The sequence below is a fragment of the Tissierella pigra genome (assembly GCF_009695605.1).
In the GTDB taxonomy this organism is placed as follows: Bacteria; Bacillota; Clostridia; order Tissierellales; family Tissierellaceae; genus Tissierella; species Tissierella pigra.
This window is the reverse complement of the sequence record NZ_VUNQ01000013.1, coordinates 1-57,671: the sequence shown is the minus strand read 5'-3', so window position 1 is coordinate 57,671 and position 57,671 is coordinate 1. Positions and strand designations below refer to the sequence as shown.

Genomic DNA, 57,671 nt, shown 5'->3' with positions numbered 1-57,671 from the left:
TCTAATAAGGCTTCTGGTATGGCAGCACAATTTTGAGCTATAAAAGCCTTCTTTCTTCTTATACCACCATAATGAATACTTTGAGCAAATAATTCCTTTCCAGTACCAGTATCACCATAGATTAAAACACTAGACCCTGAATCTTTAGCCTTCTTGGCTATTTTCTTAGCCACTTCCAGTGATTTATGATTTCCTATAATATCATGAAAATTATATCTTTTTATCTGACTTTTAAAATCTTTTTTATCTACCTGGGTTAAATTTAATTTATTTTGTAATTCTATTAATTGGTCAGATAAGTTTTTAATATGAGTTATATTATTAGCTATTTCTAAAGCACCTATTATTTCATCATTATCATAAAGAGGTATAGTGGAGTTTATGGTAGTTATCCTTTGACCTTTAAAATTGAAATAGGATTGTGTGCTATTAAGTATCCCCTCACCTGTATGAAGGACTTTTATTAAGGTAGAGGTCTCTTCATTTAAACTAGGAAATATCTCTAAAATATCTTTTTCAAGAACTTGATTTTTATCTAGTCCTTCTAATCTTGCCATAAATTCATTATAGACAACAGTTTTCCTTTTATTATCTATTACATGTACACCTATATCTGCATGATGCAAAATATTTTGCATTATTATTTTATTTAAATCTGTTTTTCTCATTATATCATCCTTAATTTAAGGTAATAGCTGCTATCATTCTATTTTTTGTGCCATTTTCCTTTCTATAGGAATATAAAGTGTCTAAATTGCATCCAGTACAAAGGTTACTTTCAAATATGTTTTCTTCTTTTATTCCAAGGGATAATAAATTTAATTTATTTACTTTCCATAGATCTAAGTAAATATTATTGTCTTTTTTTATGATTATGTCTAAATAGTTTGGATATTTATTTTTAAAAAGATTTTCCACATCAGAACCTATTTCATAACATAATATAGATATAGATGGTCCTATGGCTACTTTTATATCTTTTATACTGCTATTAAATTCATTGTTCATATTTTCTATCATTACTTTATTTATATTATTTAAGGTACCTTTCCATCCAGCATGAGCTATTCCTATTATCTCTTTCACATTATCATAAAAGTAAATAGGTACACAGTCTGCATGATATGTACATAAGGCTATGCCTTTTTCTCCAGTAATAAGTCCATCTACTTTTTCCATTTCTATATCTCTGTTATCTTGATTTTTTATAATTAATATATCAGTTCCATGGACTTGTTTTGCTCTATATATCTTTTCTTCTGGAATATCTAATACATATGATAAATTATGAAATATCTTATCTTGTTCCCAACCTATTCTAGTTGAAAAAATATGTTTCATTTTTTTGTCTTCATTGAATCCGTTTATTTCATAATATAAAATATTATCTTTATACTTTTTTATAGCACCCATATCTATCTCCTATTCTCATTTCCTTCATCTAAAATCTTTTTCAATTCTTCCATAAACGAGTTTAAATCTTTAAACTGTCTGTATACAGAGGCAAACCTTACATAGGACACCTCATCTACATCTTTTAATAGATTCATGACCATTTCTCCAATTTCTTCAGACTTTACTTCTCGTTCCAGAGAATTATAAAGATACTTTTCTATTTCATCCACTATATTTTCAATGGTTACTATGGATACTGGTCTTTTTTCACAGGATTTTATAATTCCATTTAATAGTTTGTTTCTATTGTAAGATTGCCTATTACCATCTTTTTTTACTACTATAAGAGGTATCTCTTCTATTTTTTCATAGGTTGTAAATCTTTTACCACATTTTATACATTCTCTTCTTCTACGAATTGCTTGTCCTTCATCAGTAGGTCTGGAATCTATTACCTTTGACTCAAAATATGCACAAAATGGACATTTCATATTTTCACCTCTTCTTAGATTGTACATTATTATTATATTATAATTGCTATTAAATGTCTATTCTAGTAGTTGACCTTTATAATTTACTAAAATAATATCGGTACCTATTCTCACTATATCACTCCAAGGAATAATGGTTTCAGTATTCTTCCCAAACAGACCTAAAACCTTACCCATTCCACCTATAACTATTCCATCAATACATCCTTCTTCTAGATTTAGTTCAAAATCATCAGCATATCCTATTCTTTCTCCATTATTTATATTGATTATTTCCTTCTCCCTTATCTCTGATAATTTAAACATATTATCACCTCTTATATATATTTACCCCTTATTATATATAAACAAAATAAGGGGTAAATATGACTAAATTTATAGAATTTTATATTGATTTACTTATTATACATATTTTCTCATTTGCCTTAGGGCATTTTTTTCAAGTCTTGATACTTGGGCTTGTGAAATACCTATTTCATCTGCAACCTCCATTTGTGTCTTTCCTTCATAAAATCTTAAACTTAAGATCTGCTTTTCCCTAGAATTTAACTTTGTCATAGCCTCTCTTAAAGCTATTTCTCTTAACCAAACTTCATCCTCAGCTTTATCATCCTTTACTTGATCCATAACAAATATAGCATCTCCGCTATCGTGAAATATTGGTTCAAATAAGGAAACTGGTTCCTGAATTGCTTCTAAAGCAAATACTACGTCTTCCTTAGGCAATCCTAATTCCTCTGCTATTTCATATACAGTAGGTTCCTTAGAATTTTTGTTAATTAACTGTTCTCTAGCATTTAAAGCTTTGTAGGCAATATCTCTTAAAGACCTAGAAACTCTAATTGAATTATTATCCCTCAAGTATCTTCTTATTTCTCCTATAATCATAGGTACAGCATAGGTAGAGAAACGTACATTTTGGCTCAAATCAAAATTATCTATTGCCTTTATTAAGCCAATACATCCCACTTGAAATAAATCATCAACATGCTCCCCTCTTCTATTAAACCTTTGAATTATACTAAGTACTAGCCTTAGATTTCCTTGAATGAATTCCTCTCTTGCCTGTAAATCTCCTGCTTTTATTTTTATAAATAATTTTTGCATTTCTTCATTAGTAAGTACTGGCAGCTTTGCAGTATTTACCCCGCATATTTCAACTTTAGATATATGCATTTAATTTCATCCTTTCATGCTGTATTGCCCCTTTCGTATAAAATTATTGCCTCTAAAATTATTTTTATTCAAAAAATAATTTTAGAGGCAAACCATTTTACATCAATTTTACCATTTCTTTCTTTAATCTTTTTATTATTCTTTTTTCCAATCTAGATATATAAGATTGAGAAATCCCCAGCATATCAGCTACTTCCTTTTGAGTCTTTTCTTTTCCATTGGGATTTTGTAGTCCAAATCGTAATTCTATTATGGTTTTTTCTCTATTGGACAATTTATTTATTGATTGCCTCAATAGAGTTTTATCTACTTCCATCTCTATATCTTTAAATATAATATCTCCTTCAGTACCCATAATGTCAGATAATAAAAGCTCATTACCATCCCAATCGGTATTTAAAGGTTCATCTAAAGATATTTCCGATTTCATCTTACTAGTTCGTCTTAAATACATTAAAATTTCATTTTCTATACATTTAGAGGCATAAGTAGCTAGTTTAATGTTCTTATCTGGATCAAAAGTATTTACAGCCTTTATTAGCCCAATTGTCCCTATGGATATAAGGTCTTCTATGGATATTTTAGTATTTTCAAATTTTCTTGCTATATATACTACAAGTCTTAAATTTCTTTCGATTAAAATACTTTTTACACTTTCATCTGTTTTAAGAATAGATAGATAGTATTCTTCTTCTTCTGGATTCAATGGTGGTGGCAGCACCTCTCCACTACCTATATAATAAACACCTTTAACTAATTTTAATTTATGTAATACATTATATATAAACCTATGCAGTTTTATTTTAATTTTCTTTAACACTTAAATCCCCTCCATTTAATATATTTACATTTAATAATCCTTGATACTGATCATCATGAGACAATTTATCATTAAATATCCCTATTAATAAATCATTATATATCTTTTCATAACTGTCCTCTGTAACAGTAATATAATCCGGTCTAAAACCTAATAAAATACCATTTTTAGCACCTACTGCCTTAAATGGAATAAGCCGAAGGATAATTTCATCACCTACGTCCTCTATGGCTCCCTGTAAGGCTGTAAAATCCTCTTCCCTATTATTATCATATATATTTTTTAGTCTTTCTGGTAATAATCCCTTTATTACCTTATATTCTACAACAAATACTGGAGATTTAGATATTGGTTCTATTAAAGAGTTCCCTGTATCTGTAAGTGCTGTAAAACATACTTTTTGGTCATTCAAATATATAGTTGTATCTAATAATTCCTTTTCTTTAGATACTTTCTCTTGATAATAGTGAAATATACCTTTAATCATAATCCCACCTAAAATCACTCCTAAAAATATATATTTCATGGGTATAGAATGATTCACCCCATTGTATTTAAATAATATATCCTCATAACTATTTGTGAAATAATAAGTTCCTATACTTGCTCCTGCAAATACAAAAGATATTACATAAAATGCAGATAACTGTTTCAAATATAAACTTAAAGATTTAGAATTATATGCTAATTTAACTATAACTATAGATATTATTATTTTCATAAAAAAGTTTGTAAGAAAACTCAGCATTGGAAAAAATAAGACGAATGGATATAAAGCTGATATAGTTGAAGTAATAAAAATCCTACTTTTTTTCGTCTTTGTTCTAGTAATTATTTTGGTGCTTTGTAAAATAGCATAGTTTATGAGGAAATTTTCAATAAACAAATATTCTGCTACTACATACAAAGAAATACCCCCTCTGTCTATTTTATTCTCTATTAATTATTATAGGACATATAATCCAAATTTTTTGTCATTTTATAGGTAATAAAAAAAACGTATCTCGGCAATAAGATACGAGATACGACAATTAATAGTTTTCACTTCAAGTCACGACTTGAATAAATGTTGTAAAATGCACATTTTAGTAATTTGTCGAAAAATAATAAAAATCAAATTTAATCAATTAAAATTTTATTTTTCTGCTGAATTAAAATCTCATACTACACTTAGTACTTCTGATTATCTTTCAATTCATGGGATTTATTCATTTTATATGATGAAATAAATTTTTAAAAGAATAACCCACTTTCAATAATTATAAAGATACCAAGTCCAATAAAAACAATAGGAATAATAATACGTTTATATTTTTGCAGTATTTCTTTGACTTGAGGGAAACTTGAAATTTTTTCGCCTAAAAAACACCACAATGCAATCATTACCGAAAAGATGATTATAGTGATTATTAGTTGTCCGAAAGTGTAACTGCGGAATAAAGGAATATATATACCAATATTGTCAGCTCCATTTGCAATAGTAATAAGCATAACACTTAATATTTCTGGCTTAATTATCTTCCCTAGAAAACTTTTTATTTTTTCAATTTTGTTAAAGTGAGTTTCCTTTTCTCTTTTTCCATATATCCCATTGTTGTCTATATCTTCTTCAATGAAACTGTAGTTTTTGGTGTGAAGTTCTTGTATTTCTTTTTTGGAATCAAACCATGCTTTTATTCCTAATATTATTGGTATGATACCTAAAATACCAACATATTTTTCTGGCAATATAAGTAGACCAAATGCACCTAAAAGACTAAGCATAACTAATATGCTAATGCCAAGATATTGTCCAGTCACAATATAACTTTTTTTCATCTTATCATTGACTTGTGAATATAGAATCATTAATACAAATATATCATCAATATTAGTGCTTATGAAAGAAATAATTGATGTCACCATTGAACCAATCACTGATATTCCTCCCTAAAATATTTTAAACCTATGTACACAAAATTGTATATATAGGTTTGCTAATCCAGTTCTACCTCCTCCATGATTGGGAACATAATCATCATGACCTTGTAACAGATACACTCATCATACCATTTTTCATGATTGACCTCCAAATTCTAATTTATGAAGTACAATTTAGTGAAGTTGTAACTTAATTTATACATTTAATTGTACCATAATTTTCAACGATTTATAATTGTTTATATATCTCATTGTATCATTGCCTTTTTCATGTTTTTAAGCATAATAAAAACACTTACAATTCAGTAAGTGTTTTGTTTATTGTTCATCATTAATCCAATGACAAATCAAAAGTAATGTCTTCCCCTAATTTATTTCCATCTGAATCAATCGGTCCTGGAATTACATATTTAAAACTAGTTATTTCTTCTGCTTCTGAATCTAATACGAAGTATACATTGCCTTCGCTAATTATTTCTCCTATATATGCTCCGTCTGGCATTACCGAAAAAACTTCATGTGCATCCTTTTGTTCTTTTGTATTTGTAACTATCATTCCTTGATCTGGAATTATGTTAGTTTCTGTGCTTTTGTTTTCAGCCTCTACTTCTAACGTTATAATAGTAACAACATCTTTATTGTCGAAGAACGTCCTTTTGTATTTCTCACCAACTTCTAATTCTGAAACTTGCATTTTGTTAATTTTTACAGTAAATGGTCCTGATTCTTGAATTGCTTCAACTTCATCATTTTTCTTAAATACTGTAAGTTTCCCCATTTCACTTTCTCCTTCTGCTAGAAAAGATTCAGTCCCATCTTCATACATATCTTGATTATTGCTTGATTTACTCAGAGTACTACTGCAACCAGATATGAATAATGAAATAATTATTAGTACTACTAATATCTTTTTCAATAATATCCCTCCCCTGTTAGTATTATATGATAGCTTAAGCATACTATACAAATGGTAGGAGTTCAAGCCTTTTTGATGTTGATGTGTTATTGTCATCCAAATTTCAATAGTAAAAATAAAAAAAAGACTCTAGATTTTACTCTAGAGCCTTGTCATATCTATATAATATTGTTATAAATCTTTCTAATGCAATAGGTTCCTTAGGATTAGTTCCATCAGTAAGATTATTTTTAATTCCCACTCCATCTAGATATTATACTCTCCTGTTTTTACTTATTTTTTAAGAATCTCGTCTATCTCTTCTTCTAAGGAAAATTGGAATATCTAACTCATCTACATCATTGGTTGCTGCTACTTCTTCTTTTACTTCTCCAGATGTATCTGCATTATTTATCTCTTCTTTTAATGTGCTTTTTTCTGGTATAACTTGGTCGAATCCTGTTGCAATTACAGTTATTTTTATTTCCTCTTTTAATGTTTCATCTATACCTGCACCAAATATTATATTAGCATCTTTATCTACAGCTGCTCTAATTAAATCTGCAGCCTCATTAACTTCAAATATACCTAAATCTTCTCCACCAGTTATATTTAATAGTACAGACTTTGCTCCTTCTATTGATGTCTCCAATAGTGGGGATTTAATAGCTTGTTTAGCTGCTTCTGTTGCCCTATTGTCACCAGCAGCCATACCAATTCCCATATGTGCTATACCCTTGGCATACATTATTGTTTTAACATCTGCAAAATCTAGATTTATAAGATTTGGTACAGCTATTAAATCTGATATACCTTGTATGCCTTGTTTAAGTACTTCGTCTGCCATCATAAAGGCTTCTACCATAGTAGTTTTTTTATCTGAAATTTGAAGTAATCTATCATTTGGAATAGTAACTAAAGTATCCACTTTAGACTTTAACGCTTCAATTCCTTGTTCAGCATGTTTTAATCTTCTAGGTCCTTCAAATGTAAATGGTTTAGTAACTACACCAACTGTAAGTATGCCTAATTCTTTAGCGATTTCTGCCACCACAGGTGCAGCACCAGTTCCAGTTCCTCCACCCATTCCAGCTGTAATGAAGATCATATCAGCTCCTTTTATAGCCTCCATTATCTCATTCCTATTTTCTTCTGCAGCCTTTGCTCCAATATCTGGATTTGCGCCAGCACCTAAACCTCTTGTTAGTTTCTCTCCTAATTGTAGTTTTACTTCTGCTTTTGAAGAAAACAATGCTTGTCTATCTGTATTTAAGGCAATAAAATCAATACCCCTAACACCATGTTCTACCATTCTATTTACAGCATTATTTCCACCACCACCTACGCCTATAACCTTTATTTTAGCAAATTGATCAACATCAACATCAAAATCAAACATCTTTTTTCCTCCTTCTCTTATAGTAGATAATCCTATGTTTTATATAATTGTTTAAAGATTAATTAGATTCTTTTCTTTTGACTAGAAGTTTTCTTCTAATTTGTGCAAAATTTTCAAAAAGTCGTCCTCCAAAAGTAAATATAGCTGCATAATATAGAGGCACCCCTAACCTATCACCTAAGTAAGCTAAAAATGCTGCCAAAGCTGCATTTCCAAAAAAACCTGAAATAAATATATTTATATTAAAGTTTTTTTCTAGATTAGCTCTTATACCACCGAATACAGAATCTAAGCAAGCTAATATTGCTACAGATATGTAGAGTGAATAGGCTGTATTATAGGTATAAGGCAAAATAAAACCTATTACTGCCCCTATTAAAATTCCAATTAGTGCAAAAAACAATTTAATCACCCTTTCCTACTGGTTTCGCATATTTAAAATTTGTAATTCCTCTAAATCCAGGAACTTCAATGGAGTCCTCAGATTCAACTTCAAAGCCTATATTATATAAGTTTTTTAATATGTCCCCATAAGTATTAGGTGCACTAACTGACGCATATAATAGTTTAGGATCACCTATGGCTTTAATGACAAAAGGAGTTGCAGAACTTCTTCCATTTATTCTAATGGTAGGTCCTCCGCATTTTATTTCTGATGTGGACAGAACTCTTTCTCCATTTATGCTTATGGCTTCAGCACCTGCTATTTTTAAATCATTTAAAATGTGTAATATATCTATATCATGAATTACATCATCATTAATATCAAATCCTGGCATTCTTTCTTCAGGATTATCATACATAGTGATAATAATTCCTGGACCCTTTAAATCTGTTCTTCCTGAGTGAAATTTATTATGTTTAATATCTTCTATTAAAATATCTATAATATTATTATCACCTTGAGCAATATTTTCTAGTAATTTTAATTCCTCTTCTTTTTGTTTTATTACTTTATTCATCTCTGAGATTTCATTATTAACAGATAAAACTTCAGCCTTTGTCATTTGTAACGATTTTACTGTAACTGGTACATACATTTCTAATTTCATCTTTATCTGTGTAGCTATGAAAATACCTACTATAATACTAAAAAACATAAGGACGATTTTAGGATTGTCTTTTTTCATATTAATCACCCCTATTAATTAGCCGTTTGTTCCAGTGGACTAGAGTAGATAAATTCCTTTATCTTTCTATACTTAGATATATTTATACTAGGTTCTTGACGTACATGAACAAGATAGTCATAGTCCCTAAGCTGCGTTACTATTCCACCTTTAAGATTCAAAGCTGATTCCAATGTCTCTGGTTTTCCAATTGCCTTAATGACTATTGGTGTACTAGTGGATACACCATTTATTTCAATATGATTTCCTGCCTTTTCTATTTCAGTAAAAGCAGTATATCTTTGATCATTAATAGATATTGCTTCGGCATCAGCTGCATTTAAAATAGATATTACTTGAAGAACCAATCCTAATTCATCTGAAATGCTATAACCATCTCCAAATTCTAAATCTACGGGAGGATCATTAATTTCCATAATTATTCCCGGTCCTTCTACATCTAAATATCCAGCTAACATCCTATATTTCATTGTATCATTGTATAAAGTTTCAGCATATACATTTTTATCTATTTCACCTTTTTCATATTGTTTTATCTTAGTTTCCAGTTCTTCAATTATCTTTCCCTGAGCTTCCCTTTCATTTTGGGCTTTTTTAAGTTCTATAGCCAATTGCTGGGCTCTCTGTGCTGGCATAACACCTTCTCCAACAGTTTTATTTATGGTTTTAAACTGGATGGATAAAATAATTCCCAAAAAAATTGATACTATAACTAACGCAATATATTCTTTAACTCTTTTCATTTTACCCCCCCCTTAATCATCAACAACAATAAATGGATTATCTCCTTTATTCATTACAATCATAGTACAAGGCCTTTGGTTTTCTTCTACATCTTTTAAAATTGTATTTAATAGTCCTAGTTTATATTTTACATTATCTAGTGTACCAAAGGCAACAGTAATACCATTAAATAATACTATATTCACATTGCCATCATCTTCCATATTGATTTCTTTAATTTTTGGCAGAAGCTTAATGGCATGTCCTTCTTTGATTAATTCAATACCCTCATTATCCTTTTCCAAAGAAAAAACATTATCTCCAGGCTTTTTATCTTTTATATTCAATCCTACTAGCTGTGGTAAATTATGATCTTCACTATCTACTATATCCAATACATATCCTTCTATATCTATTAAAAGAAAAGCAGAAATTTCTTTTATTTGAATAATTTCTTTCCGTTCTATAATATTTATAATAATTCCTTTTGGAAGTTTTCTCTTTATCTTTACATCCTTTACATAAGAAAGTCTATTTAAGTGTTCCTTACCATCCTTTATACTTACTTTAAATATGTTTTCACCTAGCTTTATAGATGATTCACTGATTATATTTTCTTTTGTTAGTTTGCTGTTTCCTATTACGTCTATATTCTTTATAACAAAAAAATCAGAATTAAGAGCTAGTACACTTATGGAAAAAGTTAATATAATTAATAGTAAAAAACGAAAAAAGAATCTTCTTCTTCTCATCTTTCTCTCTACCCGTGAAAGTTTTTTCATCTTCTCACCTCTAGCTTGTCCTCCCATATAACTAGCAGCAAAAGCTGCTAATTAACTTTTGTAATATCTGCACCTAATTTTTGTAAAATTAAATGTAGATTCTCATACCCTCTTTCAATATGATAAATATCATAAACTTCAGTAGTACCTCTAGCAATTAGCCCTGCTAAAACCAAAGCAGCTCCACCCCTTAAATCTTTTGCTGTAGTCTTAGCACCTGTTAACTCTTTTACTCCCTTAATTACTGCTACTTTACCAAAAGTTTTAATATTTGCCCCCATTCTTGCTAATTCCTCAGCGTGTTTAAATCTATTTTCAAACACTGTTTCAGAAATTATACTGGTTCCACTTGCTACAGTTAAAAGTGTCATCATTTGAGCCTGCATATCAGTTGGAAAACCTGGATAAGGAAGGGTCTGTAACATTTCGATAGAATTGATTTTCCTAGGTCCCATTACCTTCATTGAATTGCCATTTGTATATATAATTACTCCTGCTTCTCTTAACTTTGCTATAATACTTAATACATGATCTATAACAATATTATTGATTATTATATCCCCACCAGTTATTGCTGCAGCAGTCATAATAGTTCCAGCTACAATTCTATCAGATATTATACTATGATTTACATCTCTAAACTCATCTACACCTTCTATTACTATAACAGATGTCCCTGCTCCAGAAACTTTTGCCCCAGCCTTGTTTAAGTAATTTTGCAAATCAATTATTTCTGGCTCTCTAGCTGCATTTCTAATAATTGTTGTTCCCTCAGCTTTTACTCCTGCCAAAATTATATTTTCTGTTGCCCCTACGGAAGGATAATCCAACTGTATCTCTGCACCTTTTAGCCTTGTGACTTTACAATGAAGATGCCCATGGGACTCTTCAATTTCTGCCCCCATATCTCTTATTGCCTTTAGATGCAGGTCTATAGGTCTTGGACCTATTTCACAACCACCAGGATAAGATAAAATAACTTCACCTGTTCTAGAAAGCATTGCACCCATTAATATAATCGAAGATCTCATTTCTCTGACTAATTCTTCTGGCACTACTATTTGATTTAGTGGTTTGGAATCAACAATCATGGTACTTCCATCATATTCTACAGTACACCCTAAAGTTAGTAATATCTCCTTCATTATTTGAACATCTCTAAGATTAGGAATGTTTGTTATCGTACTTTTATTTCCACCTATAACTGTAGCTGCTAATATTGGCAATACTGCATTTTTAGCTCCTGAAATTGAAAGTTCTCCAGTTAATCTGCTACCACCATTTATAATATACTTTTCCACCTAACCACCTCCGCATAGTTGATAATAAGTGTATATCACCATATTATGCAGCGGTCTATAGGTGGTTACAATTTTATTTTTTAGCTACTTCCATTATTATGTCGACTATTCTTTCAGCAGCATTAATCTTTCCAAGAGCTTTACTAGCCTTTGTCATTTTAGCTAATACACCTTTATCTTTAATCAATCTATTTATGGTATTGCTAAACTCACTATTGTTTAAGTCCTTTTCAAGTAACAACACTGACGCTCCCCTGTCACTAAAAGCTCTTGCATTGTATTCTTGATGATTTTCTGCCGTATATGACTTTGGTATAAGAATACTTGGAACTCCCACAGCAGATATTTCAGCTAATGTAATTGCTCCTGAGCTTGTAATTACAAGAGATGATATATTAAGAGCTTCTGGTATCTCATAAAAATATGAATAAACTCTAATATTCTTAGGTAATTTGATATTATCATTTTTAAATTTATTTACAAATTCATCGTAAAACCTTTTACCCGTTACATGAATCACTTGAATGTCTTTTCTATCTATAGATTCCTTAATAAAATAGTACATTGCATCGTTTAGTTTTTTCTGTCCACCACTACCACCAAATGATAAGATTAATGGAATATCTTTATCTATATCTAAAGTTTTATATGCTTCTTCTTTGTTGATATTTATAATTTCCTTACGAATTGGATTGCCTACATTTATTACTCTATCTGGATACTTAAAGTATTTCTTTGCCTCATCAAAGGTTACTAATACCTTGTCTACGTATCTAGAAAGTATTTTATTTGTAATTCCTGGAAAAGCATTTTGCTCATGTATTAAGGCAGGTATTTTTTTCTTCTTTGCCATATATACCACTGGTCCACATACATATCCTCCTGTACCAATTACCACATCTGGCTTAAAATCATTTATAATCTTTTTGGCATCGTTTATACCATGTAGAAGCTCTTTTAGAGCTATAAATGATTCCTTATTTATTCTTCTTGGCATCCCCTTGACCCTTATGGTCTTAAATGGAAACCCCTCCTTAGGCACTAACTCACTTTCAAGCCCCTTTTCAGTACCAACATAAAGAATATTGGCGGTTTTATCTTTATCTCTTATTTCATTTGCTATGGAAAGTGCTGGATAGATATGTCCTCCTGTACCTCCTCCTGTGATTAAATACTTCATTATTTTCAACTCCTATCTAAATTTGCATGTCTTGAAATGTTTAGAAGTATACCTATGGCAGACATATAAACCATTAAAGAAGTACCTCCATATGAAATCAAAGGTAATGTTATACCTGTAGTTGGTATAGATGATGTAACTACCGCTATATGAATTATAGTTTGTATAGTTATAAGGGCTGTAATACCAGTTGCTAAATAACAACCAAAGGTATCATTTATACTAAGAGCTATACGAATTCCTCTCCAAACCAATAATAAGAACAATAATATTACAGTAAGAGTTCCTAGAAATCCCAATTCCTCCCCTATAATGGAGAAAATAAAGTCATTATAGGACTCTGGTATATAGAAAAACTTCTGTCTGCTTTTCCCAAGTCCTAATCCAAATAACCCACCAGATCCTAAAGCATATAGAGATTGTACTGCTTGCCAACCAATATCTAACTTATATGCAAATGGGTCTCTAAATGCAGTTATTCTATTACGTCTATAGGCATTATGTTCACCACTTAAAGCTAAAACTCCTAAACCTACTGCACCTATTGCCATGAAAATTAGATGATATAGATTCATTCCTGCTATGAAAAACATACTCATCATTGTACCAGCTAATGTAAGTGTAGTACCTAAGTCTTTTTGTACATATATTGCACCACATGATATTCCTATGACTATTAAAGCTGGTATAGTTCCTTGACGGATAGTTGATATGTCCTTCTTTTTATTTGCTAGAAAATTAGCAAAGAAAATAATAGAACCTATTTTTATGGCGTCAGAGGGCATAAAAGTAGTGAATCCTAAATTAATCCATCTTCTAGCTCCTTTTAAAGTAATCCCTAAAGGTGTAAAAATTAAAGCCCCTAAAATTAAAGCTACTATATAAATTAAAGTAGAATATTTTCTCCAAACCTTATAATCGATATTCATACAAACTAACATTCCAAACAAACCTATAGTCGCAGCTATTATCTGTTTCTTTAGAAAATAATATCCATTGCCAAAATCCTGCATTGCTTCTGGCCATGATGAACTGAATACCATGATTATACCTATAAAAACTAAAATTAAGGTAGTCATTAATAAGCTGAAATCAACAGCTTTCTTTTTTTCTACAGACTTCTTCTTTGCCATTTTAATCCTCCTTTAGACCATAAACGGCATCTTTAAAATCTTGACCTCTTTCTTCAAAATTATTATACATTCCCCAAGAAGCACAAGCGGGAGATAGTAATATATTGTCATTGTCTTCTCCTAATTCATAGGCTAAATTTACTGCTTCTTTCATATTTTCTACTAGATGAATATTCTCAATTCCATTTTTAATTGCAGTTTCTTTAATTACTTCTCTAGTTTCTCCCATGAGTATTAATTCTTTTACTTTTCCATTAAAGGAAAGAATTAACTCATTGAAATCTGAACCCTTATTGTGTCCACCAGCGATTAAAATTATTGGTGAATCCAAAGCTTCTATAGCTTTTATAGTTGAATCAGGATTTGTTCCTTTGGAATCATTATAAAATTTCCTTTGACCTATAGTTGTTACATATTCTATTCTATGTTCTACTCCTGGGAATTTTTTTAATGTCTTGGCTATTATGTCTGTATTTATTCCAAAAGAAAAAGCTACAGCTACAGCTCCCAAAACGTTTTCTAGATTATGCTTTCCTAATATTTGTAGTTCTTTATATGACAATACTTTTATAGTGGTTATTCCTTCTTTTATAACTATATTTTCCCCATCTATGAATACCCCATTATCTAATTTTTCATTAACACTAAACCAAATAATATTGGATTTTAGTTCTTTTCTCATTTCCCTAATGGTTTTATCATCATAGTTTAATATAGTATAATCACCAGTATCTTGATTTTTAAATACTTTTTTCTTAGCATTAATATAATTTGTTAAATTTCCATGCCAATTTAAATGATCTGGTGTAATATTGGTTATAAGGCTTATTTTTGGTTTAAAAGATACTGTATTTTCTAGCTGAAAACTACTAGACTCTATTACAAATATATCTTCTTTCTTGGCATTTGCCATATCCCATAATATACCAACACCTATATTTCCTGCTACATATGTATTGTAGCTAGCATCTTTAAAAATTTCTCCTATTAAGGTTGTAGTTGTTGTTTTTCCATTTGTACCTGTTATGGCTATTATATTATCTGTAGGAGAAATTCTATATGCCAATTCTATATCGGTTATTACTTCAATATTTCTTCTATTTGCATCTTCAATAAGCAAAGTATTAGGTTCAATACCAGGACTTTTTATTATTAAATCAATATCCTCCAAAGGTACATCATTTGTATTTAAATATTTTTCAAATTCTATATCTTGAGTTTTTTGGAAAAAGTCCTTTAATTCTTCTTCCTTTTTAGAATCAGATACTACTATTTTAGCACCTAATTGATTAAGGGCTTTTACTGTAGATAATCCAGAAATTCCAAGGCCTAAAACTAAGACTTTTTTACTTTGTAAATACATAAAACCAACTCGCTTTCCTTAAATTAAACTAAAAATTCCAATTAAGCAAAGAATAACTGTGACACTCCAAAACACCGCAACAACTTTTGTTTCTTTCCAGCCTTTTTGTTCAAAATGATGATGTAATGGTGCCATTAAAAATACTCTTTTTCCTGTTAATTTATATGAAAGTACCTGTATAATTACAGATAATGTTTCAATAAAGTAAATTCCACCTACTATTGGTATTATCAAAGGAATATTTAGTAGTATTGCTATGGCTGCTACTGCTCCTCCTAAAGCAAGAGACCCAGTATCTCCCATAAAAACCTTTGCCGGATGTGCATTATGTATCAAGAATCCTAAACAAGCTCCTGCTAAAGCTGTTGAGAATATAGAGATACTATTCATTCCCCAGTTTAATGCTATAAGTCCAAAGAATGATAAAACTATTAATGTAACTCCTGATGCTAATCCATCTAAACCATCAGTTAAATTTACAGCATTTACAGTACTTACTACTACAAAAGCAATAAATGGAATATAAAAAATTCCTAAGTCTAAGTATTGATTTTTTAGAAAAGGTACTATAAGCTTTGTTCCTAAAACTGATGTAGATGACTGATAAACAGCTAACATTGTGGCTAATATTATTTGTCCTATTAACTTTTGATATGCTCTCAGTCCTAAAGATCTTCTCTTTACTACTTTAATATAATCATCAATAAACCCTATTAGTCCAAATCCAAAGGTAGCTATTAAAAGTACATATGTGTCCTTATTTAACATTCCTGAAGTCAGTACAGTAAGTATTAAAGCCATGAATATAATAATTCCACCCATAGTGGGGGTTCCTGATTTTTTAAGATGGGTTTGAGGTCCATCATCTCTAACACTTTGACCTATTTTAAGTTTTCTAAGCATAGGAATTATTATTGGTCCCAGTATAAGTGTAATTAAAAATGAAATAGAAATAGTTCTAAAAATATCTATATATTCAATCATTAGGTTTTCTCCTCTCAAGTATCTAATCTTTTTAAATATTCTTTGAGTTTAAATACTCAAGTACTATTTGTCTTTCATCACAAGGATAGGTTTCTCCTTTAATGATAGTATAAGTCTCATGACCTTTTCCTGCTAGAAGAATTATATCCTTAGGTTTAGCATTGTCAATTGCATATTTTATTGCTTCTATTCTATCTACAATTTTTACATATTTACCATTTACTTTCTTTGTACCTATTAAAACATCTTCTATAATTGCTTCAGGGTCTTCATATCTTGGGTTATCCGATGTCACTATGGATAAATCTGCATGACTTGCTACAGTTTCACCCATTACTGGTCTCTTTGTCTTATCTCTATTTCCTCCAGCTCCAAATACAACTATTTTTCTTCCTTCTGCAAATTCATCAATTACAGTAAGTACTTTTTCAAGTCCATCAGCAGTATGGGCAAAATCAATAATAACTGTATAATCTGTATTTGTAGGTACTACTTCAAATCGTCCTTTTATTCCTTGAACTTTTTCTAAACCTTTTTTAATTATATCCAACGGAACATCATAAGCATAGGCCACAGTTGCAGCAGCTAAAGCGTTATATACACTAAATTCTCCTGGAATATTAAGTAATATATCTGTACTACCCTTTGGAGTATTTAGAGTAAATTTTACCTTTGATAGTGTAAATTCTACATTGGTTGCAAATATATCTGCTCCATCTTTTATCCCATAAGTAATCAAAGGAATTCTTTCCCCTACTGATTGAACTATTTTTTTTCCATATTCGTCATCTATATTTATTATATTGAACTTATTGGTTTTATAGAAAAGTTTTAGTTTGCTATTAAAATAATTTTCCATAGTTTCATGATAATCTAAATGATCTTTAGTAAGATTGGTAAATAGCCCAATTTGAAATTCTATGTTGTCTACTCTTTTTAATTCTAGAGAATGGGATGAGACTTCCATTATAGAGAACTCAGTATTTTTATTTACCATATCTTTCAATAGTTTATGAATAACTAAAGAGTTTGGAGTAGTATTTTCTAATTTTATATTTTCCCCATCTATCACTGCACCTATAGTTCCTATTATACCTATTTTATTATTATTTTCTTCTAATATAGATTTAATAAAATAAGTTATAGATGTCTTTCCGTTAGTTCCAGTAATGCCTATGATCTCTAAATCATTCCATGGACTATTAAAGAAATTTCCTGAAAATTTGCCTAGAGCATCTATTGTATCTTCTACCTTAATTATTGTAATATCTTCTTTAATAGATATTTCTTTTTCCGTTACTATGGCTATTGCACCATTATCTATTGCATTTTGGATATAATCATGTCCGTCTACTGTAAAACCTTTTTCTGCAATAAATAAATCTCCTTCTTCTACACATCTTGAATTATTTCTAACATTTTTTATATCTACCTCTAAATTTCCTTTTATTAAATCCATTTTGTAGTCTTTTACTATATCTTTCAGTTTCATATTGCACCTCTATTCTTTCCTTCTATAACATTAACTAAAAGGCAACTTAAATAAGTTGCCTCTACTTATATTACTCTTATGTGTCTCCAAATTCAACCTCTATTTTTTCATCAGTAGAAATTTGTAATCCAGAGGCTGGAGTTTGATTTATGACTGTACCTTCTCCCTTTAACTCATAGTTTAAGTTCAAATCATCAAGAATCCCCATTACTTCAGCTTTAGTTTTACTTGTTAAATCAGGCATTATAATTTTTTCTACTGGTTTTATATTTAAATATAAGTCTATTATAGAACCTTTTTGTACTTCTGTATTTGGCAATGGGAATTGATCTATAATAGTAGATTCTGAGGTTAAATCTGAATATTCAGTTGTATATTTCAAACCTAGATCTGTTAGATATTTTCCTGCTTCTCCTATTTTCTTACCTACTACATCTGGTACTATTACTTTTTCTGCAACCATTTTCTTTTCATCTTCAGTAAATTTAGGCGCAACTTCTAAGTAGTTTAAAGTATCCTCAAGGACAGACTTTGCTGCTGGTGCTGCTACAGTTCCACCATAGTATTGGCCCACAGGTTCGTCAACTACGACTAAAATAGCCACTTGTGGATCATCAGCAGGAGCTACTGCAACAAAGGAACCTATATATTTACCTGGTGCATATCTGCCATCTATAATTTTTTGAGCAGTTCCAGTTTTTCCACCTACTCTAAATCCAGGTATATATGCACTGGTTCCAGTACCATCTCTAACTACGTTTTCTAACAATTCTAACATTGTCTTAGAAGTAGATTCTGATATAACTTTTCTTTTTAATTCTGGTGGAAAACTTTCTACCACTTTCCCATCATCATCTATTAATTCCTTTACCAGTCGTGGTGTCATTAGATTTCCACCATTTGCCACAGCTGATACTGCATTTATCAACTGTAAAGGAGTAATAGCAATACCATGACCATAAGACATAGTAGCTAAGTTGACTTCTTTTATATTATCTATATTACCTGGTATAATTCCAGCCTGTTCTCCATTTAGCTCTATTTCTGTTTTTTCCCCAAAACCAAATGCTTTTATGTATTTCATAAAGGTTTCTTTTCCAACTTTTCTACCTACATCTACAAAGACTACGTTGCAAGATGTATTCATTCCTTCTCTGAAGTTTAAACTTCCATGAGGATTATACCACCTTGAACATTTAAGCACTGCACCTTTTATATCTCTTACAAATCCATTACAATAAAAGTGAGTTTCAGGTTTAATTATATTTTCTTCTAAAGCAGTTGCAGCAGTAATTATTTTAAATGTGGAACCTGGTTCATAGGCATCACTAATTGCAAAATTTCTCCACATATCATACCAACGTTTTTGAAGTTCTTCTGAAGATAAATTTTCCCACTGCTTCTTAGTTGCTTCATTTAAAGGAACTCTTGGTTCATTCGGGTCATAATCAGGCTTAGTAGTTAAAGCCAATATATCACCTGTTTTTGGTTCCATAACTATGATTGAAACATTTTTAGCTTGAGTCAATGTATGAGTTTCTTCTGCAGCCTTTTCAGCAAAATGTTGAATAGTTTCATCTATAGTCAATACAACTGATAATCCATCTGAAGCTTCATATATTTTTTCTCCATCAAAAGGCAATTGTCTACTGGCAGCATCTGTGGTTTTAACCCATTTCCCTGGGGTACCAGTTAAGTATTTATCATAAGTATTTTCAATTCCCTCTAATCCATTATTGTCAATATTGGTAAATCCTAAAACATAAGATGCGAAATTACCATAGGGATAATATCTTCTATTGTCATCTACAATTTCAATTCCTGATAGCTTTAATTTTCTAAGTTCTTGGGCTTCTTCTCTGGTTATCCATTGTTTTAATTTTTCTGTTCCAATTTTCTTTGTAATCTTAGAATATACCTGTTCTTCATCTAAATTTAAAATCCTTGCTACTTCTTTAGCAGTTTTATCAGGGTCTTTTATATCCGCTGGACTTGCCCATACAGTAGATGCACTAACGCTTACGGCTAGTTTTTTGCCCTTTCTATCATAAATAATTCCTCTTTTAGATTTTATGGTTATTCCCTTGGTCCATTGCTCTAATGCACCTTTCTTCAGCTCTTCACCTTTCACAACCTGCAAATATCCTAGTCTTCCTATTAGAAAAGTGGATATAAATATTACAACGCCTAAAACAAATAATAATCTTTTCTTAGATGAATAACTGGGTCTTGCCAAAATATTACCTCCTAAAATAAGTTTGCAACTATACTAAATATCTTCTTCAAAGGACTCTGTTTATTGGTATTTTCTAAATCATCTATTGTACTTTGATTTACTGCAATATATACTATCTGTCCTTCATCTGGATAGTTCATTCCTAGTTTTGTTATTGCATCTTCTGCTATCTTTGTTGAAGATTTTATTCCTTCTAAATCTCCTATTAGATCTTGTTTAAGTACTTCAAGTTCCGCCTTTTCTCTTTCTAATTTTGTTATTTCCTGTCTTACAGCAGTTATATTGGCATATCTAAATAATATTAATAAGGCTATTCCTAAGAAAAACAATGGAATACTTAAAATCATTAATTTTGCAAGGCTATTATTTCTTTTCTTTTTTTGTTGTACCTTTTTTGGCTTTCTCTTTGGTTTCTTTTGTATATCTACTTCCTCTGTAGGATAATACTTTAGTTCCCTTGCTACTAACAATTTATTCTCCCCCTTTTCCATTTAGAACACTAAGTTTCTCTGCTATTCTAAGCTTTGCCGACCTAGATCTAGGGTTTAAATTGATTTCCTCTTTACTAGGTCCTATGGGCTTTCTAGTTATTATTTCAATTTCTCTTTCTTTATTACAAATACACTGTGGTAAATGTGGAGGACAAATACAGTCCTTATATAACTCTCTAAATCCTTCTTTAACAATTCTATCTTCTAAAGAGTGAAATGTAATAATAGCCAATCTTCCCTGAGGATTTAACCTATTTATCATTTTTGGAATAGAATCTATTAGTACATCTAACTCTCTATTTACCTCTATTCTGATTGCCTGAAAAGTCTTTTTAGCAGGATGATGACCATCTTTACGAACCTCTTTTGGTATTGCCTTTTTAATAACAGTTACTAGTTGAAATGTAGTATCTATTGTATGAGACTTTCTTTCCTCCACTATAAACTTCGCTATTCTTTTAGCCCATCGTTCTTCACCATAATCCCATATTATCCTTTCTAATTCTTGTTCTGAATATTTATTAACCACATCCCAAGCAGAAAAGGATTTTGTATTATCCATTCTCATATCTAGTTCTGCGTCTTTATTATGGGAAAACCCTCTTGTTTCTTCGTCTAGCTGGTGAGAGGAAACCCCTAAGTCTAAGAGAATACCATCTACCTTTTTAATTTCTAGTTTATCTAATACATCATCTATATTTTCATAATTATTGTGAACTAATACTACTTTGTCCATATATTCAGCTAAAACTTCTTCTGCTTTTTTAAGAGCATTTAAGTCTTGATCTATACCTATTAATTTTCCCGTAGTCAGCCTTTTGACTATATGAGATGAATGGCCAGCACCACCTAATGTACCATCTACATATATACCATCTTCTTTTATATTTAATCCTTCTAATACTTCATTTAGTAAAACCGATATATGTTCAAAATTCATTTTATCTCCCCCAGTTATATCCCAAGTTCAGCCATGGTTTCAGCAATGCTTTCATAGCTTAAATTATCATCATTATTGTATGACTCCCACTCTTCTTTACTCCAAATCTCTATTCTTGTAGATACTCCTATAACTACAGCTTCTTTATCTAGTTTAGAATGTTCTCTAAGATTTGACGGTATCAGCACTCTTCCTTGCTTGTCCAAGTTTCCTTCACTGGCACCTGAAAAGAAAAATCTAATAAAGGCCCTTGCATCACGATTGGTTAGTGGTAGTGTTTTAAGTTTTTCTTCCAGAATAGTCCATTCATTTTTAGGATAAACAAAAAGACAGTTATCAAGACCTTTAGTCATAACAAATTCGTCCCCTAAAGATTCTCTAAATTTAGAGGGCATAATTATTCTTCCCTTAGTATCTAAAGTATGTTGATATTCACCAATAAACATATGAACCACTCACTTAGTATATATTCTCCACCACTTTCTACCACTTTCCACCACTACATATACTATTCTATACTAAATTGAGAAAACCTTCCACCTTTTTTTATCAAAAATATAATAGTACTTTTGTCACATTTTTGCATTTTTCGACTTTTCAACAAGGTATTAGATAGAAAAATGACATAAAAAAAGCTATTGGTATTTTCTACCAATAGCTAAGATTTTATTTCTGCATTCTTTTTTCTTCTTATATATAAAATACACAAGGGAATTATAAATCCTATTACACTTACAAGTTGAGCTACTCTAATACTTCCAAACATTAAACTATCTGTTCTTAACCCTTCAACAAAGAATCTAATAAAGGAGTATAGGGATAGATATAAGAGAAATACTTCCCCTCTAATTTTTTGCTTGTTTCTTCCATACCAAAGAAGAAATATAAATACTAGAAAGTTCCAAACTGATTCATAAAGAAAAGTAGGATGAACTTTTACTCCATCTATGATTATTCCCCAAGGTAAATCTGTAGGTCTTCCATAGGCTTCTTGATTTATAAAATTGCCCCATCTCCCTATAGATTGACCTAATATTAAACTTGGTCCGCAAGCATCTGCTATGGTCCAAAAATCTATTTTTCTAATTCTAGTAAATACAATTGCCACAATAATAGCCATAATCACGGCACCATGAATTGCTAAGCCACCATTTCTGATATTTAATGCTTCTATTGGGTTATTTCTATACATATCCCAACTAAAGATTACATAATAAGCTCTTGCACCTACTAAACTTAAAGGAATTGCCCAAATCAATAAATCTATTAATGGTTCTTCTCCAACTCCCAACCTTTTAGATTCTTTAAGTGCAATTATAGTACCTATAAGCACTCCCATGGCAATTAAAATTCCATACCATCTTACTTCAAGTCCAAATATTTGAAATGCAACTGGATCCATATTAAAACCACCTCTCATAATATATCATTTGCTTAGTATATCACAAATGATGTTAATTTTCCATTATGATAAGGGATTTATTATAGATAGCACTACATTTTCTTTTACAAAGTGTTTTTTCAATCTTTCAATAAGATTCTTATATTCAATGGATTCTAAAATTTCAAGATAATCTATTAAAAGGACTTCTTCAAAATAAAGGTCAATAAAATTGTTGGCAATGGACTCTACTGAATTAAAAGACATTAAAAATCCACCAATATTTTTTCTTTTAATACGATTAAAATCATCTTCATTTAAAATAGACTGTGGATCCTTTTCAAATAAATTCATTACCCTTTCATAAACTTCCTTTGGTTTTTTAGATTCTCCTACTATTAAAGAATGTCCATATGATTTTTTACCTGTAAAATATGCTCCAAAGCTACTATCTATAATCCCTTCTTCATAAAGCTCATTGTAAAATATAGAACTGGAGCCAAAAAGCATATCTAGGATAAAGTTGGTCATTAAATCCTTTTTCACTCTTTCTTTTCCAGATAGATTTATATCTTCATCTTTGAAACCTATATAGAATAAAGGTGTTGAAGTCATCATACTTTCTTCTATGAAGTTTTCTCTTACTCCCTTTGGTTCTTCTTTAAACACTCTATTTACTTCTTCTATTTTCTTGGAATCTTTTCTTTCTGTTTTATCTATTACCCTTAGTATTTCGTCAAATGAAAGATCTCCTGCAATAAATAAAACCATATTGTTTGGATTATAAAAAGTATTATAGCATTTGTAGAGTAATTCTTTGCTTATATCTTGAATACTCTCTACAGTACCTGCTATATCTATTTTAACTGGATGTTCACCATACATAGCTCTTAAACAATTAAAAAACACTCTCCAATTTGGATTGTCTCTATACATATTTATTTCTTGGGCGATAATTCCCTTTTCTTTTTCTACATTTTCATCAGTAAAGTATGGATGCTGTACAAAATGTACTAATAGCTCTAAATTCTCATAAAAATTCTCAGTAGATGAAAATAGATAAGCTGTTTGCGTAAAGTTAGTATAAGCATTGACATTTGCACCTAACTTAGAAAATTTATCAAATATATTTTCCTCTGGCTCTTCAAAGAGTTTATGTTCTAAAAAATGTGCTATACCTTCTGGGACTTCTATGGCTTTTTTTTCTCCTATAGGTACAAATATATTATCTATACTGCCATAATTAGTAGAAAATATTGCATATTGTTTCGTATAGCCTTCTTTTGGCATAAAATAAATCTTTAATCCTGAAGCTAGCTCTTTAAAGAAAAGTTTTTCTTTTATTTTATCATTTTCGTATATTTTTATATCCAATTTCTTACCTCCCAAATTTATTCCATTAATATCTAATTGGTTATTGGTTCTTAGAACTTTTCATAAAATATATAGTATCTAGAACTACATGGGATATAGCTTCTACTATTTCCTCTTTAGTTACACTATCAATATCCTCTAAGATTTCTTCCAAAGAACGATTATCCATAGATAATATTTGACTAAAGAAGTATTCTGATATAAGAAAGGCACTATCTCGAATGGATTCTGTAGAGGACTTTATGGATTTTTTTGATATTTCTATATCCTCTTCTGTAAAGTTTCCTTTCTTCATCTCTTCTAATTGTTCATTGATAATATCTATAGTTTTCTCAAAGTTCTGAAACTCGATTCCACCATCTATTAACATTATAGATTTATATTTATAAATAGTAGATGTAATATAGTAAGCTAAACTTTCCTTTTCCCTTACATTTCTAAAAAGTTTAGAATTTGGACCTCCACCTAATATATCACTGGCTACTATAAGCCCATTATATAATCTGTCCTCATAAGGTATTCCTGTTCTGAAACCAAGAACTAATTTACCTTGAGTTACATCTAAATCCTCGCTTACCATATTTTTAGTTTGAACTCCAGATATGATCTGTTCTCTTGGTATATTTAGAAGTTCTTTTCTTTCTATTTTACCTATATCTTTAATATATTCTATTAGTTTTGCATCATATTCTCCTACATAAAATATCTCCATAGGACTGGTGATAATTACATTTTTATAATGTTCATATAATATATTTTCGTCTATACCATCTAGATCTTCTACTTTTCCCAATGGATATATGCTAAACTTTTCATTTTTACACATTTCTTCTATACATCTATCTAGTGCATAGGACCTCTTATCATTGATTCTACCTTCAATTCTGTTTTTTAAATTTTCTTTTTCCTGATTTACATAATCCTTTCTGAAATATCCCTTCTCTAAAGTTGGATTATATATAATATCTTTTAAAAGGTCGATTACTTCATAGATATTATCTTTATCTCCTACATAATCTCCATTTATAGATTCAACAGTAAATCTTAATACTTGTTTTTCTCCTCTTTTATTTATAGATATACTAAAGTTAGCACCATAAGTTTCTTCTAATTTTTTTTGAATTTTTAAGTTTGTATCATATTCTTCTGTACCTCTTTTAAGTACCAACGGAAGTAGTGCATTTTTAGTAACTTCATCTTTAGATAGTGGTCTTAGGAAATAATAGCTAAGTAAGTTTGATTTAAATTTATCTGTATAGATTAGATTTAAATGGATTCCATTATCAATTTGTATTCTTTCTGATTTTAAGTTCAATTTCTATTCCTCCCTCTTATTTGCATTACCTTATTTTACTATACCCAAATTTTAATTTGTTACTTATATTAATATTATGAAATAAGTAAAAAAATACAAAAACCCACTCCTTAGAATGGGTTTTTGTTGTCTATTTATTTTTTTCAACAAGTTTGCTAATTTGACCAACGTATTTGTCATAGGATGAGCCATTCATTAAATCTCCCATAATCTCTACAATTTGAAAAAATGTTTTTTCATCATTTGATATGACTACCTGTGATATTTCCTGATCCTTTTCCAATACCAAGTTGTTGATCATTTCCTTAGTATCATCTGTAAGTTCAGTATCATAAGCCATAATGACAGAAACCAGTGCTACATCGTTGAAAATAATCGTAGCTGCATCATCTACACCAAATAATTCAACTACATAGTCTGATAAATCTTCTGATCTATCGATTATTAGCTTATCTTCAACTGCTACTTCTATAGAACTATGTTCTGGTTCTTCTACTTCTACTATTTCCTTACGAACTACATCCTTACATCCAACTTGAAAAGCCACCACCACAGTTAAAATAAATAATAAATATCTTTTCAATCTATCCCTCCTCTTATTATAGTCTTTCATAATTTCCAAATTTTATAACAAGAAAAAGGATTTTTTTATATTTTTTTATATTTCTTTTGCTATTTTTACACCTGAACTAGTTCCAAGTCTTGTAGCCCCTGCTTCAATCATTTGTTTTGCAGAGTCTAAGTCTCTGACTCCTCCAGAGGCTTTGACTTCTAGTTTTTCACCAACTATAGATTTCATAAGTTTTACATCTTCCATAGTTGCTCCACCAGTTGAAAATCCTGTTGAAGTCTTTACAAAATCAGCTTCTGCTTCCATAGAAAGTTCACAAGCCTTAACTTTTTCTTCCTCTGTTAATAGGCAGGTTTCTATAATTACTTTAACTATGGCTTTTCCTTTTGCAGCACCTACTACAGCTTTTATATCTTCCTTAACTAATTCATAGTCTTTATGTTTCAATGCTCCAATATTAATTACCATATCAATTTCATCTGCACCATTTTTTATAGCATCTATAGTTTCAAATGCTTTAACTTCTTTTGTATTGGCTCCCAAAGGAAAACCAATTACTGTAGCTACCTTAACCTTTGAATCTTTTAATATTTCCTTACATAATCTTACATAGTAAGGATTAACACAAACAGCAGCAAAATTATATTCCATAGCCTCTTTGCATAAAGTTTCAATCATATTAATTGTAGCTTCTGGCTTTAAAACTGTATGGTCTATCATTCCTAATATATTTTTCATTAAATACCTCCACTATTTAATTAATTCAACTAAATCTCCATTTTTAACTCCTGCAGCATTTCCTTCTTCTATATCTATGTGCATTTCAAGAGCAAAGCTTTCTGCTACTCTAACTAATACATTATTAAATACTAAACCTCTTTCACCATTTACTTTTATACTTACTATATCTTTATCAGCTACACCAAAGTCTTTTCCATCTTCAGTGTGCATATGAATATGTCTTGCTGCTACTATTATTCCTTCTTCTATTTCAATTTCACCTTTTGGACCAATTATTTTTGCTCCTGGAGTACCAGCTATATCTCCAGAGTTTCTAACTATTGGTTTTACACCAAGAGAAAACGCATCTGATATAGATAATTCAAATTGAGTCTGCGACCTAGTAGGTCCTAATATTCTTACTCCCTTTAATGTACCTTTTGACCCTACTACATCTACTTTTTCCTCACAAGCATATTGTCCTGGTTGAGATAAATCCTTCATTTTAGTCAATTCATATCCTTCACCAAACAAAGTATCTAAGTCCTTTCGGCTTATGTGTATATGACGATTTGAAAGTGCTATTGGTAATTGTGTTTTCATTTATATTCCTCCTATATTTTATGTACCATAGGTTTATTATAAGACTTTGTATATAAAAAATCAAAGTTTATTCCATTATTATCTTCTGAAGAGACTCATAGAATTGAGGATAAGAGATGTTTATACATCTATCATCATTAATTTTTGACTTTCCGTCTATATTTAATGCTGCTATAGATAAAGCCATAGCAATTCTATGGTCATTATATGAATCTAATACTCCTGGATAAAAAGTACTTGTACCTTTTATAATCAAACCATCTTCTAAGGCTTCTATATCTCCTCCTACTTTTCTTAGTTCAGTAACTATAGCATGAATCCTATCGGTTTCCTTGTACTTTAGCTCCTCTGCATTTCTAATTATAGTACTCCCTTGTGCAAACATAGCGCCTACAGCTATTATAGGGATTTCATCTATTAATCTTCCTATAATAGCTGAATCTAATTCTATTCCCATAAGTGGTGAATAAGAAACATATATATCTCCTATAGGCTCTTTATTTATATTTCTTATATTTTTTACTCCTATATTTCCACCCATGGATTGTAAAACATCTATAATTCCAGTCCTTGTAGGATTTATCCCAACATCTTTTAAAACTATGGAGGAGTCTTTCATTATACTAGCTCCTATTATGAAAAATGCGGCAGATGAAATGTCCCCAGGCACATAAATATTCTTTCCCTTAAAATCATCTTCATCAAAATACTCCATCATTCTTTCAGTATGGTCTCTAGTAGTCTTTTTTTCTATGACTTTAGTCTCTCCTTTAGCGTAAAGAGAGGCTAATAGAATTGCAGACTTTACTTGTGCACTTGCCATAGGTAGAGTATATTCTATACCATATAGTTCTTTAGAAGGACAAATACTTATAGGTGGATACTTATTATCTACACCATGAATATTTACATTCATTTTCCTTAAAGGATTAATTATTCTATCCATTGGTCTTTTACTTAAAGAACTATCACCTATAAGTGTAGATTCAAAGTTTTGCCCTGCTAATACTCCTGCTAATAATCTCATGGAAGTTCCTGAGTTTCCGCAATCCAAGGACTTTTTCGGCTTTTTTAATCCATATAGACCATTACCTATTATTCTCAGCTTATTTTCTTCCTTATTTATTTCTATATCTACACCCATTTCTCTAAAACATTCAATTGTATTTAAAACATCTTCTGACAATAAAATGTTTTCTACAACAGTTTCACCTTCACTAATGGAACCAAAGATTACTGCTCTATGAGAAATAGACTTATCTCCAGGAACCTTTATTTCACCTTTTAAACTTTTTTTCCCTATAATCTCCATATTTCACCTCTATATCATCATCAATATTTTTTTTATAGTCAATTCATCTATATCATAGAATATATCTACCTTTCCTTTATCTACTGGTAGAACAAATCCTATTTTATCATTCTTATTTTTTTTATCTTTTTTCATATAATTTAACAGTATATTTACTTCATTTTCATTAAATCCAACTGGCTCTACTAAAGGTATCAGTATATTTCTAATCTCATTATAATATTCTTCAGATATAAGGCCTTTTTCATAGGCAATAGTTGTTTCATATATCATGCCAAGTATAACAGCTTCACCATGATTATATCTTTCATAATTAAATAAAGATTCTATACTATGTCCTACTGTATGTCCAAAATTCAACTTTTGTCTAAGTCCTAAATCCAGCTTATCTTTATTTACTATAAATGATTTAATCTCTACAGATTTTTCAATTATATATGTCAATATATTTTTATCTTTGTTATATATATTTCCAATATTCTCTCCAATATATTTGAAAAAATCATAGTCTTCTATTAGACCATATTTTATAATTTCTCCTAAACCACAGGTAATTTCTTTTTTATTTAAAGTATTTATAAATAATGGATTTATCAGAGTCATGGAAGGAAAGTAAAATGTTCCTATTATATTTTTATACCCTAAAAAATCTATACCAGTCTTTCCTCCTATACTACTATCTACCTGTGACAATAAAGTTGTAGGGATTTGAATATAATCTATTCCTCGTTTATATGTAGAAGCAGCAAATCCTGATATATCTCCTACAACCCCTCCGCCAAGACTTAAAATTATTCCATTCCGATCTAAATTCTTCTCAATTAAGACTTTATAAATATTCATCAATTCTTCTAAGCTCTTACTATTTTCTCCTGGTTCTAATATTAAAATATCATCTTCATCATTTATTAGCTTTTCTATATGTCCTTTATATATATTATAAATATTTCTATCTGTTATAAGAAGAAATTTATGTCTATTTATATAATCTTTTAATTCTGACCATATATTGTCTATTATTTTATATCTCATTTTTTACCTGCTTTCTAAATATTTAAGATAATTATTATAGTTTGCTTTGGTTTCCTCTAAAAAATTTCCACCAAATTTTTTCAAGAATTCATCAGCTATTATATAAGCAACTACATTTTCCATAACTATACTTGCAGATGGCACTGCACATACATCTGATCTTTCAAATTGAGCTATTGCCTTTTCTTTACTTATTATATTTATAGTATCTAAAGGTTTTTTCAAAGTGGGTATTGGCTTCATAGTTCCACGTATTACTATATCTTCCCCATTGGATATTCCAGCTTCTATTCCTCCTGCATTATTGGTTTTTCTCCTAAACTTACTATCATAAATAATCTCATCATGAAATTCTGAGCCTTTAGTCGTAGACGCTTTACCTCCAAGTCCAAATTCAACTGCCTTAATCCCTTGTATGCTAATTATGGCAGCAGCTAGTTTTCCATCTAATTTCATATCCCAACTAGAATGACTTCCTAATCCTACTGGTGGATTTTTAACTATAACTTCTATAATTCCTCCTAAAGTATCTCCCTCCTCCATGGCTTCTTGAATTTTACCTATCATCTTTTCTTCTATTTTTTCATCAATTACTTGTATATTTGACTTATCAGCTTCTGCAAGTCTTTCTATTTCAACTCCTGTATAGTATGTTGTTTTTGACTCTATTCCTCCAATATTTATAACATGGCTGTATATCTCTATATCAAACTCTTTTAAAAAAAGTTTACAAATGCTTCCTAAGGCTACACGCATGGCTGTTTCTCTCGCAGATGCTCTTTCTAAAATATTTCTGCCACCTTTTTGATTATATTTTAAAGCACCTACTAAATCCCCATGACCTGGTCTTGGTTTAATGACCTCCACTAATTCTATATTTCTGCCCTTATTTTCAATGGATATGGTTATGGGATTTCCAGTTGTAAATCCATTTCCTACTCCAGACAATATATTTACTTCATCAATTTCTATTTTCATTCTCGAAGATCTGCCAAATCCTTTCTGTCTTCTCCTTAACTCTTTATTTATAAAATCTATATCTATATATAAATTAGCAGGAATACCCTCTATTATTCCTGTTAAAGATTCTCCATGAGATTCTCCTGCTGTTAAAAATCTTATCATTTTTACCTCCTTATGGAAAAGACTTCCACCATAAGGTAGAAGTCTTTTTCTTGTCTATTATCTTGATGCTATATTTTTAAGATATCGTCCTAAATACGTGATTATAATAACTTGAATTGGTATATTAATAGCCGCCGATAAAATTCTACTAGGTAAAATTACAATAACACCTTTATTGTATAACTGAGATAACCAATAGGTGTTTAATCCAATAGAAATTACTAAATAGCAAGTAATTACCATGATAGCAACCTTAACTGTAGAAAATACATTTGTCTTTATATCCTTCTTTTTAAAATACATTACATAAAGACCAGATATAACACCCCATAATGATGAACTCAATGTAAATCCTAAATGTGGTGGACCTTGAGGATTAATCATAATACCCAATAAGTCAGCAGCAATACCAGATACTCCTCCAATTATTGGTCCAAACAACATTCCGCTTAACATTATTGGAGTCTCACCAAATCCTATTCTCAATGTAGGAAGTATCATGATGGATCCAAATCTTGTTAAAGCAATGGAAAGTGCTACTAAAAATGCTGCTTGAGTTAGAGTTCTTGTCTTAACCTTTTTGCTTATATTCATTTTATATCCTCCTTTCTTTTGTTAGTGACAGGCAACTGCCACACTAAAGTTAAGGAGTCTCTTTAATGTTTCAGCGGACGCGGTTAAAGAATCGCAGATTTTGTCTTTCGTTTAAGGGCAACTTCCCATCCCTTAACACTTGACGCTCTTTACCTACTCTGTCTAACTAACTAACTTATTATAACTTATAATACTAATTAAGTAAATCCTTATTATTACTTTTTTTAATATATTCTGTTATGTTATATGAACCAATAAATGTTGCCATAATAAATGAGATTATTCCCATGATTTTATAATACATAGGATAGGCTGATAAATATCCAGTTATATAAAATATAACTGCTAAAAAATACAATTTAACTATCTTATCTTTACTGAGAAAGTTGAAGTTCTTTTTTGCTTCTTCTTTCTTCTCATAATATCTATTTATAATATAATCTTCTATATCTTCGTCAGGTGAAATTCCTTTTTCTTCTTCAAGCTTTACTCTATATTCATTTTGAATCTCCTTTATCTTCTTATTTTTTGATTCTAAAAATAATTTTCTCAGATAGATTGTCATAAATATTCCAAATATTAAACTTATAAAAACCGATACGAAGAAATTCTTTATCAATTTATTTATTAATATAACTAGTCCAATCCATATAATAATACCTAAAGCTATTTTATCCATAGCATCTGCTCTTATGGTCTTTCCATTTTTCATTTGTTTTGTATAGAAATTGTCCAAAACTTTTTGTCTTTCATTTTTTTTACTTATTTCCCTTAAATGTTTAAATATCCTTTTCATCCTTTCCTCTTCCTTTCCTAGTTATGACATAACCTATAATCTGTATTATTGCCACAAAAGATAAAAAGGATAACCCAATATTTATAGCCATAGAGCTAAAAAACTCCTCTGGTAACATTTGAATAAGTAAGTCTGTATTAGGATCCAGTAACCAAAGATCATTGGTAAAGAATATATAATGAAAATAAGTAAAATATTTATTGAAATCAAAAAGTATCATAATACCTAATAAACCTAAAGCAATCCAGTTTATAAATAAACCTTTATAAATAAAATTTCCTAATATTTTTCTTTCTTTATTTATTATAAAATACATAATTATAGTAAAGGATATTATGAGGAATATATATTTTAATGTAAATCCATTCTTAAAAAGAATTTTTACATCCTTCATATGCAGAATTTCTCGTTCATTAAAATCAAGTTCTAAAACTTCCTCTTCTGATTTTCCATTTAAATAATCCAATAAATTCTCTGTAATATTATGTAATTCTTGAATACTTTTTCCCGTTGTCTCCGTAATATTATATTTATTATAAGAATTAATATAATATTTTGTATTAAAAGCATTTATTTCAACTGCCGTTAAAAGACAAAATAAAGATAAAGTACATACTAAAATAATTAAAGCTATTTTTTTCAAATCTATTCCCCCCTAAATAAACTTTACTATATATTACCACATATTCTCTGAAAAATATAAGGATTGAGAAAATTTTCTCAATCCTTATATTCTACCCCATTGCCTTTTCTAATTTATCTAAATATTTAATTGGAAAAACCCTTAAAAGTTCTTTATACTGTTCCACTGATAATCCCTGAACAGTTGTATATATTTCAATTTTGGTATCTAAGTCTGCTGCTATAAATCTGTCCCTTATTTCTTGAAAAGTTTCATTTGTTTCCATTTCAATGCCTCCTTTTTATCCTCTATGTTTATTATGTTTAATACTTAATCTTTTATACTAATAACTATTTAATTGTTGCCTACTTTCTAGCTTAATTTAAACTCTAATTTGAATATTTAAACTAATATATGGAAACAATATTTCAATATCATATAAGTTCTATGAGATTCTTGGAGGTGTTTTATGGAAAATATTTCTCAAATTGGTGTTACAACCATTAGAAAAGAAGCTTGGGATAAAGTAACAGGTAATGCTAAATATAATTCTGATGATATACGACCTAATACATTACAAGCAAAAATTCTTACAAGTACTATTGCACATGGATTAATTAAATCTATTAATATAGAAAAAGCATTGAATTCTAAAGGTGTTCAAGCTGTAATAACTGGAGATTATTATCCTGCCTTAACAGGAAGTATTATTAATGATAGACCTCCTATTGCCAAAGACAAGGTTAGATACTTTGGAGAACCAGTAGCAGTAGTTATTGCAAATAGTGAAGAAGAAGCAATGGCAGGAGTCAATCTTATTGAAGTAGAATATACACCACTACCAGTAGTTGCATCAGTTACTGAGGCATTGAAACCTAATGCTACTCTTATACATGAAAATCTAGGTTATTATTATTGTCCTGATTATACTGTATATCCTGTGGCACATACAAATATAGCAGACCATGTAAAAATAAGAAAAGGAAATATGGATTTAGGTTGGAGTGAAAGTGATGTAATAGTTGAGTCAACCTTATATCTTCCCAAATCTGACCATTTAGCAATGGAAACTAGAAATACCATGGCTGAAATTACACCAAGCGGTATAGTAAATATATATACATCATCTCAATCACCTTTTGCAGTTAAAGAAGAATTAAATAAAATCTATAAGATTCCTGAAGGTAATATAATTGTCCATACTCCTTTAGTTGGCGGAGCTTTTGGAGGAAAGGCTGCAATTCATTTAGAATATCTTGCATATTTGGCTTCTTCTGCTGTAGATGGTAGAATGGTTAGAATAACAAATACAAGAGAAGATGATATAACTATATCACCATCTAAAATAGCTGCCGAAGGCAAATTAAAAATAGGTGCAACAAAGGATGGTATAATAAAAGCCTTAGAATGTACTTACTATATTGATTGTGGAGCATATGCAGATACAGGTCCTCGTATGGCTAAATCCATTGCCATTGATTGCAGTGGTCCATATAATATAGAAAATATTCACTGTGACTCCATTAGTGTATATACAAATCATGGCTATGTTACTTCCCTTAGAGGATTTGGTCATGGAGTATGTACTTTTGGTATAGAAAGACTATTAGATAAACTAGCATCAAAATTAAATATGGATCCATTTGATATAAGAATTAAAAATGCAATAGCTGAGGGGAATAAGTCTCCAACACAGGATATAATTACACTTAGCAATACTGGAAATATAACAGCTTGCCTTCTTAAACTAAAACAAGTTATGAATTGGAATGAAGGCAACATAATAAAAACTGATAAAGGAACTATTATCACTAAAGGAATTGCCTCTCTTTGGAAAACTTCCAACTCACCTACTAATGCCAGTTCTGGTGTTGTACTTACATTAAATGATGATGGAAGTATAAACTTAAATTTTGGTGCATCGGAAATTGGTCCTGGAATGAAAACCACAATAGCTCAAATATTAGCCGAAAGAATGAAAATGGATGTTGAAAATATTCATGTTTTTATGGATGTAAATACTCAAATTACTCCAAAACATTGGAAAACTGTGGCTAGTATGACAACTTTTATGGTAGGAAATGCAGTTTTAAATGCAGCAAAAGACTTAATCAATCAATTAAAGGAAATAGGTGGTATAGCTCTTAAATGTTCTCAAGATGATTTAGAAATTGCTAATCAAAAAATATATGTAGTTCATAGACCTGATATTTTTATAAGTTTTAAGGATTTAGTCAATGGATACCAATATTCCAGTGGCAAATCTATATATGGACAAATAATTGCTAAAGGAAGTTATATTACAAGTGGTCTAACTCCATTGGATAAAGAAACTGGTAAAGGAAAATCTGCTAATTCTTGGACTGTAGCTGCACAGGCTGTAGAAATAGAATATAATCCAGAAAATTATTCCTATAGACTTTTAAAGGCTGCTACAGTAATAGATGCTGGTAAAGTAATTAACCCTAAGGCAGCACGAGGAGTAGTAATGGGTGGTATGAGTATGGGACTAGGTTTAGCCACTAGAGAAGATCTTATATATGATAAAGAAGCAATACTTCAAAATTCATCTTTAAGAACATATAAACTTCTAAGATTTGGGGAAAATCCTGAATATATAGTAGACTTCATAGAAACCCCACAGATTGATGCACCCTATGGTGCTAGAGGAATTGCTGAACATGGTACTATTGGAATACCTGCTGCTTTTGCCAATGCCATGTCCCTAGCAGTGGGAACTGAATTTGATACATTACCAATTTCTAATGAAGTAATATGGAAAACTAAAACTGGAGGTAAATATGATAGCTTTTGATTTTGAGTATTATAAACCAGATACAGTTGAAGATGCTGTAAAACTATATAATAAACTTAATTCCAATGGTAAAAAGCCTATTTATTACGGTGGTGGAACAGAATTTATATCCATGGCAAGAATGAATAATAGATATACTGAAGCAGTAATTGATATAAAAGGAATTCCAGAATGTAATGTCCATGAAATTAAAAACAATAAACTTATAATGGGCTCAGCCATAACTCTTACAGACATTTCAGAAGCAAATTATTTCCCACTTTTAGGATATATAGTTAGAAGAATTGCAGACCATACTATACAGGATAAGATTACACTAGGAGGCAATTTAATGGGTACAATTATATATAGAGAATCTATCTTAGCCCTTCTTTTGTCCAATTGTGATATTGTACTTCAAGGTAGTAAGGGAAAGAGAGTAGTTCCTATATCTGATATATGTGATAAAAAGATAGGTATAGAAGATGATGAAATATTAATTCAAGTAATAGTAGATGAAAGATTCCTTAGTCTTCCATACCTTCATGTAAAAAGAACAAAACATGAAAAAATAGATTATCCTTTAATTACAATGGCAGCAATTAAAGATAAAAATAGAACTTTAATAAGTTTTAGTGGCTTATGTGAATATCCTTTTAGATCTTTAAAAATTGAGGAAATATTAAACGATTCCTCCCTATCTAAAAAAGAAAAAATAAAAAAAGTGATTGAAAGTATTACTGATAAAATATTGCATGATATTGGAGGGTCTTCAGAATATAGAAAGTTTATGTTAGGGGACATTTTATCTAGAGCTTTTGATAAATTTCAGGAGGTCGGCTAAATGTTTGAAATATTAAATCCTACTATAATAACTCTAAATATCAATGGTGAAGATAGAGATGTAATGGTAAAGCCTTCCCATACATTATTATATACCTTGAGAAATGAACTTGGATTAACAGGTGCAAAGCCAGGATGTGAAAATGGAGACTGTGGTGCCTGTACAGTTTTAGTCGACGATTGGCCTATAAAATCTTGCCTTATGCTTACTGTGGAAGCCATTGGAAAGAAAGTATTAACAGTGGAAGGACTAAAAAATGCTCCAATCCAAAAAGCCTTTGTTGAAAACTTTGGATTTCAATGTGGTTATTGTACATCAGGATTTTTAATGGTATGTCATTCCCTATCTAAGATTCGGCCCAATGCAGATGATGCAGAAATACAAGACTGGCTTCAATCAAATCTATGTAGATGTACGGGATATGAAGAAATTGAAGATGCTGTAAAATCTATTTTAGTTAAGGATATTTAAAAATACTAGATGAGTTTTCATCTAGTATTTTTTCTATATTGATATTGAAACAATCCAATGCTCTATTCCCAATTCTCTAATGCTTATATTTATAGATATGTCTTTAAGTACAATTAGGCTTACTCTTTAAAGTAAGCCTAATTTATATTACAACTAATATTCTAACTTATAAACAATCTCGCCTTCAACAATTCTACCATCTGGTGTAAATCCCATGCTTTCATACATTGATTTTGCCCATTGGTTTTCAGGTTCAAAACTAATATAAATGATATGATGTTCCTTATCTTCTTTAATTCTATTTACAAGTAATTCCATTGCCTGTCGCCCATATCCCTTTGATTGATATTTGATATCTATCATAACTCTATATATCCAGTATTCATTATCAATGCTGTCCATACAATACATAAGAAATCCTATAGGAGTTTTATCTTTATATATAGCAAGGGGAATACATTCTGGCTGTACTTTAGACTGAGCAATTGAAAAAGTATTAGATGCTACAAATTCCTCTTGTTCTTTTGTTACCTTAAGCTTTGTAATTTCCCAAAAATTTTCTGAGTCAATATCTATTAGTTTTAACATACATACTATCTCCCTTTAGGTAATAGATCTTATAAAACTATACTCAGTTCACATGGTTAATTGAAAAGAATATAATTTATAAAACAATCACCTCATAATTTTTTTCTATAATTTTGGCTATCATAAAATTACCTCCTTTCGTAATATTAACCAGTATTTTCATAATAACAAAAACTGGATCTACAGTCAATTATTAACTAACACTTCAACTTTAAAGAACATTTTTTAGATAATTTGTTAAAAACTCATTGACCTGTTTAATCATACTAAAAATTATTTATTTCTTCTCTTTATTTTGCTTTTTTGTTATTACATAACTAACCATATGAATTCTAGAATTCATATGGTTAGTTATGTAATTATTCAATTTAACTTTTAAACTATAGAGTTAAAATCTTTTCTTTTCCAAATGGTGAGTCTTCTAATCGAACAAAGAAACCTTGATTATGTTTACAAACTGGACAAATCTGTGGTGCTCCAGTAGCATTATGAATATGTCCACAGCTCAAACAGATATATTCAATAGGTGTTTCATTTTCAAATAGTTTATTGTTTTGCACTAGTTCTGCATACCTTTCAAAACGCTGACTGTGTACTTTTTCAATTTTGGCTATCATATGAAAAGATGCTGCTATATCTGGGAATCCTTCTTCTTTAGCCTTATCACCGAAGGATTTGTAAATTGTGTCATGTTCGGCTGCTTCATGCTTCGCAGCAAGTTGTAAAAGTTCTAGAATATTATTTGAATTATCAATTGGATAATCAGCAGTTATGGAAATTTCCTGTCCATTGAACTCCTTTAAGTGATTATAGAATACTTCAGCATGTTCTTTTTCTTGATTAGCAGTATAATGAAAAAGCCAATATAGAACTTCTAGATTTTGCATTCTTGCTTGAGTAGCGGCAAGTTCATAACGTCTCCAAGCTTGACATTCTCCTGCAAAGGCTTTTAAAAGATTTTCTTTTGTAATACTGTCTTTCAATGTAATCATTTTTTATTCCTCCTAATTTTATTTACCATTAGTATTCCAAATTTTTCATTGTTTATTAAGAAAAAAGGTACGAAAGTCATTGCTTTCGTACCTTAAAATAAGCTTTATTATTTATAAATATCACGATCTCACTATACTATCTCTTAATAATATAATAGCTTATAGCATGGTCTACTTCAAATCCACATGATTTATATAAATTAAGGGCATTATCATTATCAGTATCCACTTGAAGAATGACTTTTTCAGCACCCATTTTTATTAACCTTTCAACAGACCACATAAGCAATTCTTTTCCATATCCTTTTCCTCTATATTGTGAAAGCACTCCTAAGCCATATATACCTCCTACTCCATCAATTAATTCTATTCTAACACTTCCTATTCCTATATTGTTTAATTCCGCAATAAAAAGACTGCCATTTTCTATGCTCTCTGTAATAACCATATCTTCTTTTATTTCTATGTCAAAAAAATCTTTCGTCATAATAGCTATTTCTCCAGCATCATTTTTTGATGCATTTCTAATATTAAGACTATGCTCTAATGACTTTGGAAACAAATCCTTATTTAGAATCATATCATATTCAGAATGATGGTATTCTTTACTGACTTTCTTTATAAAATTAATTCCCAAAGATGAATTATTATCACAAAGCACAAGTATTTTATGATTATTTCTTTTTTTAAGCTCGGCTTCAACTAAATTATGCAATTGAGTAAAAATTCCTCTATTTCTATACTCTGGATGAACTAATCCGCTTATTTCTAGAACCCCTTGCTCAAACTCACTTATTCCTATATATCCTATGAGTTCATTACTATTATAGTACATAAATTCATTAATACTAATTATTCCTATATTACTCTGTTTAACGTTTCTCAACTTATAATCCAGCTCTAGCTTAAATGAAATTTTATCATGTTCAATGCAAATCTTCTCCAATTTCTTTATATCATGATATTCAGCCTCATCAAAGTTGTTTTTCAAAACAATTCTTGGAATCTCTATTATACTAATTTTAACTCATCTCCTTAATAAATCATATTAAACTCTATAAATATCCCTATGCCATTTGACTTCTTATTTCTTCTTCATTCTCTAGCATAAATTGATAACTCTTATCCATAAATTTATCTATAGAATTATTTTTATATATGTCATCTAGATAATCATACAATAGCCTACCTTTAATAGACATTTTATAAAAATAGGGATAAGCATTTCCACTTTCATAATAAGGATTAATTCTATTAAATTCCTTATCATTTAGAATCTGTTCTACTACAGCCTCACTTAAAACCCAAATTAAACTTGGAGATTCATATTGCTCATATGTATCCTTGTACTTACGATTCCATAAGTAAAACCATAGATAATGAACAATCTCATGCAAAGCAGACCCTATTGACCCCTTATCACTATTCATATAAAATACATCAAAAATACATTCCTTTAAGTGTCTAGGGCTTATGGGATTTAATGTTATATTACATACTAGATTGTTAAAAACCTCCCCAGTATCAAATTCAAATATGGAAGAAAAACGATCATTAATTAATTTTTCATAATGATTCCAACTTTCTTGATATGAAACAACCTTACTTTGTATTTCCTTTTCCCTACATTGGTACAATTCAATAACTGTTCCCAAAATTTCTTCCATAATATCCTTATTATTGTCATTTTTATTAAATGAGTCTTTGAACTTCAACAATTCTGGGAAAAAATGAAATATTGGTTCACTCCAATATCCATCCTGTTTTATAAATTCCGAAATCGATTCTGCAGAATATTTATATCCTGGGTCTTTATATACCAGCTTCATTGTAACAGCCCCCTTGTGATGTATTATAATATTTCATATTTAATTCCTTTTAAATTTCCATTTATCTCTCAGTTAAATGATCTTTACTTTATAATATCATACTTTCACTCATTAAATAACCATAAAATGCACCTTCAAAAGTTAAAATCATTTTCTAGCTTTTGAGGTGCATTTTAAAAATAGATGATCATATTATTGATAATTATATTAGATTAGATTTTCTCACTGGAATCCATATTTCACTTTTATAGTCATGTTTGCTAGTATCCGAACTTTCATTCCAAAGGATCTCAGGACCACCAGTCAGTTCATAACCAGAAGTAGGAAACCACTCCCCATAAATACGTGCCCATGTATCCTGCAATGCTTTAGGAAACTCGCCAACAACAGAAAAGACTGCCCAACTAGTGGCATCTACCTCTAATACTTCCCAATGACCAGATACTTGTTTTGTAGTTGCAATTCCTATATACTGGTCAAGTTCACTACCTTCAACTGATCTTTCAGAAAAATTTGCTGATACACTTAATATACCACTAGGTTCAATATTACAAAGACTTTTTAAATATTTAATCCTTTCATCAGTTAAACTTTCTACTAGAGAATCCATCTGATGATTTACTCCTTCAAATATTAAGGTTATCCTCTTTTTAAGTCCTACAATTTTGAATGGGTCTTTTTCTACAATTCGATAGTCCATCTCATTGCCTCCTTTAATAGTTAATTGGAAAGTCATAGGAGGAAATGCTTTTAAAGTAGTGTTTCCTTTTTTTACATTAGATGGTGCTATACCATGCATTGCTTGAAAAGCTTTAGTAAAAGCATCAGGAGAGTTATAACCAAGCTGTAATGCCACATCAATAATTTTATTATCTTGGTTATTTAGCAAAACTGCAGCTAGTGATAATTTCCTGCGACGAATATACTCACCTAAGGACATTCCTGCAAGAAATGAAAACATACGTCGAAAATGATATTCTGAACAGCAAGCTATTCTAGACATTTCCTCAAAATCTATCTCTCCCATAAGATTTTCTTCAATATATGTCATTGCCTTATTCATTTGTAATATTATATTCATACCTATGACCTCCATTAAACTTATCATAGCAAAACTAAGAAGTAAGTACCCGACAATTCTGGTGCAACTATTGACTGTTTATATAAAAAACATATTCCTATAAATTAAAAGTTTAATTATATGTTAACAGATGGTTTTACTATATAGAGTTTATCACTATCCTTGTTTAATAGACTTAATCATTAACATCATTGGACGACGCATTTCATCTAACATACCCGAAATATCCATCATGTCATTACTTGGCATGGCTTCTTCCACTACTTCTAGCTGAAATCCAGCATTTATTAATCCCATCAATATCTGAGTCAATGTGTGATGCTGTTTTTTAACATTCTGCCCAAGAAAATTAGTCTCTCGCTCTCCAGAATAGAAGTAATCGTCTACAGGCCAATATTTTGGACTTCCATCAGAATTATAAATCCAATCTTGTTTTACACCTGCTGTAAAAACAGGATGTTCAATGTTAAGAAGAAAAACTCCATTGGATTTTAACGTCCTATATACATTTTTGAAAATTATTTCAACGTCTTCAATATAATGAAGCACCAAATTAGAAATCACACAGTCATATGAATCATTAGGATAATGATAATCATCTAGCCCACAGACTTGATATGTAATTTTCAAATCACCATTTTTTTCTTTTGCTTCATGTATCATTTTTTCACTTAAATCTATTCCCAATACTTGATTAGCACCACATTCCACAGCATATTTACAATGCCATCCATAGCCACATCCCAAATCCAGTACACTTTTATCCTTTAAATCTGGAAACAAAAGTTTAAACTGATACCACTCACCTGCTCCAGATAAGCCCTGTTGGCTTCGTGACATTTTACTATATTGTTCAAAGAATTGTTTATCATCATAAATGTTATTCATATAATTTCCTCCATGATTTTATCAATCCAATCTTTCACTTTCTTGTCATCAAAATCACTTGTTGCTTGAAATCCCGATAATATCTTTGAATTAGGACATTCTTTTGATATGTTGACTTCTATCTGACCAAATCCACCTCCACCATGGGTACAAAAGGGGATAACTTTCTTTCCATATAAGTCAACGCTACGCAAAAAGCTAAGTATTGGTGGTGCAAAAGATTTGAACCAATTAGGAGTTCCTACAAAAATATATTCATAATCATCTATTGATTCATTTCCAGAAATCAGCTTAGGGCAATATCCTCTTTCAATTTCATTTCTTACTTCTTTTGTAGCACCATTGTAAGTAAATGAATAAGGATTTTCTGGAATTATTTCTCTAATATCTCCATCTGTAATGATAGCTATATCTTCTGCTAAACTCTTTGTTGTATCTGAATAAGAGTAGTATACAACTAATATTTTACTCATAAAAGTACCTCCGAAATCCTACTATATATTTTATGTTTATTTTTCTCCATTATAAGCTGTAATATAGCATAACTGTCAAGTCTTTTAAAAAAATAATCATAGATATTCCTTCATAGTAATAGCAATGCTTATTTTAGTTAAATCAGTAAAACTAAACCGCCCTATAAGAGCGGTTTAGATGTATGCTGTAATTTTTCATTTTTCCTTATGGTTGCACTACCTGTCCTACCTAAGAACATTACGTTTATACCCATATAATTTAGAAAGTTAAGTCTATAATCATTTATTTCTCTTCCATTCTTTCTAATTTCTGAGCAATTGATTCAAGCCAATTACCCTCAAAAAATTCTATCATACCCCTATCACATGCAGCTGAAACTTTTGAATCAATGGGTAATTTTGCAAGAACCTTCAGATTATGTTTATCTGCTATTTCTTCAATATGACTATCTCCAAAAATCTGATAGTCTTTACCATTATCAGGACATTTGAAATAAGACATGTTTTCTACTAAACCAATAATGGGGATATTCATCATTTCTGCCATCTTAACGGCTTTTGATACTATCATAGATACCAGCTCTTGTGGAGAGGTTACGACAATAATCCCATCAACAGCAATGGACTGAAATACAGTAAGAGGGACATCTCCAGTACCTGGAGGCATATCTATAAACATGAAATCTATATCACTCCAGATAACATCAGTCCAAAATTGCTTTACTGTGCCAGCAATAATAGGCCCTCTCCATAGGACTGGGTCCGTATCGTTTTCTAAAATTAAATTAATAGACATAATGTCAATACCAGTCTTGGTTTTAACAGGAAATAACCCGAATTCACTACCTTTGGCTTTCTCTATGATACCAAATGCTTTAGGAATAGAAGGTCCAGTAATATCTGCATCAAGAATTGCAGTATGATAACCCATTCTGTTCATAGTAACTGCAAGCATAGAGGTAACAAGTGATTTACCAACTCCTCCTTTGCCACTAACAATACCAATGACCTTTTTAATACTGCTCATCTCGTGGGGTTTTTCGAAAAAATCAACTTTTTGTTCTTTTCTTTCTGCACAGTCCTCAGAGCAACTGCTACAGCTCTGGTTACAATTTTCGCTCATAATTTTATCTCCTTTATTTTATATTATTATTTCATTATCTACTGCCAAATAGTTAATGTTATTAACTATAAATGCTTCCAATTGATTGTTTTGCTACATTAGTAACTTTCACTGCCGTGGATAATTCACAGTATATATCTACAGTAGTCTTCCCGTTATTAATCACTTTTACTACGTTCAATTCAAAGGGGACTTTACCAATAAAAACTAATTGTCGTTTTTTATATAGTTTTTTTATCTTTTCTGTATTTTCCATATTAATATCGAATTCTTTATACATATTACTGTCTCAGCTCTACATTTCGCTTCTATTCTTGGAATTTTTTCCACATCAGTAATAATCCATATAGAACGTTTAACTACTTACTATTAAAATCATATTCATACTGTTAAGTCATACTAAAACTGATACCATGTTGAGATTATAAGCACCAAACAAGGTGTGTAAATCATCTGCTACGTCTCAGTCTACGACAATCTCGGATACATCCATTTCCTAATCCATCACAAAGCCGATATTCGCCTCCTTCAATCAACAGTACCTTTCCATTTACCAATGATTCAGCCAACTTTTTTCTGGCTTCCACATAGATGCCCTGAACTGTAGTCCGTGCAATATTCATCTGCTTGGCACACTCTTCTTGTGTAAAGCCTTCCAAATCAATAAGCCTTATTGTTTCGTACTGGTCAACTGTCATATTCACATAATTTCTTGTATCTGCAAGTGAATCAAGAGGACCAAATTTATTACTTTCTGGTAGGTAGCATACTTTTCTCCATTTCATTGGTCTTGGCATAATTTTATCACCTCATTTATAATTGAAATTAACTGGAGTATCCTCAAGTTATCTATAATCCTTTTATAGTTTCTAACATATGTATTTTCAATTTTTATTATACTCGGTTTATGACATATGTCAATAACTATTTATTTTTAACTTTCAATTTACAAAGGATATTATAAAAATGACTACTAATGAAGGAATGGCGTTCCTCTAACTAGCAGTCATTTTTCTTTACATTTTTATATATATTTCAACTCTGATTTAAACTCAACAGCCAATCAAATAACTTGCCATTCTATCTAACCCTGTCTGGCAAAATACTTGTTTTCCACTGTATCTTCAGACATTTGTCAATAGAAACCTTTTTTTATTTTAATGCAAACTCAATTATTGCTAATAACCATAAATGTAGTGGATAAAACACATAGAATAAATACTTGTTAAACTTATTATTTGATCCCCTTTCCCCATTATATAACATTATAAATGGAACAACAAATATAAGTAAGAAATCAGAATTAAACATTAACATCCTTATTGTCATTTCTAAAGTATCAAGTTGAACATAAGATATTGAGAATAATAACACAGACAATATCCAATATCCTATGACTGTCCTTTTCATATTCCCCCTAAAAAAATAAGTTATTAATACAAATGGTATCAAGGATATACCACCCTCTGTAAACAAACCTAATGGTATCAAGGCAATGGCTAAAATCCTCAATCCTAGTTTTATATTTCCCTTACTGTTCTTACTAAGTTCAAATATATTAATTATTGTAAATCCCAATGCTAGAGTCATAAAAATATTAAGATTAATATTAATATCTTTAGAACCTAGAACTTTATTTATTACAAAATTTCCTACTTCCATAAATATGGCCCAACCAAATAATCTGATATTATATTTAAGCTTATTTTTAGTATGAAATAATCCTTCTACCAGAAAGTAACCAAATAATGGAGCTACAAATCTTGAAAATGGATGAAACCATAAAGGAAAAATATCACTAAATGCAAAGTACAGATGATCCATTAACATTACCATAAGTGCAAAGCTTTTTAATTGAAACGCATTTAATCTTTTCAATTTCTTCCTCCTATTAAACTTGATTTTCAAACGCTGTTAATATGATAATATCTTTACTTAATTAAATGTAATATAGACTTCTTATAGTTTTCTACCGTCATAAGATATCCTATAGTTTGAATTACCAAAAATATTATAAAACCTCCAACGGTTGCTTTAGAATAATTTAAATTCAGCTTTGAGGCCAGAATCCATTTTTGTATAAATAAAAATATTGTAGCTATTATAAAAGGTATATACATTAGTAACCCTATATTTTTATAAATTATTGTTGAAAATTCTTTTTTTGACAATCCAGTCTTCATTAAATTCTTATATTTTATAGCTTCGCTTTCCTTTTCTGTGATTAATCGGAAATATATGATACTAGCAACAGCTAATATAAATATTATACTTAATGCACTACCAATATATAACATCAGATTTTTTGTCATCTTTTCTGTTTCATAAAGGCTACCAGCACTAAAGAAACCTACAAGATTTTCTCCATTATCTGTTACTATCTGTCTTAAACTATTAGCTGTAGCTAAATCCTCCTTCCAATTATGGACATTAAAAACATTTACTTCATTTATACTAAATTCTCTTTTATCTAGACTATTATAAAATTCATCCTCTATTACTAAAAGATTTGTAAAATAACCCTCAGGTGTAATCAGTCGTTCACCTTGTCCTATAATCTTTAAATCATCAATTGATTTTCCTTCTAAGATTTTTAAACTACTATTATCATTTAGATTAAAATTCCTCATCTTCTTTCCTGGTACTATGAATATTTCATTGCTGTTTAAATCCATTTGTTTTAAGTTCAATTTTTGGGCTGCCTTATTATATTCCCTCTCAGAAATAATACCTATATTTGTATAAGCTATATCTTTTAAAGACAAAATATCAAATTTTGATTTTACATATCCATCTTTTGTAGATAATGTATTTTCTAAAGCTTTTAATTTTTCTCTTATATTTACCGTATTTTCATTAACAATATATATATAATTGAATGGATAGCTTTCTAAGGTTTTAACCTCTACATCCTTTCTCATTCCATATAAAAGCGTAGTTACGGAGAAAGCAACAATTAATAAAATTGTTACCATGAATATCATATTTATATTAGTTCTAAATTTAGATTTAAACTCAGCTATTAAAAGCATATTAGTCTTCTTATAATAGTGTTTACTTTTAATAATTAATTCTAATACTAGCTTACTAATCACTATTATTAAAAAGTATAGGCTCACTAATCCAAGTAAAAAGATACCAAATATTCCTATGGTACTACTTAAAATTAATTCTATTTTTTTAAGAATAATTAAAATTATTAAAGCAAAGATTGATATAATACCTAGTGTCATAAAAAATGGCGATATCTTTATGTCCTTTTCATCTTTCTTATCTGATCTTAATAAGTTTAAAACTTTTTCTTTTCTTACGAATCTAGGTGATATAATAGATATTAAGAAAAATAATCCCAAAAACAGTCCAGATGTTAATATAATAGCTTTTATTGGAAGATACATATTGAAACCCTCTATTCCTAGGGTATAACTAGAAACCATAAGAGCAAGGGGGGTAAGGGCTAAACCTAAAATAATTGCTACAATAATTGCAACGACACCAACTAACATATTCTCTATAAATATCATTTTATTTATTTGTTTTTTGCTTGCACCGTTTAATATGAAAACCCCTAATATCTTTTGCTTATTTTTTAAAAAAGAACCTATAGAATAGGAGATAAAGAAAAAAGAAAACAAATAGATTAATATATTCCCTGCTCCCATAGCCATAGATAAAGATGAACCAGATTGAATCTTATCTAAATCTGGGTGAAACATGGAAACTGAAAATAAGAAAAACAATAGTACCGAAAATATACTACTTAAAAAATATGCTAAATATGTCCATTTATCTCTCCATACATTATTAAAAGCTAATCTTTTAAATGTCATCTATATTTCCCCCTAAGAAACTCAACATGTCTATTATTTTCTTATAAAATATAGATTTATTATCTCCTTTATGAATTTCATTATATAAATTTCCATCTTTTATAAAAATAACTCGATTGCAAAAACTTGCTATATAAGGATCATGAGTAACCATTAAAATAGATGTATTCAATTCTTCATTAATAGCAGTGAATATTTTCATAACATCTTTTGCGGCTTTAGTGTCTAAATTACCAGTAGGTTCATCAGCTAATAATAAAGATGGATTATGGATTAATGCCCTTGCTATGGCAATTCTCTGAGCTTGTCCTCCTGAGATTTCAAAGGTTCTTTTATTTAATATTTCTTTGATTCCTAAAAGTTTACTAATCTTATTAAGTCTTTCTTCTATAATCTCTAAACCTATATTATCTAGTACTAATGGTAAGATTATGTTTTCTTTTACTGTCAAAGTATTTACTAAATTAAAATCTTGAAAAACAAAACCTAGTTCACTCCTGCGAAATTTAGATAACTCTTCTTCTCCTAGTTTATGTGGATTTTTTCCATTTACTAAAACTTCACCAGTTGAAGGTTCATCTATAGTTGAAACACAATTTAATAAGGTAGTTTTACCACTACCAGAAGGGCCCATGACTCCTACAAATTCACCTTTCTTTAAGTTAAATTCGATTCTTTCTAATGCTGTATAATTAATCTTTCCTAGATAAATTTTAGAAAGATTTTTAACTTGTAAAACCATATGTTTTTCCTCCTTCTTGTTGTCCTAAACTATAAATCAATTATAGTTTATCTTTTGAGATCTTACTATTCAAATAAATTACAACCTCATTACATATTTGTAATAAAACAAAAAACCATGAATAATCATGATTTTTAAAAGTAAATACTAAATGTAGTTTTTCCATTTAGAACAGATTTTACTGTAATATTATGCGATAATAAGTCTAAAATTTTCTTTGTTATATAAAGTCCTACACCACTAGATTCTCCATATATCCTTCCATTTTCTCCTGTATAAAAAATATCAAATATCCTGTCTATATCACTAGAGGGTATTCCTATTCCTTCATTTGTTATATTTAAAATAGTATATTTAGTATTAATTTCAATATCAAATATTAATTTGCTATTTTTCTTACTATACTTTATTCCATTGGTTGTAATTTGATAAATAACATTTTTAATTTGCTTTTTATCTGTAAAAACAAATATATTTTCATTAATATTTACAGAAGGATAGATTGAATTCAAAATAAAAAAATCCTTTAATCCATTAATAACTTCTACCACTACAGTTCTTAAATTTATCTTTTCAATTTGCATATCTTTTTCAATGTCACTTAGTCTTAAAAAATTTAAAGTCTGAGATAGATAATAATTTAAGCTATTTACTTGAATTAAGACCTTTTTGAAATCTTCATTTTCTCCATTGTTTTGGGAAATCATGCTGATTACAGATAAAGGTGTTTTCATTTGATGAATGCTCTGATCTATAAATGTTTTATATTCTTTTTGAATACTTTCTAGCTCTAATACTTTGTTATTAAATATTTTAAAATATTCTCTTTGATTTAGTGAAAATTCTTCTTCTAAGCTTGATTTCGGATTGTTTAATAACATATCTTCAAGTTCCTTAGGTTTATTACATAAAATATTATAAATTCTATAATTTCTAAAATATTTAATAAATAAAAAAATAAATAGCTGAAAAAAACTTAAAAAAACAAAGTATTTAAAATTGTTTTCAATTCCTCCTAAAACCTCAATGATAACCCCTAAGCATATAAACACCGATATAAATAAAATTATAAAGGAAATATGATGTTTTATAAATAATTTCATTTACTGAACCTCCACAAGCCTATACCCTATCCCTCTTACAGACTCAATAAAGAATCTTGCATCTACCTCTGTCAATCTTTTTCTAATCCTTGTAATGTTTACATTTAGAGTATTTTCTTCTACGAACATTTCATCATCCCATAAAGCCCTTAGTAATTCTTCCCTAGAAATAACTTTAGGATAATTTTCTATAAATAAAGATAATAGTTCAACTTCCTTTTTAGTTAATCTTACTTCTTCATTGATATTCTTCAATGTTAGGGATTCACAATGTAGAGTTACATCCTTTAGGCTTAAGATTCTCTCCTTATTCATATGACTATAATCTCCATAAGCCCTTCTAATGTTTGCATTTATTTTTGCTATAACTATGTCTAATGAAAATGGTTTAATAATATAGTCATCAGCACCATTATCCATTGCATATACTTGCTCTAAATCTCCCGTTCTAGCAGATATAAATATTATAGGTAGATTGGATATATTCCTAATTTCTCTACACCAGAAAAAACCATCATATACAGGTAAATTTACATCTAAAAGGATTAAATCAGGTTCATATTTATTAAACTCATCTATTATATTTTCAAACTGTTTTATTATAAATACTTCGTAATTATATTTTTCAATATAAATTTTTAAACTCTCAGCTATAGAAATATCGTCTTCTATAATCATAATTTTATACATAATATTCCTCCTAGATTTATAATAAATTCCATATAAAACTATAACCTATGTAATTTACTATATAACTTACTTGATCAGTATGTTTCTTTCTAAAATCACTAAATTTTTCAGAGTAAAACTGACTCTTAATTTAATTATGCTACTTATCTGTATTATTATTAACTTCATTTATAAAGAACATATATCTAATTCGATAATTTTTCTTTTTAAAAGTAATGTGTACGATAAAGAATTCATATACATTATATAAACTCTAAACTAACAAATCAAGCTATCATTCCATTTGTACAATGCTGATTATCATATTTGGTTTCTATATTTAGTTTTTAATTATAAAGTACAATACTTTTCATTTAGAATACAAAAGACTATGATAAATTGATAATCCATCATAGTCTTTTTTAGTAAGTCCTTTATTTATAATATTTACCTGTACATTCTTTGATTTCCACCTCAATAACCCCTGTTCCCTTTACCATATTCTTAGGCAGAACTTCCCCAGAAAATTGAGGAGTATATTTATTTACTACTCTATTTAATATTTCTCTTTTTATATTGATATCCGTAAGAAGCCTTGCATGTCCTAATATAATAACACTATTATACTTAACATTTACATCACAGGCTACATCAATATCTTCACATAATAATCCTAACATTTCATGAACCTCAACACATACTTTAGAATTTAGCTTAATATTGTCGGTTTTCTTTCCCTTTGGCAATCCATGCATGTAAATTTTATCATTATAGTATACAAAATTCATTGGGACAGCATATGGAAATCCATCACTATTTTGAGTCACAAGGACACAGTCCAGTGATCTTTCCAATAAGTCATTTACTTGCTCTTTTGTTAACTGATGATTTTTCATTCTAAATTGCATAAAATTCCCCCTATTTTTTAACTCTATTCATTGTTAATCTGTAAATAAAACACCCATTTACTAATCATAAACCTTATAGTAAAATTGTATCATATACTGGATATGTTTAAAGTGCCAGTTTGATACTAAATGATGGATACAGTTTTCAAATATATTGTGAGGTGATTTTATAATTTATATTGATGAGAAATCTGAAATACCGATTTATCAACAAATCTATGAACAGATTAAGGAAGATATTATTAAGGGAATCCTGGTTGAAGGAGATAGACTTACTTCTACAAGAATATTAGCAAAGGAATTATATGTTTCTAGAAATACCATAGAGAATTCATATTCCCAACTTTCACTTGAGGGATATATTGAAAGTATTCCTGGATCAGGCTTTATTGTAAAAAATATAAATGAAGAATTTCCATTTTATCCAAATCAAGTCCTGGATGAATTACATGAAAATATAGAAAAAGATAATAATGAATCATCTTCATTTAATGATGATCCTTTATTATATAAATATAATTTTCAATATGGAATTTTTGATGATTCAATATTTCCATATTCACTATGGCGACGTTTGACTGCTAAGGCTCTTTCATCAATTGATTCTAAAAAAATCAACTTTTATAATCATAAACAAGGTGAGTTAGATTTACGAATGGAAATTATGAATTACCTTAAAGTCTTTAGGGCAGTCTCTTGTACTGCTGAACAAATAATTATTTGTTCAGGAAATCAGCATTCACTAGATTTAATATGCAAGATTTTTTCTAAACATAGCCCTAAAATTGCATTTGAAGAGCCTGGATATGATGGTGCTAGAATTGTATTTGAAAACAATAATTTTGAAGTTAATCCTATTCCTGTAAAAGCCCATGGAATAGACATGTTAGAATTAAAAAACACTTCAGCAAAACTTGTATATATTACACCTTCCCATCAGTTTCCCACTGGTGTTATTATGCCTATTCAAAATAGAATACATCTACTTCATTGGGCAACTCAGAATGATGGTGTTATTATAGAAGATGACTATGACAGTGAATTTAGATATCACTCTAGACCTATTCCTTCTCTCCAATCAATCGATAACAATGAAAGAGTCATTTATTTAGGTACCTTTTCAAAGGCATTATCACCAGGACTTCGCATGAGTTATATGATTTTACCTAAATGGCTATTACCTAAATACAATGAATTATTTAATGGATATTATCCAACAGTTCCATGGTTGCAACAAAAAATACTAAGTCTATATATGTCTGGTGGACACTGGGAAAGACACTTAAGAAAAGCACGACTTTCTTATAAAAAGAAACATGATACCTTAATACAAACACTCACTAATTTAATGGGCAATAAGGTTATAATACATGGTAATAATGCAGGTTTACACATAGTTTTAGAATTTATTAATGGAGAGAATCAAGATTGGTTGATTGAAAAAGCAAAAGCACATAAAATAAAAATTTATCCAATCTCACCATTTTGGTATATAAAAGAAAATTACTCAAACAATATGATACTTATGGGATTTAGCATGTTAAGTGAAGAAGAGATCATTGAAGCTATTACTATCTTGAAAAAGGTATGGTTTAGTTGAATGATATAAATTGTATCTCATAAATAAATCATTTATAGAACTACTGTTCCAGATGGATATGTTAATTCTGGTGTTGTAGGAGAAGATTTTTCTATTAAAAATATTAAAAGGTTTTAATCTTATTACAAGTTAAATATAACTATGTAAATTTTGCTAGATATAGAGGAGAATTTAATTTCTATTACTGGTGTTTCAGATTCATTGGATTACCAGCTTGTGTGACTACATCGGCAGAGAAACTTGACGGAATTAATGGAGTCCATATACGGCCAGGTGCAACTGCATTTACCCTAATGCCTTTACTTACTAAATTATTTGCTAATGCACGTGTAAAACCAACTATGGTAGCTTTAGTAGCAGAACCATATTAACTTATGGTCCTATTATTATATTTTATATAGTTTGCACTCCCAATTAACATTCCACTTTTTGAGAATTATTGGCGTTCTTTATTAAATCCTCTTCTATAATGTTATTTCTTGGCCAAAAGCATTTTTAATTAAAATATGCGTTTTTATATTTGAAGAAAATATTTTTATATGCTATAATCAGCTTGTAAAGGACTAAATATTAGAGGAATATAAGGGAGAGAATTTGATGTCCGAATTTGTTTTTAACTAAACCAACTAAATAGTTGTATCCTAAAAAGTATTTAAACCTATATTGTCTAGGTTTATTTGTTTATAACTTTTTTAGGATAAGTTAGAAACATGGATATCATTAAACCATACAATATATTAGAATAATTAGTGTTTATTAGAATTATTTTATATCAAATATGAATTTTTACATACCTTATATAATGTTATATTTTTTGTAGTTTAAATATTTTAATATGACTTTTAGCATATTACTTATTGGAATTCAATATAAGGTAGTATTTGACATATAATGTAAATGGTAAAAGGTTATAGTGACTTCGTGTTACTATAACCTTTTTTGTTTTTTGTTCATGTTTCTTTTTACTTTCAATATTGGCATAAATATAAACAATATTTTGTTTTTTATAAGCTATGTAATGAAATTTAAAATGATAAATATGGAGGACAACAAACAATGCTTAATTATATAGATGAAGTAAACAAGAATATAAATATTGAAGAAGGTAAGAAAGCTATAGAGAACATATTAATAACAATATACTTTAAAGAAGGGATTTCTACTAAAGAATTAGCAAGAGATAGTCTCTTACCTGTTCCTATAGTTGCAGCTATAAAAAAAGAATTTATTAAAAAAGAATTGGTTATTCAAGACCGTGGAACAAGACTTACAATAAAGGGTAGACATTTTATAGAGGAACAATTAGGGTTCAAAAAAATAAATATTGATTTATATATGAAACTATTAATAGAACCTTGGAAGGAACACAAAGAAATTATGGAAATAAGAGATGAACTACAGGAGCTCTTTGACAATCGTCCTCAGGCAGATGTCACTATAGATCAGTCAAAGTCCAGTATAGATACATCTTTAAAAAGGGCAATATTGTCTCTTAAAAATCATAACCTGGTAGGAAAAAAAATTTTGTGTTTGGGAGATGATGACCTAGTAAGTATAGCTTTAGGTTTTCTCCTAAAAAAACTTTTTAATAATATTCATCATACTACTAAAATTACTGTAATGGATATTGATAAAAGAATTATAGACTATATAAATGATATATCTATAAGAGAATCCCTCCCAATTAAGTGTGAATATGTAGATTTTAGGACTCCATTAGCGGATAATTTTAGAAATCAATTTGATTGTTTTTTTACAGATCCACCTTATACTCTTGAAGGAATGAATTTGTTTCTTTCAAGAGGGATAGAAGCCTTAAAAGACCATAGTGGGCTTACTATTTATTTTTCTTATGCTCACAAGTCTCCAGATTTTCAATTAACTATGCAAAAGTGTTTCTTTAGTATGGGACTTATAGTTTCAGAGGTAATGGCTAGGTTTAATACCTATGAAGGGGCTAGTATAATTGGGAACACAGGACAAATGATTGTTCTTAAGACTACTAATATAACTAAATCCTTAATAAAAACCTATTATAAAGGAGTTTTATATACTGGGGAACTGAAGGAAACAGTACGTTCCTATAGATGTAAACAATGTGATGAAATTATAAAGGTGGGATGTTCTGAAAAGTTTAATAATATAGAAACATTAAAATCAAAAGGTTGTTATAAATGTAATAGCCAAGTATTTGAGTTAATCCAGAGAAAAAATATGAATTAGTTAAATATAAAATAACCATAGAAAAGGAGAAGTTATGATTAAACAAAAACAATTAGGAAACCATCTTTTAATTGAATACTATGATTGTGATAGCGAAGTATTAAAAAATACATCACTAATAGAGAAACATATGATAGAAGCCGCTAAAATAGCTCAAGCTACAATTGTGGAAAGTGTATTTCACACATTTAGTCCTTGGGGAGTTAGTGGGGTTGTGGTTATTGAAGAATCACACCTAACTATTCATACTTGGCCTGAATATAAATATGCAGCCGTAGATTTGTTTACTTGTGGGAATACAATAAAGCCTTGGGTTGCTTTTAAGTTTTTAGAAGGAAAGTTAAAAGCAAAAAGAGCTGATTTAACAGAGATCTCTAGAGGAATAGTAGATCGGATTTTAGAAGATAACAAAAATCTTTTATAAATATCTTATATAACATCTTTATCATCCTCTTAAGATATGCTGGAGAATCTATCTACAAAATTTATTTGTTTAGGTTGTTTTCAAGGGTTAATTTTACTTTTGAAACAAAAGGTAATATCATAATTATTAAGTTATATAACAAGCATCACACCCGGATTTCATTAATTAATTTTATCAATATTAAATTATTTTATATAAAGATTTTTTATTATTCTTTTTTAGACCATGATGATATAATCAAAATTAATTGGAATAGCTAATTAATTTAATATGGAGGAAAAAAGATGAATATTAAACATAGTGTAGATCTAATCGAATCATATTTAGATTTAGATCGAAAACCAGTAGGAATTAAGTTTTTCTTTGATAAAGATGAATTTGATAATTTTGAAGTTCCTCAAAGAGATCGTAAAGTAACCTATTGCAATTCCGTACAGCTTGCAAGTAAAGGTAACTCTATGAAACTTACTAAAGAAAATCAAGGATGTCCTAATGGAGCAATGGCTTTAAAAATGAAAGAAGTGCCTGAGCCAATGGCAAGTGGAAAAGCAAGGTTTAGTAAAAATATTTATCATGATGTGGAAACATCAAAAAGCATCAGTGATGAAATGTTGTTCTTAAAAGAAGAGCCTGCGGGCATAGCAGTTATGCCTCTTGAAAATTATAAAGAGAATCCAGATGTTGTAGTTGTGGTGAGCAGTCCCTATAATGTTATGAGAATGATACAAGGACATGGCTATTTTAACGGTTACACGTCTAACTTAAGAACTGTTGGGCTACAAGCAGTTTGTCAAGATTTAACAACCTATCCTTATAACACTAAAGACATTAATATCACTTTATTATGTCCAGGAACTCGCCTAGTTGCAGATTGGCAAGCTGACGAAATAGGCATTGGTATTCCTTTTGAAAAGTGGTATGAAATTGTAGAAGGCGTTAAAGAAACAGCTAATCCTTTTGAAAGAGATAAAAAGAAGGAAGGTATTGAAAAAAGATTAGAAGAACGTGGATTAGATACTAGTGGTATCAAATTTAATGAGAATTATGATGATGGATCTTATACTGGCGGAAAAATTGAAATTAATAAATAGGTTTATCAAATAAAATACTTAATACTAAGAGGTAGTGTAAAATAATCTGTGCTTTTACGAAATGAAATTCTCTTTTCTGGCAAGAATCAAAATATGATTTGAACCAGAAAGGAGAATTTTTTATGTCAACATTACCAAAAGAAGTTTTAAGAAATATGATTAGTGATGGAAATTTAACAACACCAGGAGATCTTCATTCATATCTAAAGGATATGTTTAAAGATGTACTTCAAGAGATGTTAGAGGCAGAACTTGAGGCAGAATTAGGGTACTCTAAAGGAGATAAAAAGAATAAACAAACAGATAATAGGCGAAATGGCTATACCCAAAAGACTGTAAAAACTCAATTTGGTGAAATTCCACTAGAAGTACCAAGGGATAGAAATGGTGAGTTTGAGCCAATTGTAATACCTAAAAATAAAAGAGATATTTCTGGTATTGAAGAAAAGGTAATAGCTCTTTATGGAAGGGGTATGTCAACTAGAGATATACACGAACAGATAAAAGATATATATGGAATAGAAATATCAGCCGAAATGGTAAGCAAAATGACTGATGGAATAATTCCACATATAAAAGAATGGCAGAATAGACCCCTAAATCCAATATATCCATTTGTATTTATGGATGCAATACATTATAAAGTAAGAGAAGATGGACAGATAAAAAGCAAAGCAGCTTATGTAGTTTTATGTGTTAATT

At 29.7% G+C, this 57,671-nt stretch carries 62 protein-coding genes and 1 riboswitch (1 of these 63 running past the window's edge); of the genes, 8 read left to right on the top strand and 54 right to left on the bottom strand.

The features are described from left to right. The 37 genes from FYJ83_RS07750 to FYJ83_RS19645 all read right to left on the bottom strand — a co-directional run. Positions 1-668 carry the 5' end (the start) of a sigma-54 interaction domain-containing protein gene (locus FYJ83_RS07750; protein WP_154439756.1) on the bottom strand. Its footprint begins 745 nt before the window's first position, so 668 of the gene's 1,413 nt are visible here — the first part of the coding sequence; its start codon is at positions 666-668; its stop codon lies off the left edge, out of view. Between the two features lie 10 nt (positions 669-678). Further along, positions 679-1,413, bottom strand: coding sequence for a peptidoglycan editing factor PgeF (pgeF, locus tag FYJ83_RS07745; protein WP_154439755.1), 735 nt, complete (start codon positions 1,411-1,413; stop codon positions 679-681). Between the two features lie 2 nt (positions 1,414-1,415). After that, a complete protein-coding gene (gene nrdR, locus FYJ83_RS07740) occupies positions 1,416-1,886 on the bottom strand; it encodes a transcriptional regulator NrdR (protein WP_154439754.1) in 471 nt (156 codons plus the stop codon). Between the two features lie 57 nt (positions 1,887-1,943). Then, the gene (locus FYJ83_RS07735) at positions 1,944-2,192 is read right to left on the bottom strand and encodes a YlmC/YmxH family sporulation protein (RefSeq protein WP_154439753.1); all 249 of its coding nucleotides are present in this window, start codon (positions 2,190-2,192) and stop codon (positions 1,944-1,946) included. A 96-nt stretch (positions 2,193-2,288) separates the two neighbouring features. Beyond that, positions 2,289-3,062: an RNA polymerase sporulation sigma factor SigG gene (gene sigG / locus FYJ83_RS07730; protein ID WP_154439752.1), complete on the bottom strand. Its 774-nt coding sequence runs from the start codon at positions 3,060-3,062 to the stop codon at positions 2,289-2,291. A 97-nt stretch (positions 3,063-3,159) separates the two neighbouring features. Further along, the gene (gene sigE, locus FYJ83_RS07725) at positions 3,160-3,882 is read right to left on the bottom strand and encodes an RNA polymerase sporulation sigma factor SigE (protein WP_216585244.1); all 723 of its coding nucleotides are present in this window, start codon (positions 3,880-3,882) and stop codon (positions 3,160-3,162) included. After that, the gene (locus FYJ83_RS07720) at positions 3,866-4,789 is read right to left on the bottom strand and encodes a sigma-E processing peptidase SpoIIGA (protein WP_154439751.1); all 924 of its coding nucleotides are present in this window, start codon (positions 4,787-4,789) and stop codon (positions 3,866-3,868) included. Before FYJ83_RS07720 ends, sigE begins: the two co-directional genes overlap by 17 nt. 326 nt (positions 4,790-5,115) lie before the next feature. Then, positions 5,116-5,799 (bottom strand): cadmium resistance transporter, encoded by a 684-nt coding sequence (locus tag FYJ83_RS07715; protein WP_216585245.1) that lies wholly within the window; start codon positions 5,797-5,799, stop codon positions 5,116-5,118. 334 nt (positions 5,800-6,133) lie between these two features. Continuing rightward, positions 6,134-6,718, bottom strand: a complete 585-nt coding sequence (locus FYJ83_RS07710; RefSeq protein WP_154439750.1) for a hypothetical protein — start codon at positions 6,716-6,718, stop codon at positions 6,134-6,136. Positions 6,719-6,998: 280 nt separating this feature from the next. Further along, complete coding sequence (ftsZ, locus tag FYJ83_RS07705; protein ID WP_154439749.1) at positions 6,999-8,096, bottom strand: cell division protein FtsZ; 1,098 nt, start codon at positions 8,094-8,096, stop codon at positions 6,999-7,001. A gap of 58 nt (positions 8,097-8,154) precedes the next feature. Beyond that, positions 8,155-8,508, bottom strand: a complete 354-nt coding sequence (locus FYJ83_RS07700; protein WP_326828318.1) for a small basic family protein — start codon at positions 8,506-8,508, stop codon at positions 8,155-8,157. Next, entirely contained in the window at positions 8,501-9,226 is a 726-nt protein-coding gene (locus FYJ83_RS07695; protein ID WP_154439748.1) for a DUF881 domain-containing protein, read from the bottom strand. Before FYJ83_RS07695 ends, FYJ83_RS07700 begins: the two co-directional genes overlap by 8 nt. A 14-nt stretch (positions 9,227-9,240) precedes the next feature. Next, on the bottom strand, positions 9,241-9,969 hold the full coding sequence (locus tag FYJ83_RS07690; protein ID WP_154439747.1) for a DUF881 domain-containing protein: 729 nt from the start codon (positions 9,967-9,969) through the stop codon (positions 9,241-9,243). Positions 9,970-9,981: 12 nt separating this feature from the next. Next, a complete protein-coding gene (locus tag FYJ83_RS07685) occupies positions 9,982-10,758 on the bottom strand; it encodes a cell division protein FtsQ/DivIB (protein ID WP_154439746.1) in 777 nt (258 codons plus the stop codon). Positions 10,759-10,778: 20 nt separating this feature from the next. Then, on the bottom strand, positions 10,779-12,032 hold the full coding sequence (murA, locus tag FYJ83_RS07680) for a UDP-N-acetylglucosamine 1-carboxyvinyltransferase (protein ID WP_216585246.1): 1,254 nt from the start codon (positions 12,030-12,032) through the stop codon (positions 10,779-10,781). 73 nt (positions 12,033-12,105) lie between these two features. After that, positions 12,106-13,212 (bottom strand): undecaprenyldiphospho-muramoylpentapeptide beta-N-acetylglucosaminyltransferase, encoded by a 1,107-nt coding sequence (murG, locus tag FYJ83_RS07675; RefSeq protein ID WP_154439745.1) that lies wholly within the window; start codon positions 13,210-13,212, stop codon positions 12,106-12,108. Between the two features lie 5 nt (positions 13,213-13,217). Further along, positions 13,218-14,345, bottom strand: coding sequence for a putative lipid II flippase FtsW (gene ftsW / locus FYJ83_RS07670; protein WP_154439744.1), 1,128 nt, complete (start codon positions 14,343-14,345; stop codon positions 13,218-13,220). Position 14,346: 1 nt separating this feature from the next. Beyond that, complete coding sequence (gene murD / locus FYJ83_RS07665) at positions 14,347-15,708, bottom strand: UDP-N-acetylmuramoyl-L-alanine--D-glutamate ligase (protein WP_154439743.1); 1,362 nt, start codon at positions 15,706-15,708, stop codon at positions 14,347-14,349. Positions 15,709-15,726: 18 nt separating this feature from the next. Then, the gene (gene mraY, locus FYJ83_RS07660) at positions 15,727-16,692 is read right to left on the bottom strand and encodes a phospho-N-acetylmuramoyl-pentapeptide-transferase (RefSeq protein WP_154439742.1); all 966 of its coding nucleotides are present in this window, start codon (positions 16,690-16,692) and stop codon (positions 15,727-15,729) included. Between the two features lie 31 nt (positions 16,693-16,723). After that, entirely contained in the window at positions 16,724-18,184 is a 1,461-nt protein-coding gene (locus FYJ83_RS07655) for a UDP-N-acetylmuramoyl-L-alanyl-D-glutamate--2,6-diaminopimelate ligase (protein WP_154439741.1), read from the bottom strand. Positions 18,185-18,260: 76 nt separating this feature from the next. Then, positions 18,261-20,420 carry a PASTA domain-containing penicillin-binding protein gene (locus FYJ83_RS07650; RefSeq protein ID WP_154439740.1) on the bottom strand — a complete coding sequence of 720 codons (2,160 nt, stop codon included), beginning with the start codon at positions 20,418-20,420 and terminating at the stop codon, positions 18,261-18,263. An 11-nt stretch (positions 20,421-20,431) separates the two neighbouring features. Then, complete coding sequence (locus FYJ83_RS07645; RefSeq protein ID WP_154439739.1) at positions 20,432-20,890, bottom strand: FtsB/FtsL family cell division protein; 459 nt, start codon at positions 20,888-20,890, stop codon at positions 20,432-20,434. Position 20,891: 1 nt separating this feature from the next. Next, positions 20,892-21,851, bottom strand: coding sequence for a 16S rRNA (cytosine(1402)-N(4))-methyltransferase RsmH (gene rsmH / locus FYJ83_RS07640; RefSeq protein WP_154439738.1), 960 nt, complete (start codon positions 21,849-21,851; stop codon positions 20,892-20,894). Between the two features lie 14 nt (positions 21,852-21,865). Continuing rightward, positions 21,866-22,297, bottom strand: coding sequence for a division/cell wall cluster transcriptional repressor MraZ (gene mraZ / locus FYJ83_RS07635; RefSeq protein ID WP_154439737.1), 432 nt, complete (start codon positions 22,295-22,297; stop codon positions 21,866-21,868). A 212-nt stretch (positions 22,298-22,509) separates the two neighbouring features. Continuing rightward, entirely contained in the window at positions 22,510-23,253 is a 744-nt protein-coding gene (gene lgt, locus FYJ83_RS07630; RefSeq protein WP_154439736.1) for a prolipoprotein diacylglyceryl transferase, read from the bottom strand. A gap of 63 nt (positions 23,254-23,316) precedes the next feature. Beyond that, a complete protein-coding gene (gene yfmH / locus FYJ83_RS07625) occupies positions 23,317-24,606 on the bottom strand; it encodes an EF-P 5-aminopentanol modification-associated protein YfmH (protein WP_216585247.1) in 1,290 nt (429 codons plus the stop codon). 40 nt (positions 24,607-24,646) lie between these two features. Continuing rightward, a complete protein-coding gene (gene yfmF / locus FYJ83_RS07620) occupies positions 24,647-25,921 on the bottom strand; it encodes an EF-P 5-aminopentanol modification-associated protein YfmF (RefSeq protein WP_154439735.1) in 1,275 nt (424 codons plus the stop codon). A gap of 130 nt (positions 25,922-26,051) precedes the next feature. Then, entirely contained in the window at positions 26,052-26,504 is a 453-nt protein-coding gene (locus tag FYJ83_RS07615; RefSeq protein ID WP_195837948.1) for a YhcN/YlaJ family sporulation lipoprotein, read from the bottom strand. 75 nt (positions 26,505-26,579) lie between these two features. Further along, positions 26,580-27,230 (bottom strand): deoxyribose-phosphate aldolase, encoded by a 651-nt coding sequence (gene deoC, locus FYJ83_RS07610; protein WP_154439733.1) that lies wholly within the window; start codon positions 27,228-27,230, stop codon positions 26,580-26,582. A gap of 12 nt (positions 27,231-27,242) precedes the next feature. After that, positions 27,243-27,815 carry a phosphate propanoyltransferase gene (pduL, locus tag FYJ83_RS07605; RefSeq protein ID WP_154439732.1) on the bottom strand — a complete coding sequence of 191 codons (573 nt, stop codon included), beginning with the start codon at positions 27,813-27,815 and terminating at the stop codon, positions 27,243-27,245. Positions 27,816-27,882: 67 nt separating this feature from the next. After that, the gene (gene aroA, locus FYJ83_RS07600; protein ID WP_154439731.1) at positions 27,883-29,127 is read right to left on the bottom strand and encodes a 3-phosphoshikimate 1-carboxyvinyltransferase; all 1,245 of its coding nucleotides are present in this window, start codon (positions 29,125-29,127) and stop codon (positions 27,883-27,885) included. A 9-nt stretch (positions 29,128-29,136) separates the two neighbouring features. Next, the gene (gene aroB, locus FYJ83_RS07595) at positions 29,137-30,159 is read right to left on the bottom strand and encodes a 3-dehydroquinate synthase (RefSeq protein ID WP_154439730.1); all 1,023 of its coding nucleotides are present in this window, start codon (positions 30,157-30,159) and stop codon (positions 29,137-29,139) included. Positions 30,160-30,162: 3 nt separating this feature from the next. Beyond that, positions 30,163-31,284, bottom strand: a complete 1,122-nt coding sequence (gene aroC, locus FYJ83_RS07590; protein WP_154439729.1) for a chorismate synthase — start codon at positions 31,282-31,284, stop codon at positions 30,163-30,165. A gap of 57 nt (positions 31,285-31,341) precedes the next feature. Beyond that, a complete protein-coding gene (locus tag FYJ83_RS07585; protein WP_154439728.1) occupies positions 31,342-31,878 on the bottom strand; it encodes a folate family ECF transporter S component in 537 nt (178 codons plus the stop codon). Positions 31,879-31,947: 69 nt separating this feature from the next. Then, positions 31,948-32,041: riboswitch (THF riboswitch) on the bottom strand. Positions 32,042-32,071: 30 nt separating this feature from the next. Continuing rightward, entirely contained in the window at positions 32,072-32,674 is a 603-nt protein-coding gene (locus FYJ83_RS07580) for a hypothetical protein (protein ID WP_154439727.1), read from the bottom strand. Then, positions 32,658-33,317, bottom strand: coding sequence for a TIGR01906 family membrane protein (locus FYJ83_RS07575; protein WP_154439726.1), 660 nt, complete (start codon positions 33,315-33,317; stop codon positions 32,658-32,660). Before FYJ83_RS07575 ends, FYJ83_RS07580 begins: the two co-directional genes overlap by 17 nt. 91 nt (positions 33,318-33,408) lie before the next feature. Next, on the bottom strand, positions 33,409-33,582 hold the full coding sequence (locus FYJ83_RS19645) for a hypothetical protein (RefSeq protein WP_195837947.1): 174 nt from the start codon (positions 33,580-33,582) through the stop codon (positions 33,409-33,411). A 183-nt stretch (positions 33,583-33,765) separates the two neighbouring features. Here FYJ83_RS19645 and FYJ83_RS07570 point away from each other — a divergent pair, with 183 nt between their 5' ends. The 3 genes from FYJ83_RS07570 to FYJ83_RS07560 are packed head-to-tail and all read left to right on the top strand — an operon-like array spanning position 33,766 to position 37,405. Further along, complete coding sequence (locus FYJ83_RS07570; protein ID WP_154439725.1) at positions 33,766-36,111, top strand: xanthine dehydrogenase family protein molybdopterin-binding subunit; 2,346 nt, start codon at positions 33,766-33,768, stop codon at positions 36,109-36,111. Continuing rightward, positions 36,098-36,934 carry an FAD binding domain-containing protein gene (locus FYJ83_RS07565; protein ID WP_154439724.1) on the top strand — a complete coding sequence of 279 codons (837 nt, stop codon included), beginning with the start codon at positions 36,098-36,100 and terminating at the stop codon, positions 36,932-36,934. Before FYJ83_RS07570 ends, FYJ83_RS07565 begins: the two co-directional genes overlap by 14 nt. Then, on the top strand, positions 36,935-37,405 hold the full coding sequence (locus tag FYJ83_RS07560; protein ID WP_154439723.1) for a (2Fe-2S)-binding protein: 471 nt from the start codon (positions 36,935-36,937) through the stop codon (positions 37,403-37,405). A gap of 153 nt (positions 37,406-37,558) precedes the next feature. Here the strand turns inward: FYJ83_RS07560 and FYJ83_RS07555 are convergent, their stop codons facing one another. The 16 genes from FYJ83_RS07555 to FYJ83_RS07480 form a co-directional block, all read right to left on the bottom strand. After that, entirely contained in the window at positions 37,559-37,993 is a 435-nt protein-coding gene (locus tag FYJ83_RS07555) for a GNAT family N-acetyltransferase (RefSeq protein WP_154439722.1), read from the bottom strand. A 380-nt stretch (positions 37,994-38,373) separates the two neighbouring features. Beyond that, entirely contained in the window at positions 38,374-38,985 is a 612-nt protein-coding gene (rbr, locus tag FYJ83_RS07550; RefSeq protein ID WP_154439721.1) for a rubrerythrin, read from the bottom strand. A 136-nt stretch (positions 38,986-39,121) separates the two neighbouring features. Next, on the bottom strand, positions 39,122-39,976 hold the full coding sequence (locus FYJ83_RS07545; RefSeq protein WP_154439720.1) for a GNAT family N-acetyltransferase: 855 nt from the start codon (positions 39,974-39,976) through the stop codon (positions 39,122-39,124). 76 nt (positions 39,977-40,052) lie between these two features. Beyond that, positions 40,053-40,814 carry a hypothetical protein gene (locus FYJ83_RS07540; RefSeq protein WP_154439719.1) on the bottom strand — a complete coding sequence of 254 codons (762 nt, stop codon included), beginning with the start codon at positions 40,812-40,814 and terminating at the stop codon, positions 40,053-40,055. 202 nt (positions 40,815-41,016) lie between these two features. After that, complete coding sequence (locus tag FYJ83_RS07535; RefSeq protein ID WP_154439718.1) at positions 41,017-41,895, bottom strand: AraC family transcriptional regulator; 879 nt, start codon at positions 41,893-41,895, stop codon at positions 41,017-41,019. Positions 41,896-42,051: 156 nt separating this feature from the next. Further along, positions 42,052-42,783 (bottom strand): class I SAM-dependent methyltransferase, encoded by a 732-nt coding sequence (locus tag FYJ83_RS07530; RefSeq protein ID WP_154439717.1) that lies wholly within the window; start codon positions 42,781-42,783, stop codon positions 42,052-42,054. After that, positions 42,780-43,256 (bottom strand): flavodoxin, encoded by a 477-nt coding sequence (locus FYJ83_RS07525; protein WP_154439716.1) that lies wholly within the window; start codon positions 43,254-43,256, stop codon positions 42,780-42,782. Before FYJ83_RS07525 ends, FYJ83_RS07530 begins: the two co-directional genes overlap by 4 nt. A gap of 283 nt (positions 43,257-43,539) precedes the next feature. Continuing rightward, positions 43,540-44,379 carry a P-loop NTPase gene (locus FYJ83_RS07520; RefSeq protein ID WP_154439715.1) on the bottom strand — a complete coding sequence of 280 codons (840 nt, stop codon included), beginning with the start codon at positions 44,377-44,379 and terminating at the stop codon, positions 43,540-43,542. A 61-nt stretch (positions 44,380-44,440) separates the two neighbouring features. Next, a complete protein-coding gene (locus tag FYJ83_RS07515; RefSeq protein WP_154439714.1) occupies positions 44,441-44,659 on the bottom strand; it encodes a hypothetical protein in 219 nt (72 codons plus the stop codon). 169 nt (positions 44,660-44,828) lie between these two features. Further along, entirely contained in the window at positions 44,829-45,176 is a 348-nt protein-coding gene (locus tag FYJ83_RS07510; protein WP_154439713.1) for a DUF134 domain-containing protein, read from the bottom strand. Positions 45,177-45,531: 355 nt separating this feature from the next. Continuing rightward, positions 45,532-46,257: a TraX family protein gene (locus FYJ83_RS07505; RefSeq protein WP_154439712.1), complete on the bottom strand. Its 726-nt coding sequence runs from the start codon at positions 46,255-46,257 to the stop codon at positions 45,532-45,534. Between the two features lie 53 nt (positions 46,258-46,310). Then, a complete protein-coding gene (locus tag FYJ83_RS07500; protein WP_154439711.1) occupies positions 46,311-48,209 on the bottom strand; it encodes an ABC transporter permease in 1,899 nt (632 codons plus the stop codon). Further along, positions 48,199-48,951: an ABC transporter ATP-binding protein gene (locus FYJ83_RS07495; protein ID WP_154439710.1), complete on the bottom strand. Its 753-nt coding sequence runs from the start codon at positions 48,949-48,951 to the stop codon at positions 48,199-48,201. The genes FYJ83_RS07500 and FYJ83_RS07495 overlap by 11 nt, the downstream gene beginning before the upstream one ends. Before the next feature lie 134 nt (positions 48,952-49,085). After that, complete coding sequence (locus FYJ83_RS07490; RefSeq protein WP_154439709.1) at positions 49,086-50,054, bottom strand: sensor histidine kinase; 969 nt, start codon at positions 50,052-50,054, stop codon at positions 49,086-49,088. After that, positions 50,055-50,744: a response regulator transcription factor gene (locus tag FYJ83_RS07485; protein WP_154439708.1), complete on the bottom strand. Its 690-nt coding sequence runs from the start codon at positions 50,742-50,744 to the stop codon at positions 50,055-50,057. 413 nt (positions 50,745-51,157) lie between these two features. Next, positions 51,158-51,631 (bottom strand): pyridoxamine 5'-phosphate oxidase family protein, encoded by a 474-nt coding sequence (locus FYJ83_RS07480; RefSeq protein WP_154439707.1) that lies wholly within the window; start codon positions 51,629-51,631, stop codon positions 51,158-51,160. 169 nt (positions 51,632-51,800) lie between these two features. On the opposite strand from FYJ83_RS07480, the gene pdxR reads away from it, so the two are divergent. Beyond that, positions 51,801-53,231: a MocR-like pyridoxine biosynthesis transcription factor PdxR gene (gene pdxR, locus FYJ83_RS07475; protein WP_216585959.1), complete on the top strand. Its 1,431-nt coding sequence runs from the start codon at positions 51,801-51,803 to the stop codon at positions 53,229-53,231. 181 nt (positions 53,232-53,412) lie between these two features. Here the strand turns inward: pdxR and FYJ83_RS07470 are convergent, their stop codons facing one another. After that, positions 53,413-53,574 (bottom strand): SDR family oxidoreductase, encoded by a 162-nt coding sequence (locus FYJ83_RS07470; protein WP_216585960.1) that lies wholly within the window; start codon positions 53,572-53,574, stop codon positions 53,413-53,415. 713 nt (positions 53,575-54,287) lie between these two features. Between FYJ83_RS07470 and FYJ83_RS07465 the strand changes: the two genes are divergently transcribed. The 4 genes from FYJ83_RS07465 to FYJ83_RS07450 all read left to right on the top strand — a co-directional run. After that, positions 54,288-55,454 (top strand): bis-aminopropyl spermidine synthase family protein, encoded by a 1,167-nt coding sequence (locus FYJ83_RS07465; RefSeq protein WP_154439706.1) that lies wholly within the window; start codon positions 54,288-54,290, stop codon positions 55,452-55,454. A gap of 34 nt (positions 55,455-55,488) precedes the next feature. Further along, positions 55,489-55,878: an adenosylmethionine decarboxylase gene (speD, locus tag FYJ83_RS07460; protein ID WP_154439705.1), complete on the top strand. Its 390-nt coding sequence runs from the start codon at positions 55,489-55,491 to the stop codon at positions 55,876-55,878. 284 nt (positions 55,879-56,162) lie between these two features. Further along, on the top strand, positions 56,163-56,969 hold the full coding sequence (locus tag FYJ83_RS07455; RefSeq protein ID WP_154439704.1) for a DUF169 domain-containing protein: 807 nt from the start codon (positions 56,163-56,165) through the stop codon (positions 56,967-56,969). Positions 56,970-57,091: 122 nt separating this feature from the next. Next, positions 57,092-57,671, top strand: a 580-nt coding sequence (locus tag FYJ83_RS07450) for an IS256 family transposase (RefSeq protein WP_195837946.1), incomplete at its 3' end; no start/stop codon positions are given.

Bases quoted from the DNA above. Each gene is read 5' to 3' on its own strand.
- pgeF (WP_154439755.1), bottom strand. From the start codon at position 1,413: ATGGGTGCTATAAAAAAGTATAAAGATAATATTTTATATTATGAAATA.
- nrdR (WP_154439754.1), bottom strand. From the start codon at position 1,886: ATGAAATGTCCATTTTGTGCATATTTTGAGTCAAAGGTAATAGATTCC.
- FYJ83_RS07735 (WP_154439753.1), bottom strand. From the start codon at position 2,192: ATGTTTAAATTATCAGAGATAAGGGAGAAGGAAATAATCAATATAAAT.
- sigG (WP_154439752.1), bottom strand. From the start codon at position 3,062: ATGCATATATCTAAAGTTGAAATATGCGGGGTAAATACTGCAAAGCTG.
- ftsZ (WP_154439749.1), bottom strand. From the start codon at position 8,096: ATGTTTGATTTTGATGTTGATGTTGATCAATTTGCTAAAATAAAGGTT.
- FYJ83_RS07695 (WP_154439748.1), bottom strand. From the start codon at position 9,226: ATGAAAAAAGACAATCCTAAAATCGTCCTTATGTTTTTTAGTATTATA.
- FYJ83_RS07690 (WP_154439747.1), bottom strand. From the start codon at position 9,969: ATGAAAAGAGTTAAAGAATATATTGCGTTAGTTATAGTATCAATTTTT.
- FYJ83_RS07685 (WP_154439746.1), bottom strand. From the start codon at position 10,758: ATGGGAGGACAAGCTAGAGGTGAGAAGATGAAAAAACTTTCACGGGTA.
- murG (WP_154439745.1), bottom strand. From the start codon at position 13,212: ATGAAGTATTTAATCACAGGAGGAGGTACAGGAGGACATATCTATCCA.
- ftsW (WP_154439744.1), bottom strand. From the start codon at position 14,345: ATGGCAAAGAAGAAGTCTGTAGAAAAAAAGAAAGCTGTTGATTTCAGC.
- murD (WP_154439743.1), bottom strand. From the start codon at position 15,708: ATGTATTTACAAAGTAAAAAAGTCTTAGTTTTAGGCCTTGGAATTTCT.
- mraY (WP_154439742.1), bottom strand. From the start codon at position 16,692: ATGATTGAATATATAGATATTTTTAGAACTATTTCTATTTCATTTTTA.
- FYJ83_RS07655 (WP_154439741.1), bottom strand. From the start codon at position 18,184: ATGAAACTGAAAGATATAGTAAAAGACTACAAAATGGATTTAATAAAA.
- rsmH (WP_154439738.1), bottom strand. From the start codon at position 21,851: ATGAATTTTGAACATATATCGGTTTTACTAAATGAAGTATTAGAAGGA.
- mraZ (WP_154439737.1), bottom strand. From the start codon at position 22,297: ATGTTTATTGGTGAATATCAACATACTTTAGATACTAAGGGAAGAATA.
- lgt (WP_154439736.1), bottom strand. From the start codon at position 23,253: ATGGATCCAGTTGCATTTCAAATATTTGGACTTGAAGTAAGATGGTAT.
- deoC (WP_154439733.1), bottom strand. From the start codon at position 27,230: ATGAAAAATATATTAGGAATGATAGACCATACAGTTTTAAAGCCAGAA.
- pduL (WP_154439732.1), bottom strand. From the start codon at position 27,815: ATGAAAACACAATTACCAATAGCACTTTCAAATCGTCATATACACATA.
- aroA (WP_154439731.1), bottom strand. From the start codon at position 29,127: ATGGAGATTATAGGGAAAAAAAGTTTAAAAGGTGAAATAAAGGTTCCT.
- aroB (WP_154439730.1), bottom strand. From the start codon at position 30,159: ATGAGATATAAAATAATAGACAATATATGGTCAGAATTAAAAGATTAT.
- aroC (WP_154439729.1), bottom strand. From the start codon at position 31,284: ATGATAAGATTTTTAACAGCAGGAGAATCTCATGGAGAATCTTTAACA.
- FYJ83_RS07585 (WP_154439728.1), bottom strand. From the start codon at position 31,878: ATGAATATAAGCAAAAAGGTTAAGACAAGAACTCTAACTCAAGCAGCA.
- FYJ83_RS07580 (WP_154439727.1), bottom strand. From the start codon at position 32,674: ATGAAAAGGATATTTAAACATTTAAGGGAAATAAGTAAAAAAAATGAA.
- FYJ83_RS19645 (WP_195837947.1), bottom strand. From the start codon at position 33,582: ATGGAAACAAATGAAACTTTTCAAGAAATAAGGGACAGATTTATAGCA.
- FYJ83_RS07570 (WP_154439725.1), top strand. From the start codon at position 33,766: ATGGAAAATATTTCTCAAATTGGTGTTACAACCATTAGAAAAGAAGCT.
- FYJ83_RS07565 (WP_154439724.1), top strand. From the start codon at position 36,098: ATGATAGCTTTTGATTTTGAGTATTATAAACCAGATACAGTTGAAGAT.
- FYJ83_RS07560 (WP_154439723.1), top strand. From the start codon at position 36,935: ATGTTTGAAATATTAAATCCTACTATAATAACTCTAAATATCAATGGT.
- FYJ83_RS07555 (WP_154439722.1), bottom strand. From the start codon at position 37,993: ATGTTAAAACTAATAGATATTGACTCAGAAAATTTTTGGGAAATTACA.
- rbr (WP_154439721.1), bottom strand. From the start codon at position 38,985: ATGATTACATTGAAAGACAGTATTACAAAAGAAAATCTTTTAAAAGCC.
- FYJ83_RS07540 (WP_154439719.1), bottom strand. From the start codon at position 40,814: ATGAAGCTGGTATATAAAGACCCAGGATATAAATATTCTGCAGAATCG.
- FYJ83_RS07535 (WP_154439718.1), bottom strand. From the start codon at position 41,895: ATGAATATAATATTACAAATGAATAAGGCAATGACATATATTGAAGAA.
- FYJ83_RS07530 (WP_154439717.1), bottom strand. From the start codon at position 42,783: ATGAATAACATTTATGATGATAAACAATTCTTTGAACAATATAGTAAA.
- FYJ83_RS07525 (WP_154439716.1), bottom strand. From the start codon at position 43,256: ATGAGTAAAATATTAGTTGTATACTACTCTTATTCAGATACAACAAAG.
- FYJ83_RS07520 (WP_154439715.1), bottom strand. From the start codon at position 44,379: ATGAGCGAAAATTGTAACCAGAGCTGTAGCAGTTGCTCTGAGGACTGT.
- FYJ83_RS07515 (WP_154439714.1), bottom strand. From the start codon at position 44,659: ATGTATAAAGAATTCGATATTAATATGGAAAATACAGAAAAGATAAAA.
- FYJ83_RS07510 (WP_154439713.1), bottom strand. From the start codon at position 45,176: ATGCCAAGACCAATGAAATGGAGAAAAGTATGCTACCTACCAGAAAGT.
- FYJ83_RS07500 (WP_154439711.1), bottom strand. From the start codon at position 48,209: ATGACATTTAAAAGATTAGCTTTTAATAATGTATGGAGAGATAAATGG.
- FYJ83_RS07495 (WP_154439710.1), bottom strand. From the start codon at position 48,951: ATGGTTTTACAAGTTAAAAATCTTTCTAAAATTTATCTAGGAAAGATT.
- FYJ83_RS07490 (WP_154439709.1), bottom strand. From the start codon at position 50,054: ATGAAATTATTTATAAAACATCATATTTCCTTTATAATTTTATTTATA.
- FYJ83_RS07485 (WP_154439708.1), bottom strand. From the start codon at position 50,744: ATGTATAAAATTATGATTATAGAAGACGATATTTCTATAGCTGAGAGT.
- FYJ83_RS07480 (WP_154439707.1), bottom strand. From the start codon at position 51,631: ATGCAATTTAGAATGAAAAATCATCAGTTAACAAAAGAGCAAGTAAAT.
- FYJ83_RS07465 (WP_154439706.1), top strand. From the start codon at position 54,288: ATGCTTAATTATATAGATGAAGTAAACAAGAATATAAATATTGAAGAA.
- speD (WP_154439705.1), top strand. From the start codon at position 55,489: ATGATTAAACAAAAACAATTAGGAAACCATCTTTTAATTGAATACTAT.
- FYJ83_RS07455 (WP_154439704.1), top strand. From the start codon at position 56,163: ATGAATATTAAACATAGTGTAGATCTAATCGAATCATATTTAGATTTA.